Source organism: Ferrovibrio sp., from assembly GCF_029255545.1.
Lineage (GTDB): Bacteria > Pseudomonadota > Alphaproteobacteria > Ferrovibrionales > Ferrovibrionaceae > Ferrovibrio.
On record NZ_JANLJJ010000068.1, the window covers coordinates 1 to 57671 of the forward strand.

49 protein-coding genes and 1 tRNA gene (1 of these 50 running past the window's edge) are annotated in these 57671 nt (G+C 64.0%); 29 read left to right on the forward strand and 21 right to left on the reverse strand.

What is annotated here, in order from left to right; translation table 11 throughout:
• Nucleotides 1–134 precede the first annotated feature (134 nt).
• Nucleotides 135–1067 carry an RNA polymerase factor sigma-32 gene (locus tag Q1J79_RS13115; protein WP_300301072.1) on the reverse strand — a complete coding sequence of 311 codons (933 nt, stop codon included), beginning with the start codon at nucleotides 1065–1067 and terminating at the stop codon, nucleotides 135–137.
• 155 nt (nucleotides 1068–1222) lie between these two features.
• Between Q1J79_RS13115 and Q1J79_RS13120 the strand changes: the two genes are divergently transcribed.
• The 3 genes from Q1J79_RS13120 to Q1J79_RS13130 all read left to right on the forward strand — a co-directional run bounded on the left by Q1J79_RS13120 (nucleotide 1223) and on the right by Q1J79_RS13130 (nucleotide 4058).
• Complete coding sequence (locus tag Q1J79_RS13120; RefSeq protein ID WP_300301074.1) at nucleotides 1223–1864, forward strand: MarR family winged helix-turn-helix transcriptional regulator; 642 nt, start codon at nucleotides 1223–1225, stop codon at nucleotides 1862–1864.
• Between the two features lie 121 nt (nucleotides 1865–1985).
• The gene (locus tag Q1J79_RS13125; protein WP_300301076.1) at nucleotides 1986–2831 is read left to right on the forward strand and encodes a MoxR family ATPase; all 846 of its coding nucleotides are present in this window, start codon (nucleotides 1986–1988) and stop codon (nucleotides 2829–2831) included.
• A gap of 33 nt (nucleotides 2832–2864) precedes the next feature.
• A complete protein-coding gene (locus tag Q1J79_RS13130) occupies nucleotides 2865–4058 on the forward strand; it encodes a VWA domain-containing protein (RefSeq protein WP_300301078.1) in 1194 nt (397 codons plus the stop codon).
• Nucleotides 4059–4062: 4 nt separating this feature from the next.
• On the opposite strand, the gene Q1J79_RS13135 is transcribed toward Q1J79_RS13130, so the two are convergent.
• The 8 genes from Q1J79_RS13135 to Q1J79_RS13170 form a co-directional block, all read right to left on the reverse strand.
• Nucleotides 4063–6357: a methyl-accepting chemotaxis protein gene (locus tag Q1J79_RS13135; RefSeq protein ID WP_300301081.1), complete on the reverse strand. Its 2295-nt coding sequence runs from the start codon at nucleotides 6355–6357 to the stop codon at nucleotides 4063–4065.
• Between the two features lie 400 nt (nucleotides 6358–6757).
• Nucleotides 6758–7327: a hypothetical protein gene (locus Q1J79_RS13140; protein ID WP_300301083.1), complete on the reverse strand. Its 570-nt coding sequence runs from the start codon at nucleotides 7325–7327 to the stop codon at nucleotides 6758–6760.
• Complete coding sequence (locus Q1J79_RS13145; protein WP_300301085.1) at nucleotides 7320–7877, reverse strand: hypothetical protein; 558 nt, start codon at nucleotides 7875–7877, stop codon at nucleotides 7320–7322. Before Q1J79_RS13145 ends, Q1J79_RS13140 begins: the two co-directional genes overlap by 8 nt.
• Nucleotides 7878–8028: 151 nt before the next feature.
• On the reverse strand, nucleotides 8029–8571 hold the full coding sequence (locus tag Q1J79_RS13150; RefSeq protein WP_300301087.1) for a hypothetical protein: 543 nt from the start codon (nucleotides 8569–8571) through the stop codon (nucleotides 8029–8031).
• A gap of 2 nt (nucleotides 8572–8573) precedes the next feature.
• Nucleotides 8574–9128, reverse strand: coding sequence for a hypothetical protein (locus tag Q1J79_RS13155; protein WP_300301089.1), 555 nt, complete (start codon nucleotides 9126–9128; stop codon nucleotides 8574–8576).
• A gap of 119 nt (nucleotides 9129–9247) precedes the next feature.
• Nucleotides 9248–9751 carry a 30S ribosomal protein S9 gene (gene rpsI / locus Q1J79_RS13160; protein ID WP_300301091.1) on the reverse strand — a complete coding sequence of 168 codons (504 nt, stop codon included), beginning with the start codon at nucleotides 9749–9751 and terminating at the stop codon, nucleotides 9248–9250.
• Between the two features lie 2 nt (nucleotides 9752–9753).
• The gene (rplM, locus tag Q1J79_RS13165) at nucleotides 9754–10221 is read right to left on the reverse strand and encodes a 50S ribosomal protein L13 (RefSeq protein ID WP_300301093.1); all 468 of its coding nucleotides are present in this window, start codon (nucleotides 10219–10221) and stop codon (nucleotides 9754–9756) included.
• Nucleotides 10222–10776: 555 nt separating this feature from the next.
• Complete coding sequence (locus tag Q1J79_RS13170; RefSeq protein WP_300301095.1) at nucleotides 10777–11193, reverse strand: PaaI family thioesterase; 417 nt, start codon at nucleotides 11191–11193, stop codon at nucleotides 10777–10779.
• A gap of 122 nt (nucleotides 11194–11315) precedes the next feature.
• Between Q1J79_RS13170 and Q1J79_RS13175 the strand changes: the two genes are divergently transcribed.
• Nucleotides 11316–11390 (forward strand) — tRNA-Asn (locus Q1J79_RS13175).
• Here the strand turns inward: Q1J79_RS13175 and Q1J79_RS13180 are convergent.
• Nucleotides 11349–13025: a recombinase family protein gene (locus Q1J79_RS13180; protein ID WP_300301392.1), complete on the reverse strand. Its 1677-nt coding sequence runs from the start codon at nucleotides 13023–13025 to the stop codon at nucleotides 11349–11351. The genes Q1J79_RS13175 and Q1J79_RS13180 overlap by 42 nt on opposite strands.
• A gap of 559 nt (nucleotides 13026–13584) precedes the next feature.
• Here Q1J79_RS13180 and Q1J79_RS13185 point away from each other — a divergent pair.
• The 3 genes from Q1J79_RS13185 to Q1J79_RS13195 are packed head-to-tail and all read left to right on the forward strand — an operon-like array spanning nucleotide 13585 to nucleotide 15271.
• The gene (locus tag Q1J79_RS13185; protein WP_300301097.1) at nucleotides 13585–13887 is read left to right on the forward strand and encodes a hypothetical protein; all 303 of its coding nucleotides are present in this window, start codon (nucleotides 13585–13587) and stop codon (nucleotides 13885–13887) included.
• Nucleotides 13884–14333 (forward strand): type II toxin-antitoxin system VapC family toxin, encoded by a 450-nt coding sequence (locus Q1J79_RS13190; RefSeq protein WP_300301099.1) that lies wholly within the window; start codon nucleotides 13884–13886, stop codon nucleotides 14331–14333. The genes Q1J79_RS13185 and Q1J79_RS13190 overlap by 4 nt, the downstream gene beginning before the upstream one ends.
• A complete protein-coding gene (locus Q1J79_RS13195) occupies nucleotides 14330–15271 on the forward strand; it encodes a hypothetical protein (RefSeq protein ID WP_300301101.1) in 942 nt (313 codons plus the stop codon). The genes Q1J79_RS13190 and Q1J79_RS13195 overlap by 4 nt, the downstream gene beginning before the upstream one ends.
• Nucleotides 15272–15286: 15 nt before the next feature.
• Here Q1J79_RS13195 and Q1J79_RS13200 read toward each other — a convergent pair whose 3' ends face one another.
• The 8 genes from Q1J79_RS13200 to Q1J79_RS13235 form a co-directional block, all read right to left on the reverse strand.
• Nucleotides 15287–16771, reverse strand: a complete 1485-nt coding sequence (locus tag Q1J79_RS13200) for a hypothetical protein (RefSeq protein ID WP_300301103.1) — start codon at nucleotides 16769–16771, stop codon at nucleotides 15287–15289.
• 37 nt (nucleotides 16772–16808) lie between these two features.
• Nucleotides 16809–17435 (reverse strand): hypothetical protein, encoded by a 627-nt coding sequence (locus Q1J79_RS13205; RefSeq protein WP_300301105.1) that lies wholly within the window; start codon nucleotides 17433–17435, stop codon nucleotides 16809–16811.
• A 40-nt stretch (nucleotides 17436–17475) separates the two neighbouring features.
• Complete coding sequence (locus Q1J79_RS13210; protein WP_300301107.1) at nucleotides 17476–18237, reverse strand: HNH endonuclease; 762 nt, start codon at nucleotides 18235–18237, stop codon at nucleotides 17476–17478.
• An 11-nt stretch (nucleotides 18238–18248) separates the two neighbouring features.
• The gene (locus Q1J79_RS13215) at nucleotides 18249–20222 is read right to left on the reverse strand and encodes a DUF2326 domain-containing protein (protein WP_300301109.1); all 1974 of its coding nucleotides are present in this window, start codon (nucleotides 20220–20222) and stop codon (nucleotides 18249–18251) included.
• Nucleotides 20206–25053: an N-6 DNA methylase gene (locus Q1J79_RS13220; protein WP_300301111.1), complete on the reverse strand. Its 4848-nt coding sequence runs from the start codon at nucleotides 25051–25053 to the stop codon at nucleotides 20206–20208. The genes Q1J79_RS13215 and Q1J79_RS13220 overlap by 17 nt, the downstream gene beginning before the upstream one ends.
• A 3-nt stretch (nucleotides 25054–25056) precedes the next feature.
• Nucleotides 25057–27822, reverse strand: a complete 2766-nt coding sequence (locus tag Q1J79_RS13225) for a DEAD/DEAH box helicase (protein ID WP_300301114.1) — start codon at nucleotides 27820–27822, stop codon at nucleotides 25057–25059.
• Between the two features lie 4 nt (nucleotides 27823–27826).
• A complete protein-coding gene (locus Q1J79_RS13230) occupies nucleotides 27827–32998 on the reverse strand; it encodes a DEAD/DEAH box helicase (protein WP_300301116.1) in 5172 nt (1723 codons plus the stop codon).
• Between the two features lie 177 nt (nucleotides 32999–33175).
• Nucleotides 33176–34396: an ATP-binding protein gene (locus Q1J79_RS13235; protein WP_300301118.1), complete on the reverse strand. Its 1221-nt coding sequence runs from the start codon at nucleotides 34394–34396 to the stop codon at nucleotides 33176–33178.
• A 262-nt stretch (nucleotides 34397–34658) separates the two neighbouring features.
• Between Q1J79_RS13235 and Q1J79_RS13240 the strand changes: the two genes are divergently transcribed.
• The 3 genes from Q1J79_RS13240 to Q1J79_RS13250 all read left to right on the forward strand — a co-directional run bounded on the left by Q1J79_RS13240 (nucleotide 34659) and on the right by Q1J79_RS13250 (nucleotide 38288).
• A complete protein-coding gene (locus Q1J79_RS13240) occupies nucleotides 34659–35621 on the forward strand; it encodes a zincin-like metallopeptidase domain-containing protein (protein ID WP_300301120.1) in 963 nt (320 codons plus the stop codon).
• Nucleotides 35621–36070, forward strand: a complete 450-nt coding sequence (locus tag Q1J79_RS13245; protein ID WP_300301122.1) for a hypothetical protein — start codon at nucleotides 35621–35623, stop codon at nucleotides 36068–36070. Before Q1J79_RS13240 ends, Q1J79_RS13245 begins: the two co-directional genes overlap by 1 nt.
• A gap of 82 nt (nucleotides 36071–36152) precedes the next feature.
• The gene (locus Q1J79_RS13250; protein WP_300301124.1) at nucleotides 36153–38288 is read left to right on the forward strand and encodes a ParB/RepB/Spo0J family partition protein; all 2136 of its coding nucleotides are present in this window, start codon (nucleotides 36153–36155) and stop codon (nucleotides 38286–38288) included.
• A 132-nt stretch (nucleotides 38289–38420) separates the two neighbouring features.
• Here Q1J79_RS13250 and Q1J79_RS13255 read toward each other — a convergent pair whose 3' ends face one another.
• Entirely contained in the window at nucleotides 38421–38777 is a 357-nt protein-coding gene (locus Q1J79_RS13255) for a hypothetical protein (protein ID WP_300301126.1), read from the reverse strand.
• A 281-nt stretch (nucleotides 38778–39058) separates the two neighbouring features.
• On the opposite strand from Q1J79_RS13255, the gene Q1J79_RS13260 reads away from it, so the two are divergent.
• From Q1J79_RS13260 to Q1J79_RS13270, 3 genes are all read left to right on the forward strand, one after another.
• Nucleotides 39059–43393 (forward strand): strawberry notch family protein, encoded by a 4335-nt coding sequence (locus tag Q1J79_RS13260; protein ID WP_300301128.1) that lies wholly within the window; start codon nucleotides 39059–39061, stop codon nucleotides 43391–43393.
• Complete coding sequence (locus tag Q1J79_RS13265; RefSeq protein ID WP_300301130.1) at nucleotides 43394–44437, forward strand: toprim domain-containing protein; 1044 nt, start codon at nucleotides 43394–43396, stop codon at nucleotides 44435–44437.
• Nucleotides 44438–44760: 323 nt separating this feature from the next.
• Nucleotides 44761–45696: a DUF2493 domain-containing protein gene (locus Q1J79_RS13270; RefSeq protein ID WP_300301132.1), complete on the forward strand. Its 936-nt coding sequence runs from the start codon at nucleotides 44761–44763 to the stop codon at nucleotides 45694–45696.
• Nucleotides 45697–45703: 7 nt separating this feature from the next.
• On the opposite strand, the gene Q1J79_RS13275 is transcribed toward Q1J79_RS13270, so the two are convergent.
• Nucleotides 45704–46456: a hypothetical protein gene (locus Q1J79_RS13275; protein ID WP_300301134.1), complete on the reverse strand. Its 753-nt coding sequence runs from the start codon at nucleotides 46454–46456 to the stop codon at nucleotides 45704–45706.
• Nucleotides 46457–46770: 314 nt separating this feature from the next.
• Between Q1J79_RS13275 and Q1J79_RS13280 the strand changes: the two genes are divergently transcribed.
• The 16 genes from Q1J79_RS13280 to Q1J79_RS13355 all read left to right on the forward strand — a co-directional run bounded on the left by Q1J79_RS13280 (nucleotide 46771) and on the right by Q1J79_RS13355 (nucleotide 56724).
• Nucleotides 46771–46938 carry a hypothetical protein gene (locus Q1J79_RS13280; protein WP_203192657.1) on the forward strand — a complete coding sequence of 56 codons (168 nt, stop codon included), beginning with the start codon at nucleotides 46771–46773 and terminating at the stop codon, nucleotides 46936–46938.
• A gap of 141 nt (nucleotides 46939–47079) precedes the next feature.
• Nucleotides 47080–47607 (forward strand): hypothetical protein, encoded by a 528-nt coding sequence (locus Q1J79_RS13285; RefSeq protein WP_300301139.1) that lies wholly within the window; start codon nucleotides 47080–47082, stop codon nucleotides 47605–47607.
• 479 nt (nucleotides 47608–48086) lie between these two features.
• A complete protein-coding gene (locus Q1J79_RS13290) occupies nucleotides 48087–48413 on the forward strand; it encodes a DUF736 domain-containing protein (protein WP_300301142.1) in 327 nt (108 codons plus the stop codon).
• Nucleotides 48414–48591: 178 nt separating this feature from the next.
• The gene (locus Q1J79_RS13295; protein WP_300301144.1) at nucleotides 48592–48825 is read left to right on the forward strand and encodes a helix-turn-helix transcriptional regulator; all 234 of its coding nucleotides are present in this window, start codon (nucleotides 48592–48594) and stop codon (nucleotides 48823–48825) included.
• Nucleotides 48826–48957: 132 nt separating this feature from the next.
• Complete coding sequence (locus Q1J79_RS13300) at nucleotides 48958–49221, forward strand: DUF2285 domain-containing protein (protein ID WP_300301146.1); 264 nt, start codon at nucleotides 48958–48960, stop codon at nucleotides 49219–49221.
• 120 nt (nucleotides 49222–49341) lie between these two features.
• Nucleotides 49342–49665, forward strand: coding sequence for a DUF6499 domain-containing protein (locus Q1J79_RS13305; protein WP_300301149.1), 324 nt, complete (start codon nucleotides 49342–49344; stop codon nucleotides 49663–49665).
• Nucleotides 49666–49738: 73 nt separating this feature from the next.
• Nucleotides 49739–50110: a DUF2285 domain-containing protein gene (locus Q1J79_RS13310; RefSeq protein WP_300301151.1), complete on the forward strand. Its 372-nt coding sequence runs from the start codon at nucleotides 49739–49741 to the stop codon at nucleotides 50108–50110.
• A 133-nt stretch (nucleotides 50111–50243) separates the two neighbouring features.
• Nucleotides 50244–50525 (forward strand): helix-turn-helix domain-containing protein, encoded by a 282-nt coding sequence (locus tag Q1J79_RS13315; RefSeq protein ID WP_300301153.1) that lies wholly within the window; start codon nucleotides 50244–50246, stop codon nucleotides 50523–50525.
• 11 nt (nucleotides 50526–50536) lie between these two features.
• Nucleotides 50537–51415 carry a replication initiator protein A gene (locus Q1J79_RS13320; protein WP_300301155.1) on the forward strand — a complete coding sequence of 293 codons (879 nt, stop codon included), beginning with the start codon at nucleotides 50537–50539 and terminating at the stop codon, nucleotides 51413–51415.
• Between the two features lie 211 nt (nucleotides 51416–51626).
• Complete coding sequence (gene parA, locus Q1J79_RS13325; RefSeq protein WP_300301157.1) at nucleotides 51627–52265, forward strand: ParA family partition ATPase; 639 nt, start codon at nucleotides 51627–51629, stop codon at nucleotides 52263–52265.
• Nucleotides 52262–52516 (forward strand): hypothetical protein, encoded by a 255-nt coding sequence (locus tag Q1J79_RS13330; RefSeq protein ID WP_300301159.1) that lies wholly within the window; start codon nucleotides 52262–52264, stop codon nucleotides 52514–52516. Before parA ends, Q1J79_RS13330 begins: the two co-directional genes overlap by 4 nt.
• Nucleotides 52513–53034 carry a DUF2840 domain-containing protein gene (locus tag Q1J79_RS13335; RefSeq protein ID WP_300301161.1) on the forward strand — a complete coding sequence of 174 codons (522 nt, stop codon included), beginning with the start codon at nucleotides 52513–52515 and terminating at the stop codon, nucleotides 53032–53034. Before Q1J79_RS13330 ends, Q1J79_RS13335 begins: the two co-directional genes overlap by 4 nt.
• Before the next feature lie 17 nt (nucleotides 53035–53051).
• Nucleotides 53052–53576: a S26 family signal peptidase gene (locus Q1J79_RS13340; RefSeq protein ID WP_300301395.1), complete on the forward strand. Its 525-nt coding sequence runs from the start codon at nucleotides 53052–53054 to the stop codon at nucleotides 53574–53576.
• 47 nt (nucleotides 53577–53623) lie between these two features.
• Nucleotides 53624–53959, forward strand: coding sequence for a DUF736 domain-containing protein (locus tag Q1J79_RS13345; RefSeq protein WP_300301163.1), 336 nt, complete (start codon nucleotides 53624–53626; stop codon nucleotides 53957–53959).
• 4 nt (nucleotides 53960–53963) lie between these two features.
• A complete protein-coding gene (locus Q1J79_RS13350; protein ID WP_300301165.1) occupies nucleotides 53964–54740 on the forward strand; it encodes a lytic transglycosylase domain-containing protein in 777 nt (258 codons plus the stop codon).
• Nucleotides 54741–54984: 244 nt separating this feature from the next.
• Nucleotides 54985–56724: a VirD2 family relaxase/mobilization nuclease gene (locus Q1J79_RS13355; protein ID WP_300301167.1), complete on the forward strand. Its 1740-nt coding sequence runs from the start codon at nucleotides 54985–54987 to the stop codon at nucleotides 56722–56724.
• A gap of 50 nt (nucleotides 56725–56774) precedes the next feature.
• Here the strand turns inward: Q1J79_RS13355 and merA are convergent, their stop codons facing one another.
• Nucleotides 56775–57671, reverse strand: partial view of a mercury(II) reductase gene (gene merA, locus Q1J79_RS13360; RefSeq protein WP_300301169.1) — the 3' portion only. 534 nt of this gene lie beyond the right edge of the window; 897 of the gene's 1431 nt are visible here — the last part of the coding sequence; its start codon lies beyond the right edge, outside the window — the gene reads right to left on this strand; its stop codon occupies nucleotides 56775–56777.

Below are 57671 nucleotides of genomic sequence, written 5' to 3' on the forward strand. Positions count from 1 at the left end.
GAACCCGCGACCTCCGGCGTGACAGGCCGGCGCTCTAACCAACTGAGCTACACCCCCGCGGCAGGCGGCGGTTTACCCTTCGCCCATTCCGATGTCAAGCATGGCCCCGGGCCGCAAGGATAATTCCGACAGAATTATGCGTGGGTGGGTTCCAGCGCCGTCAGGCTGTCGAGTTTGCCGACCAGCTTTTCGCCGGCCTGGCGGGCGCGGCGCTGCACCGCGCCCTGCAGCTTGCGAAAGGCCTTGGTCTCGATCTGGCGCACGCGCTCCTTGGTCACGCCGAGCCGGCCGCCCAGCTCTTCCAGCGTCGCCTTCTCGTCATTGAGCATGCGCTCGACGATGATGAGCTGTTCCCGTGGGCTGAGTTCCTTCAGCGATTCCGCCAGCCAGGCGCGGCGCTGGCCGCCATCAACCTTGTCGGAGACGATCTCTTCCGGATTCGGGCCGGGATCGACCAGGAAATCCTGGAAGGCATCGCCGCCCTCCTCGCCGCCGACGGTCTCGTTCAGCGAGTGATCGCGGGCCGCCAGGCGCTGGGCCATGGCCGTCACGTCGGCCGGCGAAACCTTGAGCGCGGTGGCGATTTCATCGCGGGTGGCGCTGTCGAGCGTCATGGTGCCGCCGCCGGCACGCTCCAGCTTGGCGCGCAGCCAGCGCAGGTTGAAGAACAGCGCCTTCTGGCCCGCCGAGGTGCCGGAGCGCACGATCGACCAGTTGCGCAGCACGTATTCCTGGATCGACGAGCGGATCCACCACGAGGCGTAGGTGGAGAACCGCACGCCGCGCTCAGGGTCGAAGCGGTTCACCGCCAGCATCAGGCCGATATTGCCCTCCTGGATCAGGTCAGGCATCGGCAGGCCGTAATTGCGGAACCGGGTGGCGGTGGCGACGACAAGACGCAGGTAAGCCGTCACCAGCTGCTGCATCGCCCTTTGATCTCCATCAACGCGCCAGCGGCGGGCAAGACTTATTTCTTCTTCCTCAGACAGCATGGGCTTGGTCATGACTGTCGAGAGATAGCGCCGGTCGGCGCTGTCCAGGGTCCGGGGGGCAGATGCGATGGCCATTGTCAGGTCCTCCATCGACTTTCACCCGGGCCTACACTACCATAGTGTCGACTGGCTGCCGGGCGGGGGCTTTGGTATCGGGTCGATACGATGGAAGTCTACGCCGCGCCTTTTATCCGCCGCAAGGCATAATAGCGAGTCGAAACAAAACTGTGATGCCTGTCACCGCACCATCGCTCGCCACGGCCCAACAGCCGGGCATCGCCTCCCATGCTGGTGGAAAAGACGCACTGGCTCAAAGGGTTATCCTGCTCCTTGACCGTCTGAGCCGCCTCACCCGGGAATTGCAATTCGCCGGCGGCCTCAATCCCGCCCAGTGGGAGGCCCTGCGCTTCATTGCCCAGGCCAACAAGTATTCCCGTTCGCCCACCGCGCTGGCCGAATATCTCGGCGCCACCAAAGGCACGGTCTCGCAAACCCTGATCGCCCTGGAAAACAAGGGCCTGATCACCCGCTGCAAAAAAACCTGCGACCGCCGCCAGGTTGACCTCTGCCTCACCGATGCCGGCCAGGCCATGCTGGCCCGCGATCCGATGCAGACCCTGGAACAGGCCAGCCTGGAAATCGCCGACGAACTGGGCGCCGAGATGGTCAAAGGCCTCACCCGCCTGCTGCATGACCTGCAGGCCCGCCATCAGGTGGTCGAATTCGGTGTCTGCCAGGAATGTTCGCTGTTCTGCGTCAATTCCGGCAATGGCAGCCTCGATGGGGCGGACGGCGCCTGCGGCTCGACCGGCGAGGCCATCGACGCCGTCGAAAAATCCAAGATCTGCATCAATTACAAGACCGTCAGCTAGGCTGCCGGCACACGGCGGTTCCGCCGCGCTTGACGCAACGTCACGGCTTGCGCCGCTGTCGCGCGCGACCTAGCGTTCTGCTTCGATTACAGCCTCCACAGAAAAGCCTGGGAAACGTCGCATGAAGTTCACCGGTACCGAGTCCTACGTCGCCACCACCGATCTGAAGGTGGCCGTGAATGCCGCCATCGCGCTGGAGCGGCCCCTGCTGGTGAAAGGCGAGCCCGGCACCGGCAAGACCGTGCTGGCCATCGAGATCGCCAAGGCGCTGAATGCGCCGCTGCTGACCTGGCATGTGAAATCGACCACCAAGGCGCAGCAGGGCCTATATGAATACGACGCCGTCTCGCGCCTGCGCGACAGCCAGCTGGGCGACGAGCGGGTGAAGGACATCCGCAACTACATCAGGAAGGGCAAGCTGTGGGAGGCATTCACGGCAGAGCAGCGCCCCGTCCTGCTGATCGACGAGATCGACAAGGCCGATATCGAATTCCCGAACGACCTGCTGCTCGAGCTCGACCGCATGGAATTCTTCGTCTACGAGACCGGCGAGACGATCAAGGCGGCCGTGCGCCCAATCCTGATCATCACCTCGAACAACGAGAAGGAACTGCCGGACGCCTTCCTGCGCCGCTGCTTCTTCCATTACATCCGCTTCCCCGACCGCGAGACCATGGAAGAAATCGTCGAGGTGCATTACCCCGGCGTCCAGAAGAACCTGGTGCGCGACGCGCTGAATGTGTTCTACGACATCCGTGAAACGCCCGGCCTGAAGAAGAAACCCTCCACCTCGGAACTGCTCGACTGGCTCAAGCTGCTGATGGCCGAGGACCTGCCAGCCGATGCCCTGCGCGCAAAAGACCAGGGCAAGCTGATCCCGCCTCTGGCTGGCGCGCTGCTGAAGAACGAGCAGGACGTGCATCTGTTCGAGCGCCTCGCCTTCATTGCCCGCCGGGAACGCGGCTAGCCTGCAGCGGAGGCCGCCCCAGGGAGACAGACCATGTTCATCACCTTCTTCCTCGAACTGCGCAAGGCCAAGGTGCCCGCCACGTTGCGGGAATACCTCACCCTGATCGAGGCGATGGACAAGGGCGTGCCGGAATACCGGGTCGAGGATTTCTATTATCTGGCGCGCTCGGTGCTGGTGAAGGACGAACGCAATCTCGACAAGTTCGACCGCGTGTTCGGCCAGTGCTTCAATGGCCTCAGCTTCATCGGCGCCGGCGCTGCCGGCAGCGAGGTGACCGCCGAGATCCCCGAGGAATGGCTGCGCCGGCTGGCCGAGAAGGTGCTCACCGAGGAAGAGAAGGCCCAGATCGAGGCGCTCGGCGGCTGGGACAAGTTGATGGAGACGCTGAAGCAGCGTCTGGAGGAGCAGAAGGAGCGCCACCAGGGCGGCAACAAGTGGATCGGCACCGCCGGCACCTCGCCCTTCGGCGCCTATGGGTTCAATCCGGAAGGCGTGCGGATCGGCCAGGACAAGTCACGCAACCGCCGCGCCGTGAAGGTGTGGGACAAGCGCGAATACAAGAATCTCGACGATACAGTCGAACTCGGCACCCGCAATATCAAGGTCGCGATGCGCCGCCTGCGCAAATTCGCCCGCGAGGGCGCCGAGCTGGAACTCGACCTGCCCGACACCATCAAGTCGACGGCGGCCAATGCCGGTTATCTCGACATCAAGATGGTGCCGGAACGCCACAACAAAGTGAAGGTGCTGCTGCTGTTCGATATCGGCGGCTCGATGGACGACCATATCCGCGTGACCGAGGAACTGTTCTCGGCGGCCCGCGCCGAGTTCAAGCATATGGAGTTCTTCTATTTCCATAACTGCGTCTACGAGAAACTGTGGAAGGACAACCGTCGCCGCCACAGCGACTTCACGCCGACGCATGAGGTGCTGCGCACCTACCAGCACGACTACAAGATCATCTTCGTTGGCGATGCCACCATGAGCCCCTACGAGATCGTCCAGCCCGGCGGTAGCGTCGAGCACTGGAACGAGGAAGCAGGCGCCGTATGGCTGCAGCGCCTGCTCGATACCTATCCCAAGGCGATCTGGCTCAATCCCGTGCAGGAGAAATACTGGGATTTCACCCCCTCGGTGGGCGTGATCCGCCAGCTCATGGGCCAGCGCATGTTCCCGCTCACCCTGGAAGGGCTGGAACGGGGCATGCGTGAACTGAACCGCTGAGCGGCTAGCGGATCCTGAACTGTCGCACCAGTTCCGCCAGCTGCTCCGCCTGGCCATTGAGCGCCTGGGCAGCGGCCGAGGTTTGCTCGACCAGCGCGCCATTGCGCTGGGTCATTTCGTCCATTGAGCCAACAGCCGTATTGACCTGCTCCAGGCCGGTGGCCTGCTCACGGCTGGCGGCGGCGATCTCGGCCACGATATCGCTCACCTTCTTGATCGCGGAAACGATCTCGGTCAGCGACATGCCGGTCTGATTGACCAGGCTGGCGCCGGTCTTGACCTGCGTATTCGATTCCTGGATCAGCGCCTTGATGTCTTTTGAGGCATTGGCCGAGCGTTGCGCCAGCGCACGCACTTCCTGCGCCACCACCGCGAAACCCTTGCCGGCCTCCCCTGCCCGCGCCGCTTCCACTGAAGCATTGAGCGCCAGCAGGTTGGTCTGGAAAGCGATCTCGTCGATCAGCCCGACGATGTCGGAAATCTTCCGCGCGCTTTCCTCGATCTGCGTCACGGCCGAAACCGCGTCGCTGACCACATTGCCGCCCTTCTGGGCCGTTTCGCGTGCCATGGTGGCAAGCTGGTTGGCGGCCTGGGCATTATCGGCATTCTGTTTCACCGTCGCGGTGATCTCATGCATCGAGGCGGCCGTTTCCTCGATTGAAGCCGCCTGGGACTCGGTGCGCTGGGCCAGGTCGCGGCTGCCTTCGGAAATTTCCCCCGAAGCCTGGCTGACGGTGTCGGTTGCCTCGCTGATATGGCGGACCGTTTCGGCCAGCGTTTCATTCGCACGATTGACGTTGTCTTTCAGCTGGCCGAACACGCCGCTGTATTGTCCGCTCACCCGGCGGGTCAGATCGCCGGCGGCAATGCCGGCGATAACCCGGCCGACTTCATCGATCGCCGTCGAAACCGAAGTGAGCAGGGTGTTAATTTCGTCACCCAGCTTTTTCATCACGCCGGCCAGCGATGCGGTGTCGATCCGCTGCGTCAGGTTGCCGGCCGCGGCGGCGGCCACGACTTCGCCCACCGCGCTTTCGAGCATCGCTTCCTGCTCGGCCCGGTCACGCTCGCGCTGCAGTCGTTCGCTCTCAACGTTTTTCCGCAGCTGCTCGTTTTCGATGCCGTTTTCCTTGAACACCTGGACGGCGCCCGCCATGTCACCGATTTCATCGCGACGCCCGATTCCAGGCACCGCGACATCGTATCTGCCCTCGGCCAGGCTGCGCATGCAGCCCGTCATATGCGCGATCGGCGCCAGGATCTGCCGGTTGGAAACGACAAAGGCAATGCCGATCAGGGCCAGCGAGATCAGACCGATCACGGCGGCGAAACCGAGCCCGATCAGCCCGGTTACAGTCAGATCGCTGGAAACCGCGTTGGCCCGCTCTCCTGCCACGGCGGACAGGGCCAGCACGGCATCGATGGCCGCCGTTGCTTCGGCAAACCATTGCTGCGCCGTCAACGGATATGGCTGGCCCGCACCGCCGGCGGTAAGCACCGCCCGCCGCGTGGCGGCAAACCGCTCCATCACGGCCTGCCTCGTGTCATTCAGGTTCCTCGTCAGCTCGGCTTCGGCCGGCATCATGGCGATCATCAGGCTGAGCTCCGGCCATTGCAGGCTGATCCTCGACTGCACCCCGGCCAGAAACGCGGCCTGTTCCGGGCCGACCGGCCGGCCGGAGGCGATCAGGCCGTTCACATAAGCGCGTTCGCGGCCAAGATTCTCCGAAATACCCCAGGCCAGATGGGCGATCCCCTGCAGCCGCTTCAGATCGAGCCGGGCGGATTCCATGTCTTCCTCGACCGCGCGCCGCAGCAATTGCGACGTTTCGATCAGATCGGTCAGTTGGGCGACCAGGCGGGGGGCAATCTCGGCCGAACGCTGCTCGAGCGGCTTGGCCATCTCGGCATCGGCGGTCCGCCGCAGGGCCTCAACCGCGGTCAGCAAGCTTTGGGTTTGCCCAAGACGCTCCTCCACCGCCCTGGAATGCGGCAATGCCTGCAGGCCCTTTTGCGCATCGCGCATCAGGGCCGCACTTTTTTCACGCGCGGCGCTGATCGCCGCCGCCGCCGGACCTGTCACAGCCGCCTGGCCGGCCAGCGCGCCGTTGCTCAGGCCGCGCTCCACCGCGAGATGCTTGGCAACGCCAATAAAGGCGGCGGCAATCGAATTGATCGCCTCGCTGCGCCGGATATCCGACAACTCGCCAAACACGCGGCTACCCTGCCAACCGGTCAGCCCAACAAGAACGAGTGAAATCACGCTCAACAAAATCATCAAGCGGGTGCGGATAGTCATGTTCCCTCCTCAAGCACATTTCTTGTGCATTTTAGTTAATTATTATCGACTCGATACTGTGTATAGCCTGTATATAATATAATTTTGTGTACAAAAATAAACTATTGATAATTATATTATTATTTGGATATGCCGCAAAAAGGACCTGAACTTATAGTTGAGGCTCCGTGCAAATAAATCCCCGGATCGGTATTCTGATGCCCCAATAATTGCTTATTTATCAAACAAATAGATTATTATAAAGGCATGCAGTTTCAATCTGTGTATACAATTCCGCGAGTAATTATTCGCGCATGGTAATAAAGGAACAGCCGCCTCTCCGCGTTAAAAAACGACAGCCGGCGCAGCCAGACGACGCCCGTCAGGCAGTGTCAGTCAGGAGAACGACAATCTGGGGGAATCAGCCGGCTTCGGCTGGCAGCGGATCCTTGGCATCAAAATGCCGAGCCGGCTCGACGGTATAGCCGTCGCGGGCCAGGAAACGGCTCTGCATCATCTCGACCGCGTAATCCATGTTGGCGGCTGGTACATCGAAGAGCCGACCCTCGATCCAGCGATGCGCCGGGTGGCTGAACGAGCCGGCATCGGCGCCAAGATCGGCATTGCGCACCACCACCCGCCAGGTGCGATAGCGCCGGTCGACCACGTCAACCGGCGTGGCGGTGTAACCAACCGGCAGGTCGGTTTCGCGATGCCGCTTGTTCAGGGCCTCTATATCCTGCTCGGCGCGCTGCACCTGGGATTTCAGGTCGGCGATATCCTCGCGCATCTGCTGCACCGCCCGTTCGCTCTCCCCGGCGCTGGCTTCCAGTTCGGCATGCAGGGCGATGAATTCCTCGGCGCGCAGCCTCACCCTGGTCCAGGCGGCATGCGAACGTTCGCCCAGCAGGATGACGATCATCACCGCGATGCCGATATTGGCAGCCGCGGCCAGGATGCCGATGAATTGCGGCAGCGTGAACTCAGGCATCGCCGAGCCGTATCTTGCCGTCAAACGGCCGGATGACCATGATTTCCGACAGCGCGCCGAAGGTCTTCTTGGCGCGCAGGCGGACGGCCTCCTCGTTCGGCAGTCCCCAGATCACCAGACGCGCCGCGCGGCGGCCGGGAAACGGACAGACGGTGGAGCCCGGACCGCTGAACATCTCGTGCATTTCCGGGCCGATCGCCTTCACATACCAGCCCGTCATGCGCGGCTTTGGGATGCCGATCTCGTAGACCACCATGTTGCGCGGGTCGCTGAATTCCACCTCGCGCGCCATCAGCGTGCCATAAGCCGATTGCCGCTCGCCCAGGCGCAGCTCCTGCTCGGCCTTGTCTTCCACCAGGGCGTCATATTCGATGCGGATATTGCTGATGCGCGTGCGCACGCTCTCGACATCTGCCGCAAGGCGGTCGAGTTCAAAACGGCCGCGCGCGTAGTTGAACACGTAGCGCTCCAGGCTGTTGGCCCCGAGCGACACCGCGAAAAACATCAGCAGCGATGGCAGCAGCGCAAAAACGATATCGACGGGATCCATTCCGCTGGTCCCAGCAATTGTCCCCGGAACTGACTGTCGAGCAAAGCAGGCGCCAAATCAACGGATGATTTGCCGCGACTCGCCGGCCCGCGGTTTTAACCATGACGCGCGGGAATTGCGCGGAAAACCGGCAGTCCGGGGCAGGAACCGCCTAAGTCGAGGTCGGGGCGTTTGCCACGATGGCGCCGACGGCAACGATGGTGAAACCACGATGGCGCGGCAGCAGGCGGTCCATGGTCGAGCGGGCCTCGGACTGGTTCACGCTGGCCACGATGTAGGAGCGGCCGGCATCCCATGACGCGGCGGGGTGATCCGGGCTGGCGCCCTCGGCCAGCGCCGGCTGGCGCGCCACGAAACGCCAGGTGGGGCCATACATGTCGCCGCTGGCAATCGGCACCGAGGTGAAGCGGAACGGCAGCTCCTGGTTGTCGAGCTGCGCCTTCAGCGTTTCGATTTCCCGCTTCAGATCCGCGGCCTTGCCTTCCTTGGCCACCAGGTCGGCATTCTGTTCGCCGATCACGCGCCGCATATGCTCGATGCGCTCGGCCATGTCCTCATAACGACGCTGACGCGCCGTGATCTCGGCTTCCGCCCGCGCCCAGCCCATGCGGCCGCGATCGATCACGATCGCCAGCGTCAGACCGACGAGGGCGAGGATGATGACGATGGCCAGCAGGGTAACCAGATCGGGCATGATCAGGCCTCATGCCAGAGCAGGCGGCCTTCGAACGGGCGCACGTTGAGGATACGCATGCCGTCGCCGCCCCAGTTCATCGCGAAATTCTGCGCCTCGACCTGCGCCAGTCCCCAGGTGACGAGCCGCACCTGGCGGCGGCCGCTGAGCGCGGTGGCCACCGAGGCGAGGCCGGCGAACGGCATTTCCTTCGACGGGCCTTCCATCTTGATGAAATAGCCCAGGGCGCCGACCGTCGGGTAGCCGACCTCGGCGACGAAATTCGCGGTGACGTCGGCCAGCGCCCGCTCCTGCCCGAGCAGGCTGGCGCGTTCCTTCTGCAGGCTTTCGATATGCTCGCCGATATCCGCCACCAGCACGCGCAGGCGCTCCAGCTCGCGCCGGCTTTCGCCATGCGTGGTTTCGATCTGGTGCGGCGCCATGCCGTTGACGGTGCGCAACTCGCCGGCATCGTGCAGGTAATAGGCCATACGCTCGATATGCGGCGCCAGCGCGCCCGCCCCCAGCAGCAGCAGCAGGGCCGGGATCACCAGGATGAAGGCATCGGTCAGGGTCATGGCCAGAGTGGATGGATGGCGGGGGCGTACAGAATCAGCCCGATATCGTTAACCCCACGTAAAAAGGGCCGGGATTGGCTCCCGGCCCTTCTGCATGCGGACCGATGGTCCGGAGGTTTTTAACGCTTCGAGAACTGGAAGCTGCGGCGGGCCTTCGGCTTGCCGTACTTCTTGCGCTCGACCACGCGGCTGTCGCGGGTCAGGAAGCCCTGGGCCTTCAGGGCCGGCCGCAGGGCCGGCTCGAAATAGGTCAGGGCCTTGGAGATGCCGTGGCGCAGCGCGCCGGCCTGGCCCGACAGGCCACCGCCGACCACCGTGGCCATCACGTCGAACTGGCCGACGCGGTTGGCCACCACCAGCGGCTGGGCCAGCAGCATGCGCAGCACCGGACGGGCGAAGTAGTCGTTGCTCTCCTTGCCGTTCACGGTGAACTTGCCCGAGCCGGGCTTGATCCACACGCGGGCAATCGCGTTCTTGCGCTTGCCGGTGGCATAGGCGCGGCCGAACTTGTCCAGCTTGCGCTCTTCACCATTGGCCTTGGCGGCCGCGGCAGCCTTGGGAGCGGCATCCTTGGCGACGGCGTCGGCCTTGCTCAAATCGGCGAGTGTACGTCCCTCGGCCATGATCAGTCGTTCCTCTTGTTCTTCGGATTGAGCGCGGCGACATCCAGCTTCACCGGCTGCTGTGCCTCATGCGGATGCGCCGGGCCCTTGTAGACCTTCAGCTTGGTGAGCTGCCGGCGGGCCAGCGGGCTCTCCTTCGGCAGCATGCGCTCGACGGCCTTTTCAATGACGCGCTCGGGGAAGCGGCCCTTCAGGCCCTCGCCGATGGTGCGGCCCTTGATGCCGCCCGGATGGCCGGTATGCCAGTAGAACACCTTCTGCTGGTCTTTGCGGCCGGTGACGCGCACCTTTTCGGCATTGATGACGACGACGTGGTCGCCGGTATCGGCGTTCGGCGTGAAAATCGCCTTGTGCTTGCCGCGCAGACGCATGGCGATCAGGGAGGCGAGCCGCCCCAGCACCAGACCATCGGCGTCGATCAGCACCCACTTCTTGTCCACTTCGGACTCTTTGGCGTTGTAGGTCTTCATCGGACTTCCTAACGGGTGGAAATAACCACCGGCGGACCGGCGGTCGGATCGGCGCGCACTATGGCGATTTCTGGCGCGCTGTCAAACCCCTTCTGTCCATGAAAATCAATACTTTAGATAACGGTATTATGTTACCACTACATCATACAATACAAATCAATGACTTAACAGTATCGCCGGCCCACGCCCCGGCAGCCATCGGTGCTATTTTTCTCCCGATCCGCCGCGCGCCAACCTGAACCTGGCCGTTTTCGGCCATTCTGCCCGGCCATTCTGCTCGGGCAGGGTTCGCCTGCACCTACCCGGAGCCGTTTCGGTTCGTTTTGGTCCACCCAGGTTCGTTTCGGTTCGTCCAGGTTCGTTTTGAGTTCGTTGAGGTTCGTTGAGGTTCGTTGAGGTTCGTTTGGGTTCGTTTCTGTCTGTGCGGGTTTGCAGCCGGGCCGGCACACACGCAAGGAACAAGATGGGAACGAGAACCCGAAGGTCAAGGGCCCCCGACCCGCCCTGTGCCGCGCCGCCTGTACCTCGGCGCCTGTCGCGCCCCTGCCCCGCCGCCTACCGCGCTGGAGGAATGGCGTAGGTCAGCACCGAATGGGCCACCGGCTCGTCCACCCCGGCGGAAAAGAGGCTGATCTCGATGATGGCCAGCGTCTTGCCCAGCTTGAGCATGCTGGCCTCGGCCAACAGCTCGCCCGGGCCCGGCTTGCGCATGAAGTTGATGTTCAGATTCGTGGTGACCGCCAGCGCCACCGGGCCGATCAGGCCGAGCAGCAGCAGATAGGCGGCGCAGTCGGCCAGGGTCATCATCGCGGGGCCCGAGACCGTGCCGCCGGGGCGCAGCTGCGCCTCGCCGACCGGCATGGCCAGACGCAGGCATTGCCCGTCCCAATGTTCGATTCGCATGGCCAGCGGCCGCATCTGCGGGAATTCGCGATCCAGAAAGACGGCCAGTCCGGCCTTGTCCATTTTCATGCTGCGGGCTCCTCCCCCTACCCGCTTAGCATTGGCGCAAGGCACGGAAAAGGGCGGAGAAATTTTTGAACACGAGGTCTTGCGGTCGGGGGCCCGGGTCGCTAGGTTGCGCGCCGCACTGATCCCAGGTAGCTCAGTGGTAGAGCAGGCGGCTGTTAACCGCCCGGTCGGGGGTTCGAATCCCTCCCTGGGAGCCAATTCGGAACGAAACTGCGAACGCCGTGCGCCGCAGTTTCCACTCCATAGTTTCCTCCAGACGCCACAAGCGTCTGGAGGAGCCTTGGCTTCGATCCCCTGATCCGAATTTCGTCGGCTCCGACCTCCACCCGCTGAACTAGCGCCTGGAGATGATGGCGCCGGAAACCGCCCTCTCGATCCCTGATCTTCTTACGAGCCTCGATCCCGAACCGACGCAGCAGCTCCGGCGTCACTCGATTGTCGTCGCCCTCTCCCCTGTTTTCGGCCCGGTCCGCATCGGCCCGCGCCGAATCACGGATCCGCTTCAACTCGACAATCCGTCCCTTGAGGTTGGAATCGTCCATTTCAGCGAGACCATTCTCAATGGCCTCGTACAGCCGAGTCAGTTTGGCTTCAGCGTCCGCAGCCTGCTTCCTCAGTTCGGCAATGCGACCCTTCAGGCGTTCAGCGTGCTCCTCCTTACGCTTAAGCAGACCAGCGAGCAGCTCCTCAAGCCGCTCGGGTGCAAGCAGTCGCTTCTCCAGATGCGACACAACCATTGTGTCCAGTTCGTCCATCGGGATCGTGCGGCCGCGGCACGCCGTCTTCCCCTGCCGTGCCGTCGTGCAGCAGGTGTAGTAGCGGTATTGGTCCCCCTTGCCGGAGGTGCGGAGCGTCATGGCTCCCCCGCAATCGGCACAGAAGCACACGCCGCCCAGGAGCGTCCCGGCCGTTACGAACCGCGGGGCCTTCAGTTGCGGGCTGCGCGATCGCATCACCGCCTGGACCTCGGCGAACTCCTCCTCGTCGATGATCGGCTCGACCACCACATCGACGATCTCGTCTTCCGACTTCTGCTCTCCCTTGCGCTTGCCCGAGACGTTGAAGCGATGGTGGCCGATGTAGGTCTCCCGCGTCAGGATCTGGTGGACCGCCCCGACGCCCCAGCGCCCGCCGGTCTGCGTCCGGATACCGCGCGTGTTCAGATAGTCGGCGATCTGGCGGGACCCCATTGGACCGTCGTCGGCGCCGACCCGTGCAAGGCGGAACATGAGCCGGACCGTCTCGACCTGGGCCGGATCGGGCTCGATCTTCTTCTTGGTCCTCGCGCCCCGTTGCTCGGCCGCCACGATCCTGTAGCCGAAGGGCGGCCGCGAGCCATTCCAATAGCCCTGGCGGGCATTCTCGCGCATGGCCCGGAGCGTGTGCTTGGCGTTCTCCTTCGACTGGTACTCGTCGAATAACGCCATGATCTGGCGCATCATCACGCTCATCGGATCGTCTCCGAGGTCCTGCGTGATGGAAGTCAGGCGGATATCGTTCTTCGCCAGCCGCCGGACGTAGAATTCGAGCTGGAACTGATCGCGAAAGAAGCGCGAGAAAGAATGGACGATGATGAAGTTGAACGGCGCAGGCTTCTGCGCTCCGGCATCCATCATCCGCTGAAACTCAGGCCGCCGGTCGTCTGTCGCCGATGCGCCCGGCTCGACAAACTCGGCGACGACGGCGATCCCCTTCGCTTGGCAATAGGCCTGAAGTTGGCGGCGCTGGTCCGGAATCGAAAGATCGTGTTCGGCCTGCCGGCCAGTCGAAACACGCAAATAGAGCGCGGCACGCCCCGGCGATGCCAAGGCGGGGGTCGCTTTGGCATTCATGCGGAACCTCCGTTCACAGTATTAGTTTTTCGAGCCCAACAGCTCGTCGAGAATCTGACCGAAATGGACTTCGAAAAGGTCCAGCTCAGCCTCAGTGATCGGCACGTGCTCGGGCCAGTCGTCGGAGACTTTGCGGCTCGCTCGGTGCTCGCCCCCCTTCCGAGCGCGTGACCGCGGCTCGGGCGCCGCCGACCGGACCGGGCGGACGTAGTCGTAAAGGTCAGCGTCGCCCTGCGACGCTGGGAACTGCAACACGTTGGCGGACATGCCGCGATTGTTGCATCGAACCACACGACATTGAACAGTTTCAGTTGGTTATGCGCGAAACGTGCAGCAAAATATCGGATGCTCCCGGCTGCGCTCGGCTCCGTTGGCGAAGCATGGTGCGTCGCGGCGAAGCGCAAATACCTGCAATCGGCGGCAGGGCGATGCGGTCGCGGGCGGTTTTTGCGGGCATCGACCATCATCGCCTCCTTTCCGAGACATGCTCTTGTTCCAAGCCACCTTGCCGGCCGGCCTGTAACTGGATATATTACTGGTAATAACGCGGAGGTCAATCATGAGCGACACGTCCCAGAGGCGCGCCATCAAGAACTACCGGAACCGCTTGGTGGAACGCGGCATGGCGCGCTTCGAGGTTCTCGGTCGCGATTCCGATCGCGAGCTAATTCGCTCATTTGCGAAGCGCTTGGCCGAGGACGGCCCCGAAGCCGAGCGCTTGCGGGTGGCCGTCAGCCAAGGCATCGCCGGTCACCCGCCGCGAAAAGGCCGCATCCTCGAAGCGCTCCGGCGCTCGCCTCTGGTCGGCGCCGACGCCCTGCCAGCCCGTCCCTTCGAGCCAGGTCGCAAGGTTGACTTGTGAGCCGGTATCTTCTCGACACCAACATCATCAGCAACATCACCAAGCCGGTCCCATCGGAATCGCTGCAGGCGTGGATGGCTGAGCAGGCCGACGAAGACCTTTTCATTGCATCGCTCACCATCGCCGAGATTCGGCGCGGCGTGCTGGAGAAGCCTGCCGGCCGGAAGCGAAACCAACTCGAAGCGTGGTTCGCCGGGCCGGAAGGCCCCCCCGCTCTCTTCGCCGGCCGGATTCTGCCTTTCGACGAGAAGGCTTGCCTAGTCTGGGCTCGGCTGATGGCCGAGGGCACGGCGGCGGGGCAACCGCGCAGCGCGCTTGAGACGATTATCGCCGCAGTTGCGGAAGCAAATGACTGCTTGGTCGTCACGGGCAATGAGTGCGACTTCACCGGCATCGAAATCATCAATCCTATGCGCGACGTGGGGCAGCTAGAGGCTGATAGATGAGAATCGCACGAACCGTCCGACCGATTCATTTCGAGGACTTTGGCGGAGCCGAGTTCGAACGCCTCGTATTCGCCTATCATCTTTGCGACGGCTGGACGGATCTCGCTTGGTTCGGTCAGACGGGAAGCGATCAAGGCCGTGACATCATCGGAATACATCCCTTCGACGATCAGCCTGACGAACGCACCGTCATTCAATGCGTCAATCGGGACAGGCTGACCCAAGCGAAAGCGGAGAAGGACATGGCCGCAGCGGTCAATGCTGCGACAGGTAAGCCGGACGCCTTCAAGTTCGTATGTCGCGGCAACGTCTCCGCCCAGCGTCGCGACGAGGTTTGTTCCGCAGCCGCAAAGCTAGGTGTCTCTAACGTGACGATTTGGTCCGGCATCGAGTTCGAGGAACACCTACGCCTTCGAGCCGAGTTCCTACTACGGCGCCTGATTGATGGCGTGCCATTTCCCGATACGGAGGTGGAGCTGCGGAACTTCGTTGATCAATTTCAAGACGTTGACGACACGCAGGCTCTGGCCATGCTCGCCCGCGCATTCGACCGCCCCGCCTTTCGGACGCCGTTTCATCAGGAGAGTAATCTCCACGCCTTCCAACAGGCTATCGACGATACGATTCGGGTGTTCAACACAGGCATCTGGCAAACGCGCGAAGGAGTCGAAATCCATCGCCTTCCATCACTTCATCATATTCGCGACGCGGGCATCCGCGACGCGCTGGGACTGACCGTCCGCGAATTGGATCACCTCCGACGACGATTCAAGGAGCTGCTCGTCTCCGGCGAAATCAGGCACTGCGGCTGTGGCAATCCTGCTTGTCCGACCTTCATGCTCACCGATGCAGCCGCCCGCGAACTTGATCAAGCCCGCGATAGGGTGCTGGCCGCCTTCCGGAAGCCGTATCCGGCGCTCAATGTCGCTCTAGAATGACGCCGTCAGAGCAGATCAACGCAATGATAACCCTTCATTTGGCGACCAGATGACCACATCGCGGAGGCGGCCACGGAACGGATCGCCGAGCAGCGCCAGCCCGTCGCGAAACAGCGCGTATCGGTATTCCCCCTCTCGGCTCGCCGCTGCGCCATCGCCGTCCGGCAGGCCCAATCCAACCGGCTGAAAGGTTGGTAGCTGAAGCGTGGATGGTATCGCACGCCCACCGCTCCGGATGATCCCCGTGAGCGCGTTCAGAAATTCGGCACCGGCCTTTTCCTCGATCACAAACCAGCCGAAGCGCGGGCCGCCCGCGACCGACGTCAACCGCCTTGGACCGCGTACGTGGCGCCACCAACCCGGATGCTCGAAGAGGTCCTCCACCCACCAAGGCGGAAGATCGGCTCGCCACAACCAGGGCACACACGCCAGATAGCTGCGGCCGGCATATTGTAGCCGGATGAATTCGACAGGTTCAGACTCTGGCGCTACGCCGTCCCCCAATCGGATGCGGTCAATCCAGTCGACGATGTCGATTGCGCCCATGAGAAGGAAGTTCGAACGGTGTGCCGCCAGCACGATAGACGTCGGTGTACCGTCCGGCCGAGCCCCATCCGAAACAGGCGCCGGAGGGCCTCGCGTCCCCCGCGGTCTGGTTATCTTCGTCTCCGATAGGCTCAAGAAGCCGCCAGGTGTCCCCGGAGATGAGCCAAACGCCACCGAATAGCCGTGGATCACCTTACCGAACGGTGACGCGGTGCCGATATAGGGCTTCACCTGCCTCGCATATTTTCGCTTCGCCTGACGCTTGACGCTTTGCCTAGAGGTGCCAGTAGCGAACGACCCGTGTGCTTCGGCGAGCACCACGCCATGGCTGGCAACATTGCCGCCGTCGTAGATGAAGTCCGCATGGGGATCGAGCGTCGAGGAGAGACAAGCCGCATTGGCTCTCCATGTGTATCCCAAGACGTTCATGTAGAGGTCGGTCATCCCCGCCCCGACTTTCGCAGCGAACTGCGATCTGTGCGTATCTGCCAGAAATCGGAAATGCGACTTTAGCTCGAATGTGCTGCCTCCTTCGACGAGTGTCTCTAGCTCAATCAGCGCGCTCCTCTGCAGACCATCGAGTAAGTCCGCCGGCGCGTCATCCCAAGTGGTCGCCGTTCGAGCGACGGCCGCCGCGAGCGCTAACGATCCGAAGGAAAAGCTCAGTACGGCCGGCGGAGCAGCAAAGTTCGGCGAAATGGGGCTGGGAACATGCCGATGCCGGGTGTGGGTGGACAACGCTAATATCTTGTCCGTCTCCCAAAGACTCGTCGTCGAAATTAGACCACTCATACCCCCTGATCCCCGCAAATTGGCAAATTGGTGCGAACGTATGTAATCCGAACCGACAGACAATATTCGCGCCGGACGCTTAGCTTCGCCGACATTGAAATCATCAGTGGCCTTTAACGATCCTTTGCTCACCAGCGTCACGACTTGCTGCGCTTCATGCATCACACTTAGCCAAGTGCAGAAATCCAAATAGAAGCCACTAACCCCAGAGCCCGGCCCACGGTTTTATTTGTGCCCACCACTCTGCCGGCGTCATGATACGCAAAGGCACTTGTCGCAACTGAGTACGCTTGTTCACAATCGTAGCTCTGTCACGCGTACAGAATGCATCACAACCAAATCCGATCGCGTTGCCGATGAGCTCTCGGTCAGCCAAGTCCGGCAGCGCAGCGACGAAGGGTGCGTTAATGAGCCGACGTCCGAAATCGGCCGCAAACCTTCGATTGTCGTCTTCGAGACCCTGGTTAACAAATCCGAGCGTGTACTCCAGAAGATCCTCGCGGAGCGAGACATCTCTCGTGCGTGACAGTTCATCTATCGTTTTTTGCGAGGCTAGGAGGTCCCAGTCGGCCCGTGCACCCACGTAGAACACATGCATCAGTGCTTCGATATCGATCGCGAGAGTTGGCTCGGTGCAGGGCGGGATCGGTTCATGTTCAAAAACATGCATACTGTGCTTGACGAGCACATTGACTACGTTCGTGTCTAGGAATACGCGCCTTGGGATGCTCTCAAATGGAAAACGAGCACAGTCGTCGCTGTGCTGACCGTGGTCTTGGTACAGCACATATTTTTGTCTTCTCGAATCCCAGTGCTCCAGCCCCATCGTCAAAGAACCTAGTGAGACATTCGCGACATCCCAAGCACTATCGCTTCCAAATCTGGTTTCGATGAAAAGCGAGGTAGGGCTTGTGTTCGTCACGCAGAATCAAGCATTGGATGACGGCTCCGCTCAACTCGGCTCGTGCTGCCGCTTCGAGATCAGAAGAAAGCAGAACCTTTCCGTCATCATCAAATGTTACCAAGCCGGCATCGAATGCCGCGTCCCATAGTGCAGACAACAGCAATCCGTTGTGGACGTCGAGCCGCTCGGCATCACTTTCGCATTCGCTCCAGGGGATGATGTGCGACGCCCGCAGAAGGGCCGGCTCCGAAATTCCGGTCAGAGGGCAGCGGCTGTGCCAATAATCCATCAATCGAGCGCGAAAGATGTCCTGACCGATTCTCTGGACGACGAACCGCTCGGCCTCGGTCGTCCGTGGCAGATCTGCCACCCGGGCCTCAAACTCCCGCAGCGGCGCGTCGGGCAAGCTGACTCCGAGCTCATAAACGCGGTGCAGCACCGCATAAAGCGCGCCAAGGCTGTCGAAGGCGTGGCAGGCGCGTCCGGGACCGGGCATATCGGCGGGGGGCAGGCCCAGCTCAGCGATGACGCCCCCGTGGTCCAGCGCGAGAAACCATGGCCCCTGCGCCCCTTTGGCAGCAAGGTAGATCGTGCCATGCGCGGTGGTCGATCCGAAGGCCGCCCAGCCCGCCTCTTCCGCCAGAATGCGGCGGAAGCCGTTCTGAGACGCGGCCTTCTGGCATTCTTCGCGGACAACAAAGGACTGGGGCGATTCAATCGTCATCGTAGCGGGGCTCAAATGTCCATTGCAAACAGGCGTTTCTCCGCCGGAGTCGAGCTCATCTCGAGTCTTACGTAGCTTTCTCCCTGCAGCTCGGGCGGCGGAGCGGTCGTGGTAGTTACAACGTATTGGAAGGCGGGCTTGCCCGCTGTTTCCTCCCATTGATGCACGAGCTTGAACAGGCCGGCGTAGAGCTGCCCGTCCAGATCCGCCTCGCGCGGACTGTCGTGTACAAGGAAGGCTGGCAGGTCCGCCTTCTCTTCGATGGCCATATGCAGTGCGGCGAGGTCGAATGCGACGATCTTCAGGGAGTCCAAGGCCGCTGTCGAAACTTCGCCTCGCCCTGAGAATTCGGCATCGACCTTCAAGCCGTTACCATCGAGCTTGATGGTGCCCGCCACCCCCTCGGGGAGCCAGGCGGCCATGATCCCTTGATACCTTTCCTCCAGCGTCCTGATGGCTGCTCGCGCCCGCGCGCGTCCGGCGTCCAGTTGCGCGCGGACCGCTTCCAATTCCGTGGTCCCCGGAGGTGTGGGCTTGGCGGCCGCTTCGCGTTCGCGCAGCGATCGCACGTCATCAAGCGTGCGCCTCGCCTGATAGATGCGATCTTGCACCTCCTTCGCAGCCGCCTGCGCGGCGCGACTGGCGGCATCAGCGGCTTTTGCCTCCGCCTCGAGTGCTTGCCGTTGGGAGCCGAGCTGCTGAATCAGGGCCTCGACGCGTTTGGCCTCCTGCTCCGTGCCATTCGCCTCTGCATCCAGGTCGGCGGCCTTCTTCTGTTTGTCCGCAATCGCGGCCTTCAGTGCGGCCAGGTCACAGGCTTCGAGCGAAATCCCGCATCCCTTTGCCTTGACCTCATCGATGCTGACCCTACAGACGGGGCAGACTCTGATCCGTCCCTGAGTAATGTCGATCTCCCCTAGGCTTGCCTCGGAGCGGTATCGTTCAGCTTCACCTCGCTTGAAACGCGACTCGTTCTCCAACTGCTGACGTTTCGCCGTTAACGTCTCGTGCTCCTCATTGAGCGCTTTTTGGCGCGCGAAGATCGACCCGACATTCGGCGGCTTCGGCAGATCGGCTCGCATGGCGTTGGCCAAAGCCGCCTCCGCCAGCGAGACCAGCCCCTTCTGATCGATCGTGTCGTCGAAACCGACCTCATCGTCGGTACTCAAGGCGAGCCTCACGGCCTTCAGGCCGTCGGCATACCGCTGTTGCTGATAAGCTTGGCGCCGCCGTTCGTCCTCGACGGCAGCCACGAGTTCCCGCTCGCGGGTGGCGGCCGCGCGCTCGTCAGCATCCAGAGCACGCAAGGCGAGGCGCACCATGGTCAGCTTGGCGGTTTCGCCGATCACCTGGGCGCGCGACCGAGTCTGCGTCTGCGATGACCGCCACGCCAGAATATCAGCCAAGCGACACTCCTGGTCGCGGGTCAACCAGGCCCGAAGCACGTCCCAAACCTGTTCACGGCTCACGTCTGGCGGCGTGGCTTCCGCGATCGTCGAAAAGAAGCCGGCGATGATGACGGGATCGATAGACGTTTGATCGCCGTCTCGGCGTCCCCGTGCGATTCCGTCTTCGATGGAATTGATTTGAGCGACGAACTCACCGCCTGGCAGTCCCAATGGGCGGACAGCGACCCAGCACACGCCGTCGATTAGAATCTCAGCCGCGATCAGGCCGTTCGGAAGCCGCGCCATGAGGCGTGAGCGCTGGGTATCCGTGGCATAGCCGGGCTCCCCCAGACAGGCCCGAAGCAGACGACAGAAGGTTGTTTTGCCGCTGCCGTGGGCCAGGGCGCGGCTGCCGCTGCTCGACATATCCGGCGTCCAAATGATGTTGAGACCGGGCTTCAACGTCACGTCCCGGATGATGGTCTGTGGATCGCTGAAGATGGCCAGCCGACGGACCCAGAGCCGAGGCCCGGTCCGGCCTTCAGGCGCCGCCGGCGGACCGATTGCCGGGGCGAACAGATCAGCCTGATTGGCCACTGCCGAACCTCGCCCAGATCACAATGTCTTCCGGTGCGACGGCAGCGGTGAGGCTGCCTACGTCGATGTTCCGGGCCGCACGGATCGCGAAAGCGGCCCGTTGGGCGTCGGCGGAAACGGCCTGCAGTCCCGCCGAACTAAAATGCTGACCCCGTGTCCACGCCCCGTCGGCGCGCTCCTCCAATTGGCCTGAGGTGAGCAGCGTCTCGAACATCGATCGCCACGCCGCATTGATGGCCGGGCTTAGCCGGACCGCGCCTTGTGCGGGCTGCGCCTCTGGGCCGACGAGCCTGATCCACTGACTCCGGTCGCTGGTCGTCAGCAGAGGCGTAAGCAGTGCGGGCTCTGCAATGCTGGCGATAACGAAGCGCGCGCGTGAACCATCATTCGCTTGATCCATCTGCCAAAGAGCGTGTTGCGCCGCGTAGCGGAGACGGTCTCGGGCCTGGACGCTTGCCGACCACGTCCATGCGCCGTCTGGCAGACCATCGAGAGGCGGCAATTCGACGGAGATAGGAAGCGTGTCGGCCGGCCGACCTACCTCCAACCGGTTCCACGCCTCTATTACCAGTCGTTCGGTGCGGTACTCGCCGAACAGGCGGATCTCTTTTTCCTTCAGCACGCGGAAGGTTTCAGACGGGTAGTCGGCGCCTTTGACCTTGGCGGGATCGAGGACGTATCGCTGTTCTTCCTCGGTCAGGCCAAATTTTCTGGCAAACAAGACATCGAGTTCGGCGCGCAATTGGGCGCGTCGGTCCTCATTCCAAGCGAAGGGCGGACCGGAATATCCTAGATCCTCCGCCCATAGCTTCATGATGTGGCTCGTATAAGTCAGTTCCAGAACCCGTGGACGAATGAAGTCGAGCTCAAGGGTAGAGAAGGTGGATGGAGGCAGGGCTGCGAACTGTTTCAGATAGCTGTAAGTCAGATGCGTTCCGCCTACTGAGAGCCGGGCAATGAAATCAAATGGCAGCGACAACCACATCGCCAAATGCGCCGCCGCCAGATCAGCTCCTCTATTCAAAAAGAAGACCGGCATCGTATGTCCGACTCCAACCTTCGGAAACACGCTCGCAATTACCGTCCTCTCATCTGTTGAACGGCAGATGTCCCGCCAGCCCATGAGCCAGCGCGGCTGTTTGGCGTCGATCAACAGTTCGGCAAGGGCCAGCGCATCCTTCTGTCCCTCGGCGATAAGGGTAAGATCATCCGCCGCCAGCGGCGTCTCGCGCTGCATCTCTGCACCAGTGGCGAGCGTCTTGGGATCGAGCAGGAAGCGTTCGGCCGATGCCTTCAGTGCTCCGCGCCAATCCTGTGCGCGGCCGAGCAAGTGAAATATGTCGGCCTCTCGCGCCGGTTGGCCTTCAAGGACAGGAATAGCCCCGGCAAGCCAGCTGACGAGCGCTTTAAGTGCGGCGGCACGGGCGCTTGCCTGCGTGTCCGCATCCGCCTTGCGGCGTACCTTTCCGCCTTCGCTTCTCGCCATCCTAACGGCGCTCTTCAACGCCGACGGCACGCGGGCGGCTCGTAAGATGACCTCTTCCTCAGGCACCCAGTAACGCGGCGATGGCTCAAAGGCCGGGTTCTGCTTCTCGGCAATGGTGCAATCGCGGGCGCCTTCGTCGTCGTCGATTGCATCGACGCCATAGGTCGCCCACCGATGATCGAAGTGGTGGATCATCTTGGCTTGATAGAGCGGCACACGGCGCTCAACGCCTGTTCCGATCCCTCGTACCCAGTCCGTTCCCTCGCGCTGCCAGCCCTCGGCTTCCAGCTGCGTCGGCGTGCGGAAGAAACCGGAATCGCCGGACATGTGGAACATCGTCTGGAATGAGATGCCCCAGGGATTGATGTCGCCTCCTTCGTCTTGAGGCCGTTCCTCGATCAGCACCGGGACTTTGGAGTAGATTTTCGCGATCAGATCAGCGTCTGAACGTGTCCGAAAGACCGGCGCGGTCTTGGTATTCGGATTGATGGCGGCGATCTCTAACGGTGACAAATCAAAATGTCTTCTATCGTCCGCGAACTCCTCGACAGTGCGGGAGAAGAAGCTGAAAGCCACTTTCATTGGCCCCGTTCCAGGCGCAGCCAATGTCAGAAGCGCAAACTTGAACCGGGCGTGTCCGATCCGGTCGAAGAAGCCGAGTCCTGTCTGGAAATCGTGCATGCTTACCAGGCGTCGTTGATCCACCAGCGATGCAAAGAACGGCGCGGTTGTAATATCCGTGGCGATACCGCTAGGCACGATGATTCCCGCCCGCCCGCGCGTTCCGGCCAACCGCGAGAACAGCTCGGCGAAAAGGGCATAGGTGTTGACATCGCCCCGGCCGGTGAGCGGATACCGGCCCGATGACCGCGCAAATTCGCTGGCCGCTTCCGCCGCGCGCTTTGCGAAGACAAAATCCCGCCACAGGCGGCCATCTGCGCTGCCCGGATCAGCCTTTTCCAAGGTGTCGATCAGCTCCTGCCGTGCCGCCTTATTGGGCGCACTGGCAATGGCGGGCGAGCGCGCGGCGAAGAATTCCTGTTCCTGGAGCTTAATCCGCTCCCATGGCGGGTTGCCGATGACCACATCGAAGCCGCCATCGCGTTCCATGATCTCTGGAAATTCGATGAACCAATGGAAGGCATTTACTTTCTCAGAGGTCAGCCTTGCGCCTTGCCGCAGATGCTCGGCAGGCGCTTCGCCACCTGCCGCCTGCCACACATGTTCGGTGAGCGGCATGGCGTCCGCGCCTGTGGCGCTGGCGGCCTTCGACATAAAGAACGCCGCCATGTAGAAATTGGCCGAGATATAGAGGTCGCTGGCTGTCTTCAGGCTCTGCCAATCGTCCGATGCGCGCATGTCTGCAAAGCCAAGTGCCTTTGCCTCGACGCTCGCCAAATCGTCCTGCGCCATCCCCTTCAGCTTGTGATCACACTCGGCCAGGATTTCGGGCGGCGACCAGTTCTTGAACAGTTGTGGATGGCCTTTTGCCCGATCACGCTGTTCCCTGTTGAGGCGAGCGTAGCGGCGGGAGAGTTCCTTATCGTCGCCGGTCAGCGGCTTGTAGGCCTCGTCAGGCAATCCTGCCCGCAGCATCGATCGGCCAAAGACGCCGATCAAACTATCGCCGCAGCGGATCTGCGCGTCGAAGAAGGCGAGCGGGCGGCCCGGTTCTAGAGCTTCGATCCAGAGCGCCACCTTGGTCAGCTCGACCGCCATTGGGTTGCGGTCCACACCATAGAGGCAGCGGCAGGCGACGTCGCGCAATGCATGGCGGAAGTCGGCGGCCGAAGGAATTCCACCGGCACGATGGCGGGCGACACGAGTGGCGATGCGCCGCGCCGCCGCAAGCAGGAAATGCCCCGAGCCGCAGGCAGGATCGATGACGGTTAGATTCAAGAGCGCTTCGGCGGGATCGACGGCTTGCGCTTCCCGTTCATTGAGCACCGGATCGAGAGTGGTATCCAGCAGAAGCTGCACCAAACTGTCGGGCGTGTAGTAGGAACCGGTTGTCTTGCGCTGGTTGCCCTTCTGCTCGGCCGCTTCCGAGGCAAAGATCAATGTCTTGCCGTCGTCGCCGAGTTGCGGCTGGAGTTCGAGCAAGGATTCATAAACCGAGCCAAGCTCCTCGGTCTCCATCGCGCGCCAGTTCACCGGCACCATGCCGGTTTTGTCGGAGAGCCAGGAAAGGCGGTAGAGCGCTTCCATGAAGGCGCGATTGCGCAGGCGCGCGGTTTCCAGATGCGGCAGCATGTCGGTGCCGAAGAGCCCGCCAAGGGCTGGGAGGCCGAGCACCTCCTGACCGTGGGCAAGAGCTTGGAAGACAACCTTGATGCCTTCGTAGCGGTCGTGATGCTTGTCCCAAGTGGCGGCGCGGACGCATTGCACACGTAGCGCGGCGAGGCTGTAGCCTTCAACGTAAAGCTTGCGGGACTCCGGCTTCGCCGTATCAGGGTGGAGAAGGTTCCGATCCTCAGCCACCATCAGGAAGATCAGGCGGTAGACGAGGCGCAGAAGCTCATTGAACCATTTGGTCAGATTGACCTCGCCAGACTTCAACCGGGTGGCGAGATCGGGGTTGGCTTCGAGAAAACCGGAGCCGAGCACTTTGAGCGCTGTTTCGACTTGGGCCGCCAGCCGGTCGCGGGCGGCTTCACCTTCACGCGAACCGCTTTCGCGCCAGCGTTCGAGCGCGCAATCGGTCGCAGGCGCGCCGACAATGCCGAACCGTGTCCGGTGAATCAGCGACCAGAGGACGGCGAAGGAGGCAGCGTCCTCGTTCGTAAATATCTGGGCAAGGTCGGCTTCGATGTACGCCGGCCGGGTCAGCGAGGCGTTATCGCGCATGAGACGGATCACGGCGCCGTTGGTGACGACGCCCCAGAGCACGTCATCGCTGTCGTTGAGATAGTCCTGGAGCGCGAAGGCCGGGGATCGCGAGCGATCGGTCGACAGCGTCGGACTGCGCCGGTCGAGCTTCTCGTCGGACGGCGGCACGACAACGATGGGCACCCGGCCGCCGGCGAGGAAGGAGATCACGCCATTGGCCGGGGCGAGATCGTCGAAGCCGAAGGTTTCCGCGAGGAAGTCACGCACGAAGCGGCGGGTCGCTTCGACCGAGGGGGTTTCCAACTTCGCGAAAGCATCGAAATGTGACTGGCCGACGCGGAAGGCGGTCGAGATCTCCTCGCGGATCGTCAGCCCCTTGCGGATCCGATAGTCCTCTTCCGACTGCTCGGAGGCCTGTCTCCTGTCGATGCTTGCGACCGTTGCCGGCGCAATGAGATTGCCCTCGAGGGTGAGCGAGGGCCAGGCCGATATGTCGGTGACGGGCTTGCGGGCCATAGCTTACGCCTCGCCCGGCATCAGGACGAACAGCCCGATCGCGTCCGGAGGCAGCACGGCCTCCACGGTGACGCGTGAGGCAGAGCCTGCCGCGGCGCGGAGCCGGGCATGGTCCTGCATGAGTTCTTCCGCTCGCGAGCGAGCAAATTCGGCGATCGGTCCTGAAAGCAGGCCGGCCAGATCCTCCTTTGCATTCGCGATGAACCTGTCGCGTGCGATGGACGCTAGATCGGCCGTCGCTGGCGTATTCAGCAGTTCTCGCGCGGCTTCGCCAATCGCCACGATCCGACCGCCCTGGATTGCAACGAGGGCTGCTTCCTCGGCGAGCAGCAACTGTTCCTTGCGGGCATGGACGGTCAGCTTGAAACGTATCCTGAGCAGAGCGACGCGAGTCATCTGCTGCACGCCGGCGGTCGGCCAGGCGCCGACCCGGCCGATGCCGAGATTGGACAGAGACTCCGGATCGAGCGAGGCCTCCATCAGCGCCTCGGCCAGCGTCGCCGTTAAAGGATGCGTCCGGGTCAGCAGCGCTGTCCCCGATGGCGCTGGCTCGGACGTAGCCAGACGCACCGATCCACTCAGGCCATTCCCCTTCAGGCGCTCGCGCAGGCCGACGTCAAGTTCATCGACGTGGGCGAGAAGCAGGGATTTCCGCGGCTCCAGGGGCACGCCGAAGCGCGCCATCGCCCTTTCGATGAAAAGCCTGGCATCCGCCGGGGAGCCAAGCAGCGTCCGCACCTTTTCCCATTCCGGGGCGACCTCCTGCGGCTTCATCGCGTTCTGGGCGAAACGCGCGCGGGACTTCTTTTCGTTCTCGGAGGCGTCGCGCCAGCGCGACTCCATGACCTTGACGCCGTCGTCGAGGCGCAGGTCGAGCGTGAGCTGGCGGGACACGCCATGGCGCAACATCACCGACGCCATCAGCGCGTCCGTCACAGGCCCGCGTTCATCGGGGAGCGGCACGGTAACGCCGGTCGCCTTCCGGATCTCCTCGGCCTTGCGAAGAATGACATCGAGCACGGCCCCGTCGATGGCGCTGTCCGGTGAGAACATCATGATCGATCGGACGAGCTCCGCCGGTTGACCGAAGCGGTCGACCCGTCCTTCACGCTGCTGATGCCGGGTCGGGTTCCACGACAGATCGTAGTGCACCACCGTATCGAAGAGCTGCTGAAGGTTGATCCCTTCAGACAAGCAGTCGGTGGCGACGAGGATGCGTTGGACCTGCTTTTCCTCGTCCGCAGGCGCCATGTCGGCCACGCGGTCGCGGCGCTCGTCGGGGGTCAGAACACCCGTCACGGATTCGACGATCAGCTTGGGGAAAGCCTTGCGCAAACCATCGCGGACATGCTCCGCCGTCGCCAGATAGCGACAGAAGACGACGGGGTTGGCGCCCTTCTTGACGAGCGGCGTCAACGCATCGACCAAGGCGGTCAGCTTCGGATCGGGTTTGCCAACCAGTTCCTCGGCGCGCTTGACCAGGGCAAGAAGCTCCGGATCGACGTCGAAGGCTGTACCCGGTTCGATATCGACCGCGTCCTCGTCGTCACTGTCCTCGTCATAGATTTGCGGCTCGAGGCGGTCGCTCTCGCTCGACATACGGTTTCGCAGTGCGCTCAAAGCCGCAGCCGGCGAAGAGCCGACACAACGCATCAGGGCCAGCGTGCCCCAGAAGGCCAAGCGTCGCTCCCGCTGTCCGGATCCTGCTCGGGAAACGATGCCGAGGCAGTAGTCGAGCACGGTTTCCTGGAATTCGAGGTGGGCCTGAGAAAGACGATAGGGAAATTCTGTCGTCTCATGCTTTGGGAAGGCGCGATCTTCGTCCCAATCCCCCGAGACGAGATCGATCCGGCGCCGCTGCACGAAGTGCCGCGCCAGACGCTCCCGGTAGCGAGCGTCCTCGAAGTTCAACGACGTAAATGATGGCTCGACCAGGGAGAGAAGGCGCCCAAAGGCTTCCTCATCCCCGGAATGCGGCGTCGCGGTCAGAAGGATCATCCGCCGGTCCGGATTCCGGGCCAGCCCTGACAGAAGCTCAAAACGCTGCTGCCGACCCTTGTGCGTGCCTACGCAAGCATGCGCCTCGTCGACGATAACGAGATCCGGACAGGCGCGTGCGAAGCCTTCTCGGCGCTTCTCGGCCTTGATGTAGTCGAGGCTGACGACCGTGAAAGGGTAAGCATCGAACAGGGTCTGAGCGAGGGGCAAGCCGCGTTCCAGCCTGCTCGCCGTGCCGGATGTGACCGCGACAGCTTCGATCTCGAAGCGCGCCTTGAGCTCTCCCACCCATTGTTCGACGAGATGCGGCGGGCAGAGCACTGAGAACGCATCCACTTCGCCTCGGTCCATCAGCTCACGCAAGATCAGCCCGGCCTCGATCGTCTTGCCGATGCCGACGTCGTCCGCGATGAGCAGGCGTGGGACTTGCAGGCGAAGCGCCATCAACAAGGGAACAAGCTGATAGGTCCGCGGCTCGAAGGCGAGCTGCGCGGCGGACCGGAAGGGGCCAGCTCCTCGCCGCAACGTCAGACGCATCGCATCCGCAAGCAGCGCGGCCTTCGCCTGGACAGTCGTCGTGGCGTCGGCGGGCAGATCGAACCGGGCCGGCTCGACCGGGAGTATCTCGAGCTCCGGATCGAGGACAACCGTATCGTTCTCGCTGCCCGAGAGTGGGCGAAGCGCCAGAATGCCGTCCCGCGGCGGCGGCAACGCGACCCACTCCCGCCCGCGGGCGCGAACCAGATCTCCGGGGGAAAAATTCACCGTCATCAGATCATCCCCCCAGCATCGAGATCATCGCGTCGGGGACGCCCGCAGTGACAGTTCCCGGCAACTCGAACAGCGTCCAGCCCTTGGCTTCCCCTTCCTCGCGCGTTGCCTCGGCCAGAGGAGCAACGCAAGCGGCGACGAAGTGACTGCGCCAGGCAAAGCTCATCTCCTGATCGGAGAAGCTGACGGCAGAAGAGTCGGGAGCCGGAAGGCCTGCCGCTTTGAAGGCGCTTTCCCATCCCGCGCCTTCGGCCGGTCGGCCTGGCGCAGCGGCGAGCACGATCTGACCCCGTGCCAGATCGACCAGCATCTGTTTGGCTTCGTCGCTCGTGCGATCGATCAGTTCGTGATCGGGCTGATTGAAATAAGAGAGAAGGCAGCGATAGCACCCGCGAACGCAGGCCTCTCCTTCGTGACTGACAAGCAGCCTCGCATCGCCTGCTGTGATCGCTGCATCAACCTTCTCGAAATGCATGAGGGTCAGTGCTTCGCGGGCGACCTTGCCAAGGGCTTGCGGGTCCTCGACCAAGCGGCTGAGCACGCCGGCGCCGCCCTCTGTGGCTTCATACGCCAGAATGGCCCGGCGATTGTCGCGAGCGGGCAGTGGTTCGCCGAGGATCTCGCCTTCTTCCAGTTGGAAGATGACTTCAATGCCCCGCAACAGCGCGTGCTGGACCGTCGCGATCGTCTCGGCAGCGTAGGCCCCTGGCTCGCTGAAACGGAAGAGGAGCGCGTTCTTGCGATCGCGGACGATCGGGACAATGCGAACCGGCCTCACGACATCCGGTGGCACATCGACATCCGAATCTTCGTCTTCGGCCTTGGCCCAGTAGCCGCTGCGCGGGTCGATGTAGAAACCGAACACCGTCTGGTTCGCGCGTCGCTTCAGTCCCTTGTTGATCCGGCTGATTTCAGCGCTGTTGGCGTATTGCAGGGCGAGGATCGAGGTTTCTTCGCAGCGGAATTCAGCCTCGGTGATCTGAACCCGACCATCCCGTTTCGGCCACGAAAAGACGGTCTGAATGTCGAAGCCCTGCCGGACGCGCTCCTCGTCGTTCGCCGTGATTCGGTCGGCGGGCGCAGCCTCCACATTGTCGATCCTGAGAGTGCGCTGGACCGGCACTTCGCCAGCCATCGGCGAATTGCAGGCGTGACAGCGCTCGACCTCGCCGTCGTGACAGGCGCCGCAGTTCGAGCAGATGAAGATGTCCCTGGTAGCGAGTTCTGACCCGTCTCCGGTCCTGACCTCGGGCGGCAGCTTTGCCTTCATGACCCTGTAGGCGCGGCCCTCGTGATAGATCAGGCTGCGCGGGCCGAATTCCGAGATGGCCAGGAAGCGGGCGCGTTGGAGGAATGAGCCCGTCTTTCCCTCTCCAGGGATGAAGGCGTAGAGCGGCAGCCGGGGGAAATTGTAGCCCGGCAGGAAGCCCTCCGTCGCGAGATAGCGGTAGGAATAGAAGTCCGAGCCATTCGAGGCCTTGCCCTGTTCGAGAATGGTGATCTGGTCGCTCGCCTGCATCTGCGCAGCCTTGATTCGTCGGCGGTCGGCACCCGAGAGGCCGGTGATCTCGGAACGGGCATTGGCCTCCATCAGCTGCGTTCGGGCAGAATTGTAGAGATCACGCCAACGATCGAAGGCTCGGTCGAATTCCTGCGGCGCGCGCTGGGCGACGTCGGAGACAAAGTCGTCCGACCCACCCATCCAGACCGGTTTCGGGCCATCCACTGACGCGAGTATCTGGTCGAGGACGCGCTTCATCGGGGAATGCGTCGAGCTCGCCAGCCCCGGCCGGTTCACGACATCGTGGATCTCCTGCTTCAGCGGGTAGTCCGGCTGCTTCAGATCGAGGATCTCGGGGATGTCCGGCGACAGGGCGATCTTGGCTTCGGCAAGCCAGACGGCGTGCAGATGCGAGCGCACAAGCTCTTCGTTAGTGATGTCGAGTGCCGGCGGGCGAACGATACCGGCCACCATGTCATTGCGCCGCTCGAAGAAATACTGGTCGTGCGGCGATTGGGCGGCGCAATAGGTCACGATGACAGCGGCCTGTCCGGAGCGACCGGCACGGCCTGCCCGCTGTGCATAGTTGGCCGGTGTCGGCGGCACGTTGCGCAGATACACGGCATTCAGCGCCGAAATGTCGACGCCAAGCTCCATCGTCGGCGAACAGAACAAGGCGGGCAGGAACTGCTCTGACTCTCCTGAGGCCTTGAGATCGGCTGCATTCTCCGCGAGATTTTCCCGATCGTCCTTCTCGAAGCGGAAACGCCACTCCCGCCATTCACGCTGTCTCTGGGACACTTGGGCTGTGTGTTCGCGGCCTTCGAGGCCCCAATAGCTGCTATGGCCCGCTTTCAGATCGGCAGCGATCGCATTGTAGAGATCATGAAAGTAGCGGTTCCCTTGCGCTGTCCCCGTCCGGATGGCTTCGCCCGGAATGACACGAACCGCCGAGGGTGATAGACGCCAGCCCTGCAGGTCCGCCTCTATGTCGACGCGCGACACCAGCCCTTCGCGGGCCAGAAGCTCCATCAGGCCCGTCATCACCGTCAGGTAGTCCGTCTTGCCGAGCTTGGTTCCGATAGCGCTCTTGCGATTGATGAGGCGGCCAATACGGGAATTGTGGCCAGCGCGAATGATTGTCTGTTCCTCCCGCAGCCCCACCCGGTCCTTGCCCGGAGCTTGCAGAAACAGGGTTGTGCGGCTTCTCGGCGTCTCCTTTGCGTCGATAGCCCAGGGGGCACGCAGGAGATTTCGCGACTTTTGCGCGACGGTGTCGAGCACGGTCAGATCGAGCGCTTCCGTCCCGACCGCCAAGCCTTCGAGCATCGCTCCGAGGAGCTGCTTGAACATCGCCTTGCGTGCCGCGGCATCGAGCGTTCCGAGCTCCGGCAGGATGGCTGCGAGGCGCTCAGTATCTTCCGCGATGTCGTCAAGCCCAATGAATGCAACGTCGATGAGCTTGAGGACCGACAGGCTCGGATTGGTGTAGCGCCAACCCCGGCGAAGATCAGTCCAGAGCCGATGGGCCAGAACCCTGGCGAGGGAGCGTTGGGCGTCTTCGCGGACCACGGCACCTGCCTCGGGATCCAACATCCAGTGGATCCGCGCGTCCTTGTTGCCCGCGGTGAACCCAAGCGCCTTCACGACCCGCAGGCCGAATTCGTCCTCTGTCATGCCATCTTCGCCGGCATCCAGAACGGCTCGCAGGATCGCGCCGCGCAGCAGGCTGACGAACAGAAAGTCATTGAAGTGGCCCGCCTGGAGTGCGGCATCCTGCCGGTTGTCCGTGAAACCGAGGAGCTTGCGCTTTTCCTTGGGAACGCCGCTGCCGCTCCCGCTCATCCATTCCAGTGCTGTCGAGACGAGAAGTGTCGTGGCCGAGCTACGGCCCTCGCCCGACAGGCCCGCGAGCTTGCTGCGTTCCCGCATGCTGGGATGCGGTTGGTCGAGACAGCACGGGCAGAAGCCGAACTTTCCCGGTATGAACCAGAAGCTCTTCCCCGATGAATCGTAGCGCCCGTCCGGGGCCACTGTGACCATCTGGGGAACTCTGCCTTTCCTGTTTGCCCGAAGCCGCTCGACGCCGTTGCGCTCCTCGCGCCAATCCTCGGGATACGTTTCGACCTCGCCGGTGAAGGCATAGTCAGGATCGCCATCGCCCGTAGGGGTCAGATAGCCCGCAATGTCGCCCTCTTGGTCGTCGAGCGGCGTGTCATCAATATTCCTGGGCAGAAACGCAATGCCCTCGACATCCTCGGTTTTCGTGACGACGTGGGCCTCATGTCCACAGTCCCGGCAGAAGCGGGTTGGATAGAGGCGATGGCCCGGCGCGCTGGGGTCTTCGAGCTGCCCTTCGAACAGGACGTTCCTGGGTCGTTCAGTCAGGGTGGTGAAAATCTCTCCCGCACCAGAGATGAACTGATGGAGCTTGAACGCCAGGAATGCGCCGGCCCCAGAACCGCCCCGCTCAGCTTCCGGGAGGCTGACACGGGTCAGGAAGGTCTCAAGGCCACTTCGGCAGGTTTCACGGTCGACGCCGCTGTCATTTGACAGAAGGGAAACCGCCTCTTCAAAGGGAATGGGCTTCTTGCGCTTGAGTTCCTGCGCGTCCTCAAGGCCGATTGCCAGCTCGGTCCATACCGCCAGCGAGTGCTTTCTCAGAACCTCATCTGTCAGCACGTCGGGAAGCGCAGATGTCAGGATCGGCGCGAGCTTCGGCCGCACATCGTCGAGCTTCAGCAGATCGTCCGTTGCGCGTTGCAAGGACTCATCAATGACGGATTCGGGGCCAATAGGGGTTCCGAACAGGCGCGATGCAACATCCGCCACGGCCTGCGCGCGATTGATATCGGACCCCTCGCTCGCCATGGTGGCCGAGGTGCCGATGCAGATGGGCGCCTTGTCCGCTGCGCAGCGGTTGCGAAGACGACGGACGAGGATGGCGACATCCGCGCCCTGGCGGCCGCGATAAGTGTGCAGCTCGTCGAGGACGATGAAGTCCAGACCGGTTGCGTTCTCGATGACCTTGGTGTCGAGGCTGTCCTGCCGAGTCAGGAGCAGCTCAGCCATCATGAAGTTGGTCAGCAGAATGTCCGGCGGCCTGTCTGCGATCCGCTGACGCTCCTCCTGACTTTCCTGGCCGGTGTAGCGCCGTACGACCGGCTTCAGGTCTTCGGGCAGGCCGGACTGGGAAATGAAGTCCTCGATCCCCTTGAGCTGGCTGTTGGCCAGTGCGTTCATCGGATAGACGATGATGGCGCTGGTCCTGCGCGGCTTCCCGGATTTCCGAGCGCGGACGATCGCATCGACCACCGGCACGAAGAAGCAAAGGGACTTGCCCGAGCCAGTTCCGGTCGTGACGACAAAACTCTGCGCGGCGCGGGCCTTTGCGATGGACTGCGCCTGGTGGCGATGAAACCGGAGGGGCGTTTCGCCGAAACGAAATATCCTGCCGGTCGCTTCGTCGAGATCACCCGAGGCGACCAGATCATCGACGGTCGGGCCCTCAAGATATCGAGGGTTCAGCGACAGTAGAGCGTCCGGCCAGAAGCGCCCGGCATCGTACTGCCGACCGATCTCTGATTTTAGGTCTTCAGATCGAATGGTGCTAAACGACCGCGAGAACCGGGCGTAGGAATTGATAAGACGATGGTCGAATTCAAACGCCTTCATTGCCCGTCTCGCCCCCCAATATTTCTATTATACTGCAACCATCTATCCCAAATGGCTTCATCAATCTGTTGCCTTGCAGGCGCAAGAACGTCCTTGGACAGACCCAGCCTTCCTGACCTGAGCTTGATTGCCCGCCAGCTCCTTTACGCAGTGTGTCTTCGCGCCGGCCCATGGCGATCAGCCCCACAACGACGATAATGGCGCCGCCGCCAACCTGTCGCCGAAAGGCACGAGATCGGTGCTGTCATAGAGCACGACGCCGTAGGCGAACCGTTCCTTGCAGGCCTCGGCCAAGGTCCGCAGCCCGGCGAAGTCGCTGGACTTCACCGTTGCGGCCGCCTTCACCTCGATCCCCACGATCATGCCGTCGTCGCGCTCCAGCACGATGTCCACCTCGTGCATCTGCTGGTCGCGGAAATGGTAAGGCGACAGTCGCAAGTCCGACGCCGTCATGAGCTTCAGGACTTCGGAGAACACGAAGCTTTCCAGAAGCGGGCCAAACACCTCGCGGTCCGCCTTCACCCGATCGAAGCTCAATCCGCGCGCCGTGGCGAGCAGGCCGGAATCGAGGAAATGCAGCTTCGGCGTCTTGGCGATCCGCTTCAGCGCATTCGTGTACCAGGGCTGCAATGTCGAGACGAGGAACACCTGCTCCAACAGCGCGACATAGCGCTGTCCGGTCTTGTGGCTGACATTGATGCTGGAGCCGAACTGCGAGTAGTTGACCAACTGCCCCGAATGCTCCGCGAGCAGCCGGACGAACTTCGGCAGCTCCGTTAGCTTCTCGATCTCGGCAATGTCTCTGAGGTCGCGAGTCAGAACCGACGTCAGGTAGGACCGCGCCCAATCCTGTCGCCGCCGTTCGCTCTCACGGCTGATCGCCTCGGGAAAGCCCCCGGCCAGCGCGAGCTCGACGAGATCGTCGCCGACGATCGCCCCCCGCTCCCCCTGAAGTTTTCCCGCGAACAGGCGTTCCAGGAAGGTCGGCGCCCTGCCCTTTATTTCAGCCCGGGCCAACGGCAGCATCCGGAGGGTTTCCATCCGCCCCGCCAAGCTGTCGGCGACCCGGGGCAAGGTGAGCACATTGGCGGAGCCGGTCAGCAGAAAGCGGCCAGGACGATAGTCTTCATCGACCGTCTTCTTGATCGCTAGCAGCAGGTCGGGCGCGCGCTGGATCTCGTCGATGATGGCTTTGTCCAGGCCACGAATAAAACCGGCCGGATCGGACTGTGCAGCGTCGAGGACCGTCTGATTGTCGAGCGTGATATAAGTCCGACCCGCTTCTCCCATCTTCCGGACAAGCGTGGTCTTGCCGGCCCGGCGCGGTCCCACGATCAGGACCACCGGGGTGTCTGAGAGGGCTTCCTCCGCCCGACGCTCCACGAACCGCTCGTACATGCACTTTCCGATTCTCTGACGATTGGAACTATGAAGCATGATAATTGGAAGTCAATGGCCTGTAGATTGGAACTGCTAGAGCCGTGATCTGGAAATGGGTGGTGGGGAAAGCCTTCCCCTGCGGGCCGAGCCTTCCGTCTCGGCCGACCCCTTCTGCGGGAAGACCCCGCAACGCCCCCAAAGAGTGAGAGTGCAGGCCGGGTTTCCGTGACGGGTTGAGGGCTGGAGGAGAGGCCTCCGGCGCCCGTCGCGGAGACCTGCAATGTCCAGACATGATGCGCGCGCCAGTTCCGGCTCTGACCGGACGGGCCTCTATGACGAAATCACCGGTAGGATCCTCGCCGAGTTGGAAGCCGGCCGGCTGCCCTGGGTTCAGCCCTGGGGGACAGCGGCGGCCAAGGCGCCCCTCGCCATGCCGAGGAACGCGGCCACCGCCCGCTGCTATTCCGGCGTCAATGTGCTGATCCTCTGGGGCGCTGTCGTCCAGCACGGCTTCCCCTGCCAGAGCTGGCTGACCTTTCGCCAAGCCCTCTCGCTCGGCGGCCATGTCCGCCGGGGCGAGCATGGCATCACCGTCGTCTACGCCGACCGCTTCGTTCCCGACGACGAGAAGCGGCGCGCCCGCGAGACTGGCGAGGACGCCCAGGCCATCCCCTTCCTCAAGCGGTTCACGGTCTTCAACCTGGCGCAATGCGAGGGTCTGCCCGAAGACCTCGCCGTTGCCGCACCGCCGCCTGAGCCCGGCCTGATCGAGCCGAGGGTCGAGGCGCTCATCAAGGCGAGCAGAATCGATTTCCGCATCGGCGGCGACCGCGCCTTCTATGTGCCGGCGCACGATTATGTCATGGTCCCGCCGCCCCAGGCGTTTTTCGAGCCGATCAACTGGCATCGAACGGCCCTGCATGAATGCTCCCATGCCAGCGGGGCGCCGCACCGTCTGAACCGCGATCTCTCGGGCTCCTTCGGTTCCCGGAAGTACGCCTTCGAGGAGCTGGTGGCCGAAATTTCGGCAGCGTTCTGCTGCGCGGCCCTCGGCATCGTCCCGACCGTGCGCCACGCCGACTATATTGGCTCGTGGGCCGAGGTCCTGCGCGAGGACAATCGCGCCATCATCCGCGCGGCATCACAGGCTAGCAAAGCTGCCGACTTCCTGCTCGGCTTTCTGCCCGAAGACGAACGACTTGCTCCGGCGTCCGTTGACGCCGGCGAGCGGGAGGCGGCCTGATGTCAACGCGCTTCCGTGGCGAGCATCTGCTAAAGAACGCCGCCGGATTTCTGGCCGGCGCCCAGCACCTATCCCGGGATGACCGCCACTCCCGTGAAATCCTGCTTCACCAAATCGCCTGTGCAATCGAACTGTCGCTGAAATCCTTCCTGCAATCCCGGGGTTGGAGCGATGAACAGTGCCGGCTCGAAATCCGGCACGACCTGACCAAGGCGTTGGATGCCGCCGAGGGGCTCGGCTTCCGTCCGAGCTACCCAGACCTGCATCCGCTCGTCGCGATCCTCACGCCCTACTATTGCCGCCATCGCATTCGCGATCTGGCGGCGCACGAGCCGGCGCTCTTGTCACCGCAACAGGCGCTCAAGGCGACAGAGGAACTCATAAGCGATGTCCGCGCCGCTTGTTCCAAGGGTTCCGGGCTCGGCGGGCCTTCGTCACGGAGCTCCTGAGAGGAAGAGGGTCGCGGGATTTTCGTGACGGGTTGGAGGCCGAGAGAGAGGCTTTCGGCCGCCCGTCGCGGAGTAAATCCCGATGGCTACTTCCGTTCAGAAGATCACCTTGTCGTCCTCACGCGACATTCCCTTCAACAAGCTGGTGCTGAGCCAGTCGAACGTCCGGCGCGTGAAGGCTGGCGTCTCGATCGACGACCTTGCGGCCTCGATCGCCCGCCGCGGCCTCATCCAGAGCCTCAACGTCCGTCCCGTCCTCGACGCCGAGGGCCAGGAGACCGGCATGTTCGAGGTTCCCGCCGGCGGCCGCCGCTACCGGGCGCTGGAGCTTCTGGTGAAGCAGAAGCGCCTGGGCAAGACCGCCCCGGTGCCCTGCGTGGTGCGCGATCCCTCGACCGCCATCCTCGCCGAGGAAGATTCGCTCGCCGAGAATATCGAACGCGCGCCGCTGCATCCCCTCGATCAGTTCCGCGCCTTCCAGGACATGCGCCTGAAGGGCCAGTCCGAGGAGGACATCGCGGCGGCCTTCTTCATTCCCGTCAACGTCGTGAAGCAGCGCCTGCGCCTGGCTGCAGTCGCGCAGTCGCTCCTCGATGTCTATGCCGAGGACGGCATGACGCTGGAGCAGCTCATGGCCTTTACCGTCTCGACCGACGAGGCACGTCAGGTGCAGGTCTGGGAGTCGATCCGCAACTCCTGGTCCAAGGAGCCCTATCAGATCCGCCGGATGCTGACAGAAAGCACCGTGCGCGCGTCCGACAAGCGGGCGATCTTCGTCGGGCTAGACGCCTATGAGGCCGCCGGCGGCAGCATCATGCGCGATCTGTTCCAGGCCGACGATGGCGGATGGCTGCAGGACCCGGCGCTGCTCGATCGCCTCGTTTCGGAGAAGCTGAAGATCATCGCCGACGAGGTCGCGGGCGAAGGCTGGAAATGGATCGAGGTCGATGTCAGCCATCCCTACGATGTCGCGCGCGGACTGCGCGAGATTACCGGCACGCCGGTTGATCTGACCGACGACGAGCGCGCGACGATCGAGGCCCTCAACGCCGAATACGCCAGGCTGGAGGCGGACTATGAAGGCGCCGACGAGCTGCCCGACGATGTGGATGAGCGGCTCGGCGAGATCGAGACGGCGCTGAACGCCTTCGAGCAGCGGCCCACCATCTATGATCCGGCCGACATCGCCCGCGCCGGCGTGTTCATCAGCATCGACGCCGATGGCTCGCCCTCGATCGATCGCGGCTATGTGCGTCCAGAGGATGAAGCTCCAGTGGACATCGAAACCGATGGCGGTGACGCTAGCCAGGGCGTCGAGGGCTCGGATCCGGCCGCTTCATCGGTGCAACGGGCCGTCATCACCATCGGCGGCCAGTCGACCGAGGCGGAGGATGACGAGGAGGAGACGATCAAGCCCTTGCCTGAACGGCTCGTGATGGAGCTGACCGCGCACCGCACGCTGGCACTGCGCGACGCACTGGCGAACAATCCCCACGTCGCGCTGACAGCGCTGCTGCACAAGCTCGTCACCGACATTTTCCAGCGCAGCTCGACCGCCGGCGGGTGCCTGGAAGCCAGCGTCCGGCACGTCTTCTTCCCCGTGCAGGCCGCCGACCTGAAGGACAGCGCGTCCGCCAAGGCTGTCAGCGAGCGGCAGGAGGCCTGGAAGACCGATATCCCGCAGGAGGATCAGGCGCTGTGGGAGTGGCTCGACGGACTGGACGACGCCAGCCGTCTGGCGCTGCTCGCCCATTGCGTCAGCTACGGCGTCAACGCGCTGTTCGAGAAGGTCGACCGCTATGGCGGCTCCGGCGTCTCGCAGCACAGCCTCGAACGCCGGCTCGGTCAGGCCGACCGGTTGGCCCGCGCGGTCCGGCTCGACATGGTGGAGGTCGGCTGGACGCCTACCGTCGACAACTATCTCGGGCGCGTAACCAAGCCGCGAATCCTCGAAGCCGTGCGCGAAGGGGCTGGCGAGCGGGCCGCGCAGCTCATCGACCATCTGAAGAAGGGCGACATGGCCAAGGAAGCGGAACGGTTGCTGGCCGACAGCGGCTGGCTACCCGAGCCGCTGCGCCTCACCGAGGTCGAACCGGCCACCGGGTCGGCGGTCGAGGGCGACGGTGAGACCGAGGCGCTGCCGGAATTCCTCAGCGGCGATGATGAGACCTCGGCCGACAACGAAGAGGACCCTGCCCACCTTATCGCTGCGGAATAGGCGAGACGGCGCGGCGGCAATCGTTGCCTCGCCCGAAATACCAATCCCTCAGAGCCCGGCCCCCTGCGCCACAGGGATCAGCCGGGCTTTTTCTTTGGAGGAGCCGTTGATGGCGTTAGCGGGTCCTGGCCGCTACCAGACGGCCACCTCCCATTGGCCGTTGACGCGCGCGAAGCCGATCGGGCGGTTCTGCGGCTCGGCATTGGGCCGCGTGGGATCCATGGTGAGCTGCGTCATGCAAGTGACGCCAGGCCCCACGCCGCCCGGCGAGCAATCGCCAAGCTTCAGCGTCGCGTTGGCGAGCGACGTGCCCGTAAAGAGCTTGTGACGCCGCACGGCGTCCGTCGCTTCCTGCTCGGTCGGCTGCGCAAGGCCTGTTACCGCAGCGGCCGAGGTCACTGGAACGAGAACCGGTCGCAGGCCGAACCCCGCACCAAAACCCACCGCCAGCGCGACCACGGCGATGATCCCGACTGCGCTTCCTTTCATCGTTCGCCTCCTTTCGACCGCGTTACACAAAAAGACGCGGACAGGCTCGGGGCCGAACGGATACGCGCCTTGGGATTATCGGAGGAAGTGTAGCCGCGCCGTCCGACAACCGAAACCCGTCAACATGAGGATCGCGCCGTAACGAGTGGCTTGTGCGGCGACGCTAGGCGCTAAGCCATTGAAGCCAAAGGGAGAGGTCGGCCGGGACGGGTTTGAGCCGGTGCGGTCGAGAGAGAGCGCCGGTCGGCTCGCCCCGTTCCCGCTCTCCCGAGGTTCCCTCCATGAACGACCTTTCCGTCACCGCAGCCCGCGCGGCCGCGCCGTTTCCGCTTGTTCCCATCGACACCGGGTCCGCTGTCGCCGCAGCCGCCGGCCATCTTCTCCCCCCTCTCGACCGAGGTCAGCGCATCGACGCTGCGATGCTGCGCGCGGCCATGGAGGAGGCCTTCGGCGCCTCCGATGCGTCTGGCGCCTGGGATTGGAAGACCGCCTACGACGCCGGTGAGGCGGCGACGGTGCTGTTTCTCCGCAAATACGGAAAGGCGCTTTTGCGCAAAGCCGGTTCTCCGGCGGCCGCACTGCCGATGCTGGCGAGGATCGCCAGCCTTCTCCCTACCCACACTCGGCGCTCCGAGGAGAGCGAGACGTTTCAGCAGTTCTCGACACCGATTCCGCTCGGGTTCGCTGCCGCGACCGCGGCGTCGATCACGCCGGCCGATCGCGTGCTGGAGCCCTCGGCCGGCACTGGCCTGCTCGCCATTCTCGCCGAGCTCTCCGGCGGGTCGCTGGTCTTGAACGAACTGGCCGAGGCCCGTGCCGGTCTTCTCCCCCACCTCTTTCCGACCGTTCCCGTCACCCGCTTCGACGCCGCCCAGATCAACGATCATCTCGATGCCGGGATCGTGCCGAGCATCGTTCTGATGAACTCGCCGTTCTCGGTGATGGCGAACGTCTCCGGCCGCATGGCCGACGCCGCCTATCGCCATATCGCCTCCGCACTGGCGCGCCTGGCTGACGGCGGACGTCTCGTGGCGATTACCGGTGCGAGCTTCGCGCCCGACGCGCCGGCGTGGCGTGAAGCCTTCGTCCGGCTTCAGGAGCATGGCCGCGTCGTGTTCTCGGCCGCAGTCGATGGCTCGGTCTACGCAAAGCATGGCACGACGATCGACACGCGGCTGACTGTTATCGACAAGTCGCCGGCCGACGATCCCATGGTCGTCGCCACCTCGCGCGGCACCGCGCCGGACGCCGCCACGCTGCTCGGTTGGGTGATCCGCGATATGCCAGCGCGCTTGCCGGTCGCCGCATCCACGGCGGCCCAGGCCACGCTGCGTCCCGCAGTTCCCCGCACCGTGCGCGGCTACCTCGCCCGACCACGTTCGTCGGCGCCCGAGACCACCGTTCTGGGCGAACCCGAAGGCGTCGATCTCGCCTATGAGACCATCGACTGGCAGCCGGCCGAGGGTTCCCGGCTCACGGATGCGATTTATGAAGAATACGGATTGCAGTCGATCCGTATTCCCGGCTCTCAGGCCCACCCGACGAAGCTCGTGCAGTCCGCTGCGATGGCCTCGGTCGCGCCGCCCAAGCCGAGCTACCGGCCGCGCTTGCCGGCACGCCTTCTCATGGAGGGCCTGCTGTCCGACGCCCAGCTCGAGACGGTGATCTATGCCGGCGAGGCCCACGGCGACTATCTCGCCGGTTCGTGGACGGTGGACGAGACCTTCGACGTCATCTCCGCCGCGCGCGAGGATGCCCCGAACGCCGTCCGCTTCCGGCGCGGCTTCATGCTCGGCGACGGCACTGGCGCCGGCAAAGGCCGTCAGAGCGCCGGCATCATTCTCGACAACTGGATGCAGGGTCGCTGCAAGGCCGTCTGGATCTCGAAGTCCGACAAGCTGATCGAGGACGCGCAACGCGACTGGTCCGCGCTCGGCATGGAGCGCCTGCTCGTGACGCCGCTTTCGCGCTTCCGCCAGGGAACGCACATCCGGCTGCCGGAAGGCGTCCTATTCACCACCTATGCCACGCTACGCTCCGACGAGCGTGGCGAGAAGGTTTCGCGCGTCCGTCAGATCGTCGATTGGTTGGGCTCCGATTTCGATGGAGTGATCATTTTCGACGAGAGCCACGCCATGCAGAACGCCGCCGGCGGCAAGGGTGAACGCGGCGACCAGGCCGCCTCGCAACAGGGGCGCGCCGGGCTGCGCCTTCAACATGCGCTGCCGAACGCGCGCGTGGTCTACGTATCCGCTACCGGCGCGACCACGGTCCACAATCTGGCCTATGCGCAGCGGCTCGGTCTCTGGGGCGGCGAGGATTTTCCGTTCTCGACCAGGTCCGAGTTCGTGGAGGCGATCGAGGCCGGCGGCGTGGCGGCAATGGAAGTGCTCGCGCGCGACCTGCGAGCGCTGGGGCTCTACACGGCCCGCTCGCTCTCCTACGACGGCGTCGAATACGAGTTGTTCGAGCACCAGCTCACGCCCGAGCAGACGCGCATCTATGACGCCTATGCCGGGGCGTTCTCCATCATCCACAACAACCTGTCGGCGGCGATGGAGGCCGCCAACATCACGGGCGACAAGGCCACGCTCAATGCGCAGGCCAAATCCGCCGCCCGATCGGCGTTCGAATCCGCCAAGCAGCGTTTCTTCGGTCATCTCCTGACCAGCATGAAGACGCCGACCCTGATCCGCTCCATCGAGCGCGATCTGGCGCTGAACCATGCCGCCGTCATCCAGATTGTTTCGACGGGCGAAGCGCTGATGGAGCGCCGCCTGGCTGAGATTCCGACCGACGAGTGGAACGACGTCCGTGTCGACATCACCCCGAGGGAATATGTGCTCGACTATCTCGCCCATTCCTTCCCGGTGCAGCTCTACGAGCCGTTCACAGATTCCGAAGGCAACCTGTCGTCACGCCCGGTCTATCGCGACGGCCAGCCCGTCGAGAGCCGCGAAGCCGTCGCTCGCCGCGATCGGCTGATCGAGCACCTGGCGTCGTTGGCGCCGGTTCCAGGCGCGCTCGACCAGATCGTTCAGCGCTTTGGTACAGACATCGTCGCCGAGGTCACCGGCCGTTCGCGCCGTATCGTGCGCAAAGGCGAGCGGCTTGTGGTCGAGCGCCGCGCCGGATCGGCCAATCTCGCCGAGACCGCCGCCTTCATGGACGACGTGAAGCGGATCCTCGTCTTCTCCGACGCGGGCGGCACAGGTCGCAGCTACCACGCCGAGCTGTCCGCCCGAAATCGGCGGCTGCGCGTCCACTATTTGTTGGAGCCGGGTTGGAAGGCCGACGCCGCCATTCAGGGCCTCGGCCGCACCAATCGCACTAACCAGGCGCAGCCGCCGCTCTTTCGCCCCATCGCGACCGACGTGAAGGCCGAGAAGCGTTTCCTCTCCACGATCGCCCGGCGTCTCGACACTTTGGGCGCGATCACGCGGGGCCAACGCCAGACCGGCGGCCAGGGCCTGTTCCGCCCCGAGGACAATTTGGAGAGTCACTATGCCCGCGATGCGCTGCGTCAGCTCTACCTGCTGCTGGTGCGCGGCAAGGTCGAAGGCTGCACGCTCCAGATGTTCGAAGACGCGACCGGCCTTTCGCTGATGGACTCAAATGGCATCAAGGACGAGCTGCCACCGATCACGACGTTCCTCAACCGCCTGCTCGCCCTGACGATCGAACTGCAGGGCATCCTCTTCACGGCGTTCGAGCAGCTCCTCAACGCCAAGATCGAGGGCGCCATCGCCAGCGGCACATACGACGTCGGACTCGAAACGCTGAAGGCGGAGAGCTTCATCGTCACCGACCGGCGCACCATTCACGTCCACCCGGGTACGGGTGCGGAAACCCGCCTGCTGACGATCACGCAGCGGGAGCGCAACCGGCCGGTCACGCTCGACGAGGCGATGGACCTTCTGTCGGATCGTCGGGCGATGCTGCTGGTCAACGATCGCTCCGGCCGCGCCGCCGTTCAGGTGCCGGCGTCATCGCTGATGTTGGATGACGGCGAGATCGAGCGCCGCGTCCGGCTGATCCGGCCGATGGAGCAGCATCACGCCTCGCTGACCATGATGGCGGAAAGCCACTGGGTCGAAGCCGACCGCGCGGCCTTCGCATCGGCGTGGACCGGCGAGGTCGCCGACGTGCCAGCTTTCTCCGACAGCGCGATCCATGTCGTCGCCGGCCTGCTGCTGCCGATCTGGAAACGCCTGCCGAACGAGTCGACGCGCGTCTACCGGCTGCAGACCGACGACGGCGAGCGCATCATCGGACGCAAGGTTTCGCCCGCCTGGGTCGCAGGCGCGCTGGCAATGGGAGCCGGCACGCTGGCACCGGATGACGCCTTCGCGGCCCTGATCGACGGCAAGACCATCCTCGACCTCGCCGAGGACCTCCAACTCCGCCGCGTCCGCGTCATGGGCGCCAACCGCATCGAACTCTCCGGCTTCACCGACACGATGCGCGAGCGCCTCAGTGCTTACGGCCTTTTCCATGAGATCATCTCCTGGAAGCTCCGCATGTTCGTGCCAACAGACGCGAGTGGCTCGGCTGTGCTTTCGAAGGTCATGGAGCGCTATCCCGTCCAGCGGATCGCCGAGCGGGAGGCCGTGTAAATGGCCCGCCGCGACGCATCCGAACTGGCACAGCGTCTTGGACGACAGGCCGAGGCTGTGTGCCGGCACTATCTCTCGGCTGGATATCGCGAGGGCCGCTACTGGCTGGTCGGCGACGTCCGAAACACACCGGGCCGCTCGATGTTTGTCCGCCTGAAGGGAGCCGATTCCGGCAGGGGTGCGGCGGGTAAATGGACCGACGCGGCCACAGGCGAACACGGCGATCTCCTCGATGTCATCCGCGAAAGCTGCGGGCTGATCGACTTCAAGGACGTCGCCGAGGAGGCCCGAACCTTCCTGAGCCTGCCGCATCCGGAACCAGACCCGGACCACCAACGACGCCCGGCATCGGCGCCCGCCGGGTCTCCGGAGGCCGCACGACGGCTCTTCGCAATGTCGCGGCCGATTACGGGCACTATCGTAGAGACGTATCTACGGAAACGCGGCATCACGGCTTTGCACGGAACCGGATCGCTCCGCTTCCATCCACGCTGCTACTATCGGCCGGACGAGCATTCGCCGACCGAGACCTGGCCGGCGATGATCGCGTCCGTCACCGATCTCGACGGCCGGATCACGGGCGTACATCGCACCTGGCTCAGCCCCGAAGGGAGCGGCAAGGCGCCAATCGACACACCGCGACGGGCAATGGGCGAGCTCCTCGGTCATGCGGTCCGGCTCTGCACGGCGCACGATGTGATGGCGGCCGGCGAAGGCATCGAGACGATCCTGTCACTCCGCATGGCCCTACCGGGCCTGCCAATGGCGGCTGCGCTCTCGGCCGCACACCTTGCCGCCATCCTGTTCCCGGCGACCCTTCGCCGACTCTACATCGCCCGCGACGACGATCCGGCCGGTGACGGCGCGCGCGATAGCCTGGTCGAACGGGCGCGGGACGCCGGCATCGAGGCGATTGCGCTGTCGCCGACGCTTGGGGATTTCAACGAGGATCTCCGCACTCTCGGCATCGGCGCGCTGCGGGCAGCGATCCGTCAGCAGCTCGCCCCGGAGGACGTCGCCCGCTTTCTCGCCTTGGCGGCATAGCCGGAAGGGGCAAGCACGGGGCAGCGGCGCCCGTCACCGGTTTCGCACGAGGCTGCATCCCGTTGCGCCGGAGAGGACCGCGACCCGGCCTTCGAGAGGGCGATCGGCCGTCAAGCGGCCCGGACCGGCAAAGGCTGCGCCCGGCTATTTTCCGGCGCGCTCCAGAGGAGCGCTTTCCATCGCGAAACAAAATAGCCGGCCTTCGCCATCCGGCGCGATGCTTGGCCCTGCGCTGGCGCTCCGGGTGCAGGTCCGGCCCGCCCGACGGCTTTCGTCGCCAGAAGGCCGCGAGGGTCGCGGTCGAACCGACGAAGGAGCATCCCATGGCGAACGAACACGACGACGGCTTCGAACCGCACCACGCCTCATCCCCCACCGACCATGTCCTGACCGAACTCCAGCTCTACGGCTTTCGTCCCTTTCAGGACGAACCCGATCCGAGGCCACTTCCCGAAGGCGATGCGGTCGCCGGGGCCATCGCCGACATCTTCGACGCCCTGATCGCCACCCTCGAGGACACCCGCCTCGAACCCGACCTCGATGACCTCCTCTGGTCGACCGTCAACCTCTTCCATCGCGCCACCGACCGGATCGAACGCGAACTCGATGACAATGAGCAGGCGCAGCGCCGCGGTCAGCGCGAACAGGACGGCTCGGAGGTGAAGTCGGTAGAACTCGAACGTCTCACCGCCGAAGGGCAGACCATGATCGAGCGCCGCAACGCCTTCGAGCTGATGCGCGATCAGGCCGCAGAACACTTCGAGCGCCACACCGGATCATCCTGGCGGCCACGCAACGGCTCGATGGTCAATCACCGCGCCATGACCTCGGCGATGATCGACAGCCGCGATTTCCTCGCCGCCAAGCGCCGGGCAGAGAGCGAGGTGATGATCCCGGCGGGTCCGAAGATCGCCGTCACCGGCGGCCTCGACTTCAACGATCACCGGCTGATCTGGGCCAAGCTCGACCAGGTCCACGCCAAGCATCCCGACATGGTGCTGTTGCACGGTGGATCACCGAAGGGCGCCGAACGCATCGCCGCTCGCTGGGCGGATCACCGCAAGGTTCCGCAGATCGCGTTCAAGCCCGACTGGACGAAGCACGCCAAAGCCGCGCCGTTCAAACGCAACGATCAGATGCTCGCCGTCCTGCCGATCGGCGTGATGGTGTTCCCCGGCACCGGCATCCAGGACAATCTCGCCGACAAGGCGCGCAAGTTCGGCATCCCGGTCTGGAAGTTCGGCAGTGGCGGCGCGTGAGCGCCGCCTAGCCCAGCTCGATGCCCCAGAATTTCAGCACGCCGATGACCTCCTCCTTCGGATAGTGCAGGAACGTCGCGTTCTCAATATCGATCTTGATCTTCCGTTTGCGCTTGGCGATCTCGCGCGCGATCCGCCCGCTGAACGGCGCGGTGCCTGGCGGCAGCACACCGGGGCGATCAGGACTCGGCCAACTCTTCGGGTACCCGTCAGGAATCCATCCAGACGTCACTTTGGCGGCCTGCTCGGCGACCGAGGGATGCTCGCAAGCCCATCCATAGAGATGGAAAGCGCAGACCCGGAGCATGGCTTTGATTTCCGGGAGCGTGTCGGTGAAGCCTTTCAACGGCGTGGGCAACCACACCATGTTGGCGACGCACGAGAAGTATCGCGGATCTTGCACGACGCTGCTCTGCTGCGCGAACGACGGATCGTCGTATCCCCAGATATGGCAGACGGTCCAATTCTTGGGCTTGGGCGACGCCACGTCGAGGGCGGCCACCAGCGCTTGGAGCGCAGCGACGTTGCCTTCGAACTTCTCTGCGGTGACCCCGGTCGCCTTTCGGGTGTTGGTATAGCGGCGGGTCCATCCCGCATCGTAGAGCGGTCGTCCGCGAGCGGTGTGCGGCGCCCACACCGGCAAGCACCGAAATGTCTCCGGATTGACCCACCGCGCGGTTCGCTCGATCAGCTCCACGACCGCCGGGATATCGTCCCGCAGTGCCTCATTGCCGTCTGGTATGTAGAATCCGTCAGTCACTCTCCGCCGCCTCCTCATGTCATCTGCCCCGGCTGCACGAGGCGGATCACAATTCGGGCGTGAGTCCTGAGCGGCAGAGCTCTTCGAGGGATCATTCCTCTACCATCTCCGCGAAGCGATGCACCACCCCCCGCTTCCTTGCGCTGATCCTTGGTCCGGCCGAGGGCCTGGCGCCATCAACCCGTGAAGGGTCCGCTACGCGAGCGTGCGGCCTTGAGGCTTCGCCCCTGCGGTGATTGCGGCCCTTGGCCGGACACATCGGGCGCCTGTCGCGCGGGGGATGGTCCCCCGCCTCCAGAACAGGAGCCGGATCAATGTCCCTCAACGATGCTCACGCCTTCGCCTTCAGCCTCGCCACAACGCTCATGGTCGCGATCGTGATCTTCAAAGCCGGCGACGGCACGATGAGCGTCATGCCGGCGTCCGAATACGACGGAGACGCCTCGGCGATCATCCGCGAAGTCGATCCATTCGCCCCCTGAGGGTAACGGTCCGCTCGGCCGAGCGGAAATCCGGACGGATTTCCGCTGCCGTCATCACTCAACTTCGGCTATACTAACATTTGCGCCGTGGTGGTGGTGGAAGGCGCGACCGTAGACCTTCATCTTACGGAGCACACCACCATGGTACTCGGCATTCTCTTGAGCATCACAGCCATCGGCGTCGTCTGCTGGCTGCTCTTCACCCTCGCTATCTACGCGCTGCCCTTCTTCGCGGGCATCACCGTCGGCATGTGGGCCTATGGCACTGGCGCGGGCTGGCCCGGCAGCATCGTCGTCGGGCTTCTCGCTGCCGGGCTGATGCTCGGCATCGGCCAGTTCCTCTTCGCCCTGGTGCGTCCGGTCTGGCTCCGGCTGACCATCGGACTTGTCTTCGCAGCACCGGCGGCCGTCGCCGGTTATCATGCCGTTCACGGTATCGCGAAGCACGCCATGCCTTCGGAGACCTGGCAGGTCATTTTCTCCGTGATCGGCGCCATCGCCATCGGCGCGACGGCCTGGATTCGGATCGCGGGCGCCGAGCCCGCCCCGATCCGGGCAGAACCTCGCTCGGGGCTGACATCCTCGCAACGTCGCGGCGGACCAGAGGCATATCGAAGCCGTCCTCAACATCGTGGAACAGGCAGGGATCGGGCGGCGATGGGCCGTTAGATTCGGGCTGGGAGGCGGCAGCCGGTTGAGCAAGCTTGACCAGCGGGCGTCGATGGCTCGGCACATTGATGGTGCGGGAGCTTAGCGTTCTGACCGAAAGTGTGGCGTGGGAACCGGTGCAGGCGCTGCGTCGAGACCGGGAGACAAGGACCGCCGGTGATAGTGCCGCGTATTCACCGGTACCGAGGGGGTCGCCACCGTCTCCATTGATCGGCTCTGCCTCGTCGAGCGCTCCAAAACGGCCTCTTCGATGGGTGTATCTGGCCGAAGGACGGCTTCGCCTCGATCGCCTATGGCGCAACAGCGCCGTCAAGACTTTCTTCCCCTGCCGGCTGCGCCGTCATTCCTCGCGGGACAAGAAAGTCCCTCCTTTGCTGTCTGAAGCCCTGCGGGTGCGCCGTCGATCGCCTCCGGCCGGTCGATCACCATCGAGGCCGCAATGGTGCGGGCTCGAAAGACAGTGATCAAGGAGACTTCTCATGGCGACCATCGGCACCTTCAAGAAGACCGGCTCGAACGAGTTCACCGGCGAAATCGTCACCCTCAGCGTCCAGACCAAGAACGTCCGCATCGTCCCCGACGCCCGCTCCACCGGCGAGAACGCTCCCAGCCACCGCGTCTTCGTCGGCCGAGCCGAGATCGGCGCCGCCTGGTCCAAGCGCTCCAACGAGGGCCGCGACTATCTCGGCCTGAAGCTGGACGACCCGAGCTTCAACGCTCCGATCTATGCCAACCTTTTCGACGACGAGGATGGCGACGGTTACAGCCTCATCTGGTCCCGGCCCAACCGCCGCAATGGCGACTGAGCCATCATCGATGCCCCGTCCGGATTACCGGGCGGGGCATCACGCCGGTGGGAATCCGGTCCTGCAGGCGGCCGAAAGGTCCCGATCATCACGGAAAAATGACTCCGCGCCTTTTCTCATGTACGAATCACTAGTTTACTAGGTGGCAGTATATTAGGGGAAACGGCGACCTCTCCGCATGAGATTGCGGGAGCTTGTCGCCAGAAATTTGCGTCGACTGAGACACGCCAAGGGCCTGTCGCAGGAGGAACTTGCTGATCGTGCCGAGATCAATCGCAACTATGTCGGCATGCTTGAGCGGGAACAGCACGCCGCGACGATCGATATGCTGGAAAAGCTGGCCATCGTGCTGGACATCGATCCGGTCGCGTTTTTCGAACGGACCAAGCGGCAGAGCGCCGACGAAGATTGATTGCACGACGCGTAGCGATGCCTCCGCTGCATCACGCGATGTCTATTCGCGCAGCTTACGACGGTTAGAAACTTCGTTAAAATCGACTCGGAACCGAATGGCTGTCGCCATTGATGTGTCGGGGGACCCATCGTGACCGCGCCGGATTTTCTCGATGAACCGCCTCAAAGCGCGACGCTCACCGACTATGACATCCAGCATTTGAAGCTCTACTTGCGCCTCCTCGACGCCGACGCCGACGGAGCGGACTGGTGCGAAGTGGTTACCATTCTGTTCGGCATTGATCCCAGTGATGATCCCGAGCGCGCCCGGCACATCCATGAATGCCACCTCCTGCGCGCCCGATGGATGACCGAACACGGTTACCGCGACCTGCTTCGGCGCGGCCATCACTGAACGGGTCCGCGATGCGCCGCAGCGATCACGCGGCGCTTTTTCCGGGTCTTCCCTGATCCAGCTCAACCGGGAATCGTATCCGGCCCGGAGACATGAACCATGTGAGCCAGGAGGTAATCGATGGCGCCGGACCCATCGCAGTGGCGAGCTTCGACCAGTTACGACTATTTCGACGATCTCGGCATTTCCGACCTGGCGTGGGAATGCTTACGCCGCAATGTCGATTACCAGCGCGACTATGCAAAAGCGTTGAAGGAGATGGATGACCCTGAGCAGGCGACCGCGTCGTTCCGCCTGCGCTGGGGGTTGCAATTTCCCTGCCCACCCAAGCCACAGCGCCATCGAGGAGCCGGTTCACTGGACGACGGAGGCCGACCTTGGAAAGGTTCTGCTGATCGCGTCGCCATCCCTTGGCTCGGCCGGCGCACCACTGCCCGCGCTTGATCCGAACACAACGCACCGCAGCGCGCACGAACTCCACGCAATCCATGGCGACGGCGCCGACGCAGTCCATGTCGTGCTGCTCGGCGGCATCGAACCCGACCAGCCGCTGGCCGCGGTCGTCCCCCTGGACACTGATGCACCAGATCGGATCGAGGCCCTCTCGCGTCTTTGGGGCGGGCTCCAAGCGCCGCCTCCGCCCGCCGATCTGCGCGTGACGCTTCAGCGCCGGCAGCGTCTCCGTCACATGCTGCGGGCCTTCGACGGCCGCGCCTGCCGCGCGACCTATCGGGAGATCGCGGAGGTGATGTTCGGCGTGTCCCGCGTCGCCTCCGACTCCTGGAAAACATCGGCGCTTCGCGATTCCACAATTCGGCTCGTGCGCGATGGCCTCGCCATGGTCGATGGCGGCTATCGTGACCTGTTGCGTCGACGCAGACGGCGCTGACAGCGCCCCTCGCAGGGGTGCGAAATAGCCCCCTCTATCTTCACCATCCCCCCAGACAGCAGCTCTTCGCCACCGTGGCCTTCGCCCGCCGCTGATCGCCAGCGGCCTCAACGAACGCCTCGGAGGCCCGATCATGTCCGCCAACCTCGCCGGTTTGCCGCCGCGCTTTCTACGCACCCCTGAAGCCGCTCGTTTCTTAGGTCTCTCCGGCCGCACACTGGAAAAGCACCGGACCTACGGAACCGGCCCGGCGTATCGCAAGCTCGGCGGCCGTGTCGTCTACGCTATCGACGACCTGCAGGCCTGGGCCGATCGGGGCGCCGTCACATCCACGTCGGATCCACGCGGCGCCGTCCTTCCCGCCAAGCGTCATGAACCGACGACGCTGGTCCAATCCGGCCGCCACGCGCGCTGAGACGTGCCGGCATGTCGTCCCGCCACAGCACGGAACGCGAGCAGCTCGATCTTTTCCGGGCGCTGCCCGGCGACCTCGCGCCGCGAGATGCGCAGGACCTCATGGCCTATCCGTTCTTCTCGCTCGCCAAGTCGAAGCGCCTCGCGCCGATCGATTTCAAGGCGGGCTCGATCGTCATCCGCGTCGAAGCCGTCCCCGAGCATGGCATGGCGACCATCTGGGACGCGGACGTGCTGATCTGGGCGGCCTCCCAGATCGTCGAAGCGCGCGATGCCGGCCTACGCTCGTCGCGGCTCATGGGCACCACCCCGTATGAGATCCTGAACTTCATCGGCCGAGGCGTGTCGCTGCGCGACTACGACCGCCTCAAGGCCGCGCTCGACCGCCTACAGTCAACCACGGTCGCCACATCCATCCGCCAGCCCACGGAGCGGCGGATGCACCGCTTCTCGTGGATCAACGAGTGGAAAGAGAAAGCCGACAGCCGAGGGCGGCCCCTCGGCCTCGAGCTGATCGTGCCCGACTGGTTCTACGCCGCCGTCCTCGACGACGCGCTCGTGCTGACGATCGACCGCGCCTACTTCGATCTCACGGGCGGGCTCGAACGCTGGCTCTACCGGCTCGTGCGCAAGCATGGCGGCCGCCAGGAGTTCGGCTGGAGCTTCGACTTCATCCACCTCCACGCCAAGTCCGGCTCGCTCTCACCGCTCAAGCACTTCGCCTACGACCTGCGCGACATCGTCCGCCGCCAGGCGCTGCCGGGCTACCGGCTGACCATCGAGCAGCCGACCAGCGGCCCCGAACGCCTTTCCTTCGCCCCGACCGATCCGGCCCCGTTCGGGATGCCACGACGTCGCCGTTCCAACACTCACCCTGGGGATAAGCTGTGAATTGCCTCGTGCTATCAGGGACCGCCCCTATCGTGCCATCGGGGACCCGGTCCTCGTGCTATCGGGGACCGGAATCGCAGATTCCACGCATTGAATCAAAAGCTTGCGGCACCCGTAACTTCTCTAACCAGAATTCCTACGGAATTCTTCTAACGGACGCCGCGTTTTGCCTGCCTGCGGATAACCGCCGGCGAGCGGCCGGGAGCGCGTCATGATTGTCGCGCTCCTCAACCAGAAGGGCGGCGTCGGCAAGACGACGCTCGCGCTGCACCTCGCCGGCGAATGGGCGCGACGCGGCCAGCGCGTCACCGTGATCGACGCGGACCCGCAAGGCTCTGCGCTCGACTGGTCACAGCAACGCGCGCGCGAGTGCCTGCCGCGCCTCTTCGGCGTCGTCGGCCTGGCGCGTGACACGCTCCACCGCGAAGCGCCGGAGCTGGCGCGCGACGCCGATCACATCGTCATCGACGGGCCGCCCCGCGTCGCCGGGCTGATGCGTTCCGCATTGCTCGCCGCCGATCTCGTCCTGATCCCGGTGCAGCCATCGCCATTCGACGGCTGGGCCTCGGCCGAGATGCTGGCGCTGCTCGGTGAGGCGCGCATCTATCGTCCGCAGCTCGCGGCCCGCTTCGTGTTGAACCGATGCGGCGCGCGAACCGTCATCGCCCGCGAAACGGCCGAGACGCTCGCCGATCACGACCCGCCGGTGCTGGCATCCACCATCGGCCAGCGCGTCGCCTTTGCCGATACCGCGCAGTCCGGACGCCTCGTGTCGGAGGTCGACGACGAAAGCCCGGCCGCGCGCGAGATCGCCGCGCTGTGCGTCGAGATCGGAAGGCTCGGACCATGACCGGGCCGTCTCAGAAACGCGGCTTCGCCGCCCGCCCCGGTGATGCTGAGCACTGGATCAAGTCGTCGGCGGCGCCGCCTGCGCGCGACCCGGGCATCGCCGCGTTCTCGGCGCGATTGACCATCGACGTCACCTCCGAATTGCGCGGGCGCATCAAGATCGCGGCATTCCGGCGCGGCGTCACGGTCGCCGACATGCTGCGCGACCTGCTCGCGCGCGAATTTCCCCCGACCGAAGGAGACCCATCATGACCGGCACCGCGGCCTCGCGCGTGCGCAGCGGCCCGTCGCCGTCCGCGCTCGCGTCCGACCATCTGACTCATGTCGAACTGACCTGGATCGAGAAGAGGATCGAATACTGGATCCGGTTCGGAGACGACGTCCACGAACAGATTCTGGATCGCCGCCGGCGTGTCCTCTCCTACCAGCCGGGCAGCATCTTCGCGTTCGTCCGCTGGGCCTCCAACGACTTCGGCACGATCATCTCGCGCATCGACATCGTGCGCGCCGTCTCGTCGCGCCAACCCTATCACACGCTGCCGTTCGTGCGCCCTGGCGGCGACATCCTGCTCAAGCTCGAAGGCTGGCCGAAGGTCGAGCACGTACTCCAACTCATCGACGCCATCGAAGCGCGCAACATCGATCCGGCAGCGGTCTCGCCCGATCATTGGCGGCACATCCACAACCGCCTGACGGCAGGCCACGAGCCTCGTGCCTACACGTTCGAGCAGCATCGGGCATTCCTGAAGCGCCGGAGTGCCGAGCCATGACCCGCTTCGGCTACGTCATGACGACGTATTTCGCCGTGATGCTGATCGGCGGCCTGTCGTTCATCCACATTGCGCCGAAGCTGATTTGGAACGCCTCGGCCAGCACGCCGATCGGGCTCTATTCCATCGACCGATCACCGCGTCTCGAAGTGACTGACCTGGTCGCCGTGGCCGCTCCCGAACCGCTCGCCACGTTTCTCGCCGAGCGCGGCTACCTGCCGCGCGGCGTTCCACTGATGAAGCGCGTGGCGGGACTTCCGGGGCAGCATGTCTGCCGAACCGGCGCACGCATCTCCGTCGATGGCATCACGATGGGAGAGGCGCTGCGGCGTGACCGCCTCGGCCGCGATCTGCCGGTCTGGCAGGGCTGCCGGCGCATCGCGGACGGCGAGATCTTCCTCATGAACTGGTCCGTCCGCGACAGCCTCGACGGCCGCTACTTCGGTCCCATTCCTACCAGCTCGATCATTGGCCGCGCGATGCCGGTGTGGACCGACGAAGACGACAGCGGCCACTTCGAATGGCGCGCCCAAACACGTTGAGGGGCGCGCCGAACCTCTCCCTCACAAGCAGCAGAAGGAACCTTCCCATGCCACAGATCGGTCAGTTCACCCGCACGAAGTCCGGCTATTCCGGCCGCGTCCGCACGCTCACCCTCGACGCCGCGCTTTCTCTCTTTCCGGCCGAACCTTCCGACGCCGAAAACGCGCCGGACTACCGCGTCCATCTCGGCGACGAAGATGGCCCCGAGGTTGGCGCCGGCTGGAAGCGGACCGGCGAGAAGGCTGGCGAGTACGTCTCGCTGCTCCTCGACGATCCCGTCTTCGCGCAGCCAGTGCGCGCCAATCTGTTCCAATCCGGCGACGATAAGACGACTTGGGGCCTCCACTGGAACCGTCCGCCGAAGCGCGGCGAGCGGGACTGAGGCCATGCGGACGCTTCACTCACCGCACAGGTGCTTCGTGGATTCCGGGCGGACGCATGCCGCCCGGAATCTCGCCATCCTACTCCTTTCCGGTCTGCTTTTCGGCGCAGGATTGCCCGCCGCCACTCTGGCTCAGAGCGCACCGGTCGAGCGAACCGATCCTGCCGATCCGATCGCCGCCTATGTTGCCGAGGCCTCGCAGCGCTTCGGCGTTCCGGCGGCCTGGATTCGCGCCGTCATGCGCGCCGAAAGCGCGGGCGACGTGCGCGCGATCTCCCGAGCGGGTGCGATGGGGCTCATGCAGATCATGCCCGATACCTGGACGGCGCTGCGCATCCGCTTGTCTCTCGGTAACGACCCCTACGACCCGCGCGACAACATCCTGGCAGGCGCGGCCTATCTGCGCGAAATGCACGACCGCTACGGCACGCCGGGCTTTCTCGCAGCCTACAATGCCGGTCCCGGTCGCTACGACGAATATCTTGCGGGCGGCCGTGCGTTACCGGCGGAAACGCGGGCCTATGTCGCGGCCCTCGCACCTCTTGTCGGCGGCGGCGAGATCGCTGGAACCATCACTGTTGCGGCCGCCGATCCGCTGGCGTGGACGCGCGCACCGCTGTTCATCACGCGCGCCGACGGCACGACCTCTGCTGATCGTGTGCAGACCGGGGGCCGTTCTGAAGACGCTCCCGCGGCGGCTTCGCTGCGCGAGGTTTCCGCGATCGCGCCGCAGTCCTCCGGCCTGTTCATCACGCGATCGGATGGTGGAGGCCCGCGATGACGGCGCCTCGACCGGATCGCGGTCTGGCGTGCCCCGGCGCATCATGGAGAGCGCTGAGGGGGGAGCGAGGCAACACGACCGCACGATGGCAGGATAAAGGGGCGCGATGTGCGCTTCGGTTCGGTCGTGTTTTTTCAGGGGCTTACGCGGCGAATTCGCGAGGTGCGCCTGATCGGCGCAGCCTGCGGCTTCGGCAATTTCAGAAGAAAATCAGTGCCGTTGCGCGATGTGCGGGATCGCGACCATGAGCAGCGAGGACGATTTCCGCATCCGGCCAGGTCGCATCCGCTCGACGAGCGCGCAGCGCGCCAGACCCTTCATCGCGCAGGCGCTGGCGGCGGCCCAGCGCGCCGGCGGAACGGTCTCCCGCAGGGGGACGATCGGGCCGAACCACCGCTCCCGGTTCGGCCGGGGCCAGCGCGCATCGGTGCAGGCCAACCGGCTCATCACCTCCCGCTCGCGCGGCGCCGTCATCAAGGCGCGTGTCGTCCGTCACGGCGGACGGAGCGCGCCGCTTGCGACCCACCTCAGCTATCTGAGCCGCGAGGGCGTCACCCGGGACGGAGAGAAGGCCCGGCTGTTTGGCCCCGGCACGGACGATGCCGATCGACAAGCGTTCGCGGAGCGGTGCGAAGATGACCGGCATCATTTCCGGTTCATCGTCTCGCCAGACGACGCCTTGGAGATGTCCGACCTCAAGACTTTCACCCGCGACCTCGTCGGGCAGATGGAAAAGGACCTCGGCACGAAGCTCGATTGGGTCGGCGTCGATCATTGGAACACCGAGCATCCGCACGTCCACCTGATCGTGCGTGGCGTGCGCGAGGACGGCGAGAACCTCGTCATCTCGCGCGACTACATCAAGGAGGGCATGCGCGATCGGGCGCGCGACCTGATCACCCAGGAGCTCGGCCCCCGCACCGATCAGGAGATCCGCCGCACGCTCGAACGCCAGATAGCCGCCGAGCGTTGGACCAACCTCGACCGACAGCTCACGCGCGACAGCACCCGCACCGGCGTCATCGACCTCGCGCCGCATCCCGACCGCCAACCCGACGAGTTCCATGCGCTCAAGGTCGGGCGACTACGCAAGCTGGAATCGCTCGGTCTCGCCAACCAGTTCGGTCCCGGCCAATGGGCCATGTCGGAGAATGCCGAGGCGACGCTGCGCGAGCTGGGCGAACGCGGCGACATCATCAAGCGCATTCATCGCGGCCTGGCCGAGCGGGGCATCGAGCGCGGCGCGGCCAATTATGTGCTGGCCGCCGAGAGCCTGGACGATCCCGTCGTCGGCCGGTTGGTCGCCCGTGGCCTCGACGACGAGCTGAAGGGCACGGCCTATGCCGTGGTCGATGGCGCCGACGGGCGCACCCACCACATCAAACTGCCCGACCTCGATGCCGCCGGCGACAGCACGCCGGGCTCGATCGTCGAACTGCGCAAGTTCGACGACGCCCAGGGCCGGCGGCGCGTGGCGCTGGCGGTCCGCTCGGACCTCTCGATCGAGCGGCAGATCACGGCGACCGGCGCCACCTGGCTCGACCGTCAGGCAATTGCCCGCGAGCCGGTCGCCCTTGGTGGCGGCGGCTTCGGCGCAGAGGTGCGCGGGGCGATGGATCGCCGCGCCGAACATCTGATCGGCCAAGGCCTCGCCGAACGTCAGAGTCGCGGCGTCAGCTTCAGCCGTAACCTGATCGAGACCCTGCGCCTGCGCGAACTGGACGCGCTCGGCGAGAAGCTGGCGTCGGAGAGCGGACGGCCGCTGACGCGCGCTTCGACCGGCGAATACGTCTCCGGCACCTACCGGCAGCGCTTCGCGCTCGCCTCCGGCCGGTTCGCAATGATCGACGACGGCCTCGGCTTCCAGCTCGTGCCTTGGTCCCCCTCACTCGAAAAGCAACTCGGCCGCCATGTCTCCGGCCTCGCGCGCGGCGACGGCGGCATCGACTGGAGCTTTGGCCGCAAGCGGGGGCTCGGATTGTAGAGAAGCGTCAGCTCAGGCGACGGTGAGTCAGCCAATCTTGCCCACGGGTATCAACCAGCGCAGCAGGAAAGTTTCGTCACATCCTTGTCGAAGCCCTGTGCGGCGAGCTTCAATCCCTCCACCGTCGTAAGGTAAGGAAAGATCGTCTCGCCAAGCTCCTTCGTCGTCATTCCAAATTTGATCGCAAGCACCATGGTCTGGATACTGTCCGCACCCTCGGGTGCGAGGATCTGCGCCCCGAGCACGCGGTCGGTATTCCTGTCGGCCACCAGCTTTATGAGTCCGCGCGTGTCACGGGCTGCGAGCGCCCGCGGCACCTGGTCGAGCGGTGCAACCGACGTCTTCACATCGAAACCGCGCTGTCTTGCCTGTCGCTCGGAAAGTCCGACGCCCGCGACCTGCGGATCAGTGAAGACCACCCAGGGCATGGCGGTGTTGTCGTAGACGAGACTGTCGCCGTTGAGCGCGTTGCGCGCGGCAAGCTTGGCGCCATAGGCCGCCATATAGACGAACTGATCGCGTCCGGTCACATCGCCGGCGGCATAGACGCCGGATTTCGAGGTGCGCATCCGGTCATCGACAACGATCCCGCCATTGGGCGCCAGCCTTACGCCGGACTCCTCCAGGCCAAGGTCCGCCGTGTTGGGTATGCGTCCGGTCGTCACCAGAACCTGCTCGGCGGTGAGCGTCTCTTTGCTGCCATCCACATCAATGGTCAGCGTGATTCCACCGTCTTGCTGCCCGATCCTGGAATAGGTCAGTCCGGTGCGGACATTGATGCCTTCGTCGGCCAGATAGCGGGCGAGTGCTTGCGCGATTTCCGGTTCCGCCTCGGGCAGCAGCCGCGAGCGCGTGACCAGGGTTACGGCGGTCCCTGTGCGGGCAAACATCTGCGCCAGTTCACAGCCGATATAGCCGCCCCCGATGACCAGAAGCGAGCGCGGCTG

Coding starts and splice junctions, on each gene's coding strand:
- Q1J79_RS13200 (WP_300301103.1), bottom strand. CDS start 16,771: ATGCATGAAGCGCAGCAAGTCGTGACGCTGGTGAGCAAAGGATCGTTA.
- Q1J79_RS13355 (WP_300301167.1), top strand. CDS start 54,985: ATGAGCAGCGAGGACGATTTCCGCATCCGGCCAGGTCGCATCCGCTCG.
- Q1J79_RS13220 (WP_300301111.1), bottom strand. CDS start 25,053: ATGGCCCGCAAGCCCGTCACCGACATATCGGCCTGGCCCTCGCTCACC.
- Q1J79_RS13235 (WP_300301118.1), bottom strand. CDS start 34,396: ATGTACGAGCGGTTCGTGGAGCGTCGGGCGGAGGAAGCCCTCTCAGAC.
- Q1J79_RS13250 (WP_300301124.1), top strand. CDS start 36,153: ATGGCTACTTCCGTTCAGAAGATCACCTTGTCGTCCTCACGCGACATT.
- Q1J79_RS13205 (WP_300301105.1), bottom strand. CDS start 17,435: ATGGGGCTGGAGCACTGGGATTCGAGAAGACAAAAATATGTGCTGTAC.
- Q1J79_RS13285 (WP_300301139.1), top strand. CDS start 47,080: ATGGTACTCGGCATTCTCTTGAGCATCACAGCCATCGGCGTCGTCTGC.
- Q1J79_RS13320 (WP_300301155.1), top strand. CDS start 50,537: ATGTCGTCCCGCCACAGCACGGAACGCGAGCAGCTCGATCTTTTCCGG.
- Q1J79_RS13125 (WP_300301076.1), top strand. CDS start 1,986: ATGAAGTTCACCGGTACCGAGTCCTACGTCGCCACCACCGATCTGAAG.
- Q1J79_RS13345 (WP_300301163.1), top strand. CDS start 53,624: ATGCCACAGATCGGTCAGTTCACCCGCACGAAGTCCGGCTATTCCGGC.
- Q1J79_RS13180 (WP_300301392.1), bottom strand. CDS start 13,025: ATGAATGCCAAAGCGACCCCCGCCTTGGCATCGCCGGGGCGTGCCGCG.
- Q1J79_RS13260 (WP_300301128.1), top strand. CDS start 39,059: ATGAACGACCTTTCCGTCACCGCAGCCCGCGCGGCCGCGCCGTTTCCG.
- Q1J79_RS13245 (WP_300301122.1), top strand. CDS start 35,621: ATGTCAACGCGCTTCCGTGGCGAGCATCTGCTAAAGAACGCCGCCGGA.
- Q1J79_RS13350 (WP_300301165.1), top strand. CDS start 53,964: ATGCGGACGCTTCACTCACCGCACAGGTGCTTCGTGGATTCCGGGCGG.
- Q1J79_RS13330 (WP_300301159.1), top strand. CDS start 52,262: ATGACCGGGCCGTCTCAGAAACGCGGCTTCGCCGCCCGCCCCGGTGAT.
- Q1J79_RS13270 (WP_300301132.1), top strand. CDS start 44,761: ATGGCGAACGAACACGACGACGGCTTCGAACCGCACCACGCCTCATCC.
- rpsI (WP_300301091.1), bottom strand. CDS start 9,751: ATGGCCGAGGGACGTACACTCGCCGATTTGAGCAAGGCCGACGCCGTC.
- Q1J79_RS13340 (WP_300301395.1), top strand. CDS start 53,052: ATGACGACGTATTTCGCCGTGATGCTGATCGGCGGCCTGTCGTTCATC.
- Q1J79_RS13150 (WP_300301087.1), bottom strand. CDS start 8,571: ATGCCCGATCTGGTTACCCTGCTGGCCATCGTCATCATCCTCGCCCTC.
- Q1J79_RS13225 (WP_300301114.1), bottom strand. CDS start 27,822: ATGACGGTGAATTTTTCCCCCGGAGATCTGGTTCGCGCCCGCGGGCGG.
- Q1J79_RS13265 (WP_300301130.1), top strand. CDS start 43,394: ATGGCCCGCCGCGACGCATCCGAACTGGCACAGCGTCTTGGACGACAG.
- Q1J79_RS13335 (WP_300301161.1), top strand. CDS start 52,513: ATGACCGGCACCGCGGCCTCGCGCGTGCGCAGCGGCCCGTCGCCGTCC.
- Q1J79_RS13145 (WP_300301085.1), bottom strand. CDS start 7,877: ATGGATCCCGTCGATATCGTTTTTGCGCTGCTGCCATCGCTGCTGATG.
- Q1J79_RS13255 (WP_300301126.1), bottom strand. CDS start 38,777: ATGAAAGGAAGCGCAGTCGGGATCATCGCCGTGGTCGCGCTGGCGGTG.
- Q1J79_RS13120 (WP_300301074.1), top strand. CDS start 1,223: ATGCCTGTCACCGCACCATCGCTCGCCACGGCCCAACAGCCGGGCATC.
- Q1J79_RS13155 (WP_300301089.1), bottom strand. CDS start 9,128: ATGACCCTGACCGATGCCTTCATCCTGGTGATCCCGGCCCTGCTGCTG.
- Q1J79_RS13240 (WP_300301120.1), top strand. CDS start 34,659: ATGTCCAGACATGATGCGCGCGCCAGTTCCGGCTCTGACCGGACGGGC.
- Q1J79_RS13210 (WP_300301107.1), bottom strand. CDS start 18,237: ATGACGATTGAATCGCCCCAGTCCTTTGTTGTCCGCGAAGAATGCCAG.
- Q1J79_RS13130 (WP_300301078.1), top strand. CDS start 2,865: ATGTTCATCACCTTCTTCCTCGAACTGCGCAAGGCCAAGGTGCCCGCC.
- Q1J79_RS13140 (WP_300301083.1), bottom strand. CDS start 7,327: ATGCCTGAGTTCACGCTGCCGCAATTCATCGGCATCCTGGCCGCGGCT.
- Q1J79_RS13290 (WP_300301142.1), top strand. CDS start 48,087: ATGGCGACCATCGGCACCTTCAAGAAGACCGGCTCGAACGAGTTCACC.
- Q1J79_RS13295 (WP_300301144.1), top strand. CDS start 48,592: ATGAGATTGCGGGAGCTTGTCGCCAGAAATTTGCGTCGACTGAGACAC.
- Q1J79_RS13185 (WP_300301097.1), top strand. CDS start 13,585: ATGAGCGACACGTCCCAGAGGCGCGCCATCAAGAACTACCGGAACCGC.
- Q1J79_RS13315 (WP_300301153.1), top strand. CDS start 50,244: ATGTCCGCCAACCTCGCCGGTTTGCCGCCGCGCTTTCTACGCACCCCT.
- Q1J79_RS13115 (WP_300301072.1), bottom strand. CDS start 1,067: ATGGCCATCGCATCTGCCCCCCGGACCCTGGACAGCGCCGACCGGCGC.
- rplM (WP_300301093.1), bottom strand. CDS start 10,221: ATGAAGACCTACAACGCCAAAGAGTCCGAAGTGGACAAGAAGTGGGTG.
- Q1J79_RS13280 (WP_203192657.1), top strand. CDS start 46,771: ATGTCCCTCAACGATGCTCACGCCTTCGCCTTCAGCCTCGCCACAACG.
- Q1J79_RS13305 (WP_300301149.1), top strand. CDS start 49,342: ATGGCGCCGGACCCATCGCAGTGGCGAGCTTCGACCAGTTACGACTAT.
- Q1J79_RS13230 (WP_300301116.1), bottom strand. CDS start 32,998: ATGAAGGCGTTTGAATTCGACCATCGTCTTATCAATTCCTACGCCCGG.
- Q1J79_RS13135 (WP_300301081.1), bottom strand. CDS start 6,357: ATGACTATCCGCACCCGCTTGATGATTTTGTTGAGCGTGATTTCACTC.
- Q1J79_RS13170 (WP_300301095.1), bottom strand. CDS start 11,193: ATGAAAATGGACAAGGCCGGACTGGCCGTCTTTCTGGATCGCGAATTC.
- Q1J79_RS13195 (WP_300301101.1), top strand. CDS start 14,330: ATGAGAATCGCACGAACCGTCCGACCGATTCATTTCGAGGACTTTGGC.
- parA (WP_300301157.1), top strand. CDS start 51,627: ATGATTGTCGCGCTCCTCAACCAGAAGGGCGGCGTCGGCAAGACGACG.